This window comes from Micromonospora profundi, assembly GCF_011927785.1.
GTDB classification, from domain to species: domain Bacteria; phylum Actinomycetota; class Actinomycetes; order Mycobacteriales; family Micromonosporaceae; genus Micromonospora; species Micromonospora profundi.
This window is the reverse complement of sequence record NZ_JAATJK010000001.1, coordinates 3,274,898-3,332,568: the sequence shown is the minus strand read 5'-3', so window position 1 is coordinate 3,332,568 and position 57,671 is coordinate 3,274,898. Positions and strand designations below refer to the sequence as shown.

General features: G+C 69.0%; 43 protein-coding genes and 4 pseudogenes (2 of these 47 running past the window's edge). 13 read left to right on the top strand and 34 right to left on the bottom strand.

All coding sequences use genetic code 11. The features are described 5' to 3' along the window. Positions 1-644 carry the 3' portion of a hypothetical protein gene (locus tag F4558_RS14620; RefSeq protein ID WP_167944690.1) on the top strand. It extends 31 nt beyond the left edge of the window, so 644 of the gene's 675 nt are visible here — the last part of the coding sequence; its start codon lies off the left edge, out of view; it ends in the stop codon at positions 642-644. After that, positions 641-1,090: a Pycsar system effector family protein gene (locus tag F4558_RS14615; protein WP_167944688.1), complete on the top strand. Its 450-nt coding sequence runs from the start codon at positions 641-643 to the stop codon at positions 1,088-1,090. Before F4558_RS14620 ends, F4558_RS14615 begins: the two co-directional genes overlap by 4 nt. Before the next feature lie 466 nt (positions 1,091-1,556). On the opposite strand, the gene F4558_RS14610 is transcribed toward F4558_RS14615, so the two are convergent. The 5 genes from F4558_RS14610 to F4558_RS14590 form a co-directional block, all read right to left on the bottom strand. After that, the gene (locus F4558_RS14610; RefSeq protein ID WP_167944686.1) at positions 1,557-5,645 is read right to left on the bottom strand and encodes a CHAT domain-containing protein; all 4,089 of its coding nucleotides are present in this window, start codon (positions 5,643-5,645) and stop codon (positions 1,557-1,559) included. Between the two features lie 11 nt (positions 5,646-5,656). Further along, on the bottom strand, positions 5,657-7,222 hold the full coding sequence (locus F4558_RS14605) for a CATRA conflict system CASPASE/TPR repeat-associated protein (protein WP_209273301.1): 1,566 nt from the start codon (positions 7,220-7,222) through the stop codon (positions 5,657-5,659). Between the two features lie 26 nt (positions 7,223-7,248). Beyond that, complete coding sequence (locus F4558_RS14600) at positions 7,249-7,572, bottom strand: CATRA system-associated protein (RefSeq protein WP_147458876.1); 324 nt, start codon at positions 7,570-7,572, stop codon at positions 7,249-7,251. A gap of 167 nt (positions 7,573-7,739) precedes the next feature. Continuing rightward, a complete protein-coding gene (locus tag F4558_RS32190; protein WP_167944683.1) occupies positions 7,740-10,295 on the bottom strand; it encodes a CHAT domain-containing protein in 2,556 nt (851 codons plus the stop codon). Between the two features lie 83 nt (positions 10,296-10,378). Then, positions 10,379-11,236 carry a macro domain-containing protein gene (locus F4558_RS14590; RefSeq protein ID WP_167944682.1) on the bottom strand — a complete coding sequence of 286 codons (858 nt, stop codon included), beginning with the start codon at positions 11,234-11,236 and terminating at the stop codon, positions 10,379-10,381. A gap of 336 nt (positions 11,237-11,572) precedes the next feature. On the opposite strand from F4558_RS14590, the gene F4558_RS14585 reads away from it, so the two are divergent. Beyond that, on the top strand, positions 11,573-14,512 hold the full coding sequence (locus tag F4558_RS14585; protein WP_167944680.1) for a CHAT domain-containing protein: 2,940 nt from the start codon (positions 11,573-11,575) through the stop codon (positions 14,510-14,512). Here the strand turns inward: F4558_RS14585 and F4558_RS14580 are convergent. Both F4558_RS14580 and F4558_RS32355 read right to left on the bottom strand, forming a co-directional pair. Next, positions 14,490-15,773, bottom strand: a complete 1,284-nt coding sequence (locus F4558_RS14580; protein WP_167944678.1) for a tetratricopeptide repeat protein — start codon at positions 15,771-15,773, stop codon at positions 14,490-14,492. The genes F4558_RS14585 and F4558_RS14580 overlap by 23 nt on opposite strands. Before the next feature lie 310 nt (positions 15,774-16,083). Next, positions 16,084-16,311: a carbamoyltransferase C-terminal domain-containing protein gene (locus F4558_RS32355; RefSeq protein WP_167947478.1), complete on the bottom strand. Its 228-nt coding sequence runs from the start codon at positions 16,309-16,311 to the stop codon at positions 16,084-16,086. A 771-nt stretch (positions 16,312-17,082) separates the two neighbouring features. On the opposite strand from F4558_RS32355, the pseudogene F4558_RS14570 reads away from it, so the two are divergent. Both F4558_RS14570 and F4558_RS14565 read left to right on the top strand, forming a co-directional pair. Next, positions 17,083-17,405: pseudogene (locus F4558_RS14570) on the top strand (IS110 family transposase); the annotation flags it as partial. Between the two features lie 117 nt (positions 17,406-17,522). Continuing rightward, positions 17,523-17,783, top strand: a complete 261-nt coding sequence (locus tag F4558_RS14565; RefSeq protein ID WP_209274933.1) for a hypothetical protein — start codon at positions 17,523-17,525, stop codon at positions 17,781-17,783. A gap of 397 nt (positions 17,784-18,180) precedes the next feature. Here the strand turns inward: F4558_RS14565 and F4558_RS32185 are convergent. The 4 genes and pseudogenes from F4558_RS32185 to F4558_RS14545 form a co-directional block, all read right to left on the bottom strand. After that, positions 18,181-18,375 (bottom strand): annotated as a pseudogene (locus F4558_RS32185) (hypothetical protein). Positions 18,376-18,432: 57 nt separating this feature from the next. Continuing rightward, the gene (locus F4558_RS14555) at positions 18,433-20,688 is read right to left on the bottom strand and encodes a S8 family serine peptidase (RefSeq protein WP_167944676.1); all 2,256 of its coding nucleotides are present in this window, start codon (positions 20,686-20,688) and stop codon (positions 18,433-18,435) included. A gap of 18 nt (positions 20,689-20,706) precedes the next feature. Then, complete coding sequence (locus F4558_RS14550) at positions 20,707-21,789, bottom strand: LPXTG cell wall anchor domain-containing protein (protein WP_167944674.1); 1,083 nt, start codon at positions 21,787-21,789, stop codon at positions 20,707-20,709. Positions 21,790-21,877: 88 nt separating this feature from the next. Next, the gene (locus tag F4558_RS14545) at positions 21,878-24,574 is read right to left on the bottom strand and encodes a LuxR C-terminal-related transcriptional regulator (RefSeq protein ID WP_167944672.1); all 2,697 of its coding nucleotides are present in this window, start codon (positions 24,572-24,574) and stop codon (positions 21,878-21,880) included. 193 nt (positions 24,575-24,767) lie between these two features. Here F4558_RS14545 and F4558_RS14540 point away from each other — a divergent pair, with 193 nt between their 5' ends. Then, the gene (locus F4558_RS14540) at positions 24,768-25,319 is read left to right on the top strand and encodes a hypothetical protein (RefSeq protein WP_167944671.1); all 552 of its coding nucleotides are present in this window, start codon (positions 24,768-24,770) and stop codon (positions 25,317-25,319) included. Between the two features lie 444 nt (positions 25,320-25,763). On the opposite strand, the gene F4558_RS14535 is transcribed toward F4558_RS14540, so the two are convergent. The 7 genes and pseudogenes from F4558_RS14535 to F4558_RS14510 form a co-directional block, all read right to left on the bottom strand. Next, positions 25,764-26,069 carry a helix-turn-helix domain-containing protein gene (locus tag F4558_RS14535; protein ID WP_245241328.1) on the bottom strand — a complete coding sequence of 102 codons (306 nt, stop codon included), beginning with the start codon at positions 26,067-26,069 and terminating at the stop codon, positions 25,764-25,766. Positions 26,070-26,680: 611 nt separating this feature from the next. Then, positions 26,681-27,673, bottom strand: a complete 993-nt coding sequence (locus F4558_RS14530) for a hypothetical protein (RefSeq protein WP_053658519.1) — start codon at positions 27,671-27,673, stop codon at positions 26,681-26,683. Then, the gene (locus F4558_RS14525; protein WP_053658517.1) at positions 27,670-28,035 is read right to left on the bottom strand and encodes a PadR family transcriptional regulator; all 366 of its coding nucleotides are present in this window, start codon (positions 28,033-28,035) and stop codon (positions 27,670-27,672) included. Before F4558_RS14525 ends, F4558_RS14530 begins: the two co-directional genes overlap by 4 nt. 973 nt (positions 28,036-29,008) lie before the next feature. Continuing rightward, entirely contained in the window at positions 29,009-30,157 is a 1,149-nt protein-coding gene (locus tag F4558_RS14520) for an ankyrin repeat domain-containing protein (RefSeq protein WP_167944667.1), read from the bottom strand. A gap of 143 nt (positions 30,158-30,300) precedes the next feature. Further along, positions 30,301-30,525 carry a hypothetical protein gene (locus F4558_RS14515; RefSeq protein ID WP_053658513.1) on the bottom strand — a complete coding sequence of 75 codons (225 nt, stop codon included), beginning with the start codon at positions 30,523-30,525 and terminating at the stop codon, positions 30,301-30,303. 568 nt (positions 30,526-31,093) lie between these two features. Beyond that, positions 31,094-31,446, bottom strand: a pseudogene (locus tag F4558_RS32180) (SDR family oxidoreductase); the annotation flags it as partial. A 38-nt stretch (positions 31,447-31,484) separates the two neighbouring features. Continuing rightward, complete coding sequence (locus tag F4558_RS14510) at positions 31,485-32,174, bottom strand: TetR/AcrR family transcriptional regulator (protein WP_053658530.1); 690 nt, start codon at positions 32,172-32,174, stop codon at positions 31,485-31,487. A 216-nt stretch (positions 32,175-32,390) separates the two neighbouring features. Between F4558_RS14510 and F4558_RS14505 the strand changes: the two genes are divergently transcribed. Genes F4558_RS14505 through F4558_RS14490 form a run of 4 tightly spaced genes read left to right on the top strand, consistent with a single transcriptional unit; the run spans position 32,391 to position 35,890 of the window. Next, the gene (locus tag F4558_RS14505; RefSeq protein WP_209273300.1) at positions 32,391-33,263 is read left to right on the top strand and encodes an SDR family NAD(P)-dependent oxidoreductase; all 873 of its coding nucleotides are present in this window, start codon (positions 32,391-32,393) and stop codon (positions 33,261-33,263) included. A gap of 46 nt (positions 33,264-33,309) precedes the next feature. Beyond that, positions 33,310-34,047, top strand: a complete 738-nt coding sequence (locus F4558_RS14500) for an SDR family oxidoreductase (protein WP_167944663.1) — start codon at positions 33,310-33,312, stop codon at positions 34,045-34,047. A 43-nt stretch (positions 34,048-34,090) separates the two neighbouring features. Continuing rightward, positions 34,091-34,609: a DUF1097 domain-containing protein gene (locus F4558_RS14495; protein ID WP_167944661.1), complete on the top strand. Its 519-nt coding sequence runs from the start codon at positions 34,091-34,093 to the stop codon at positions 34,607-34,609. Between the two features lie 12 nt (positions 34,610-34,621). Continuing rightward, positions 34,622-35,890, top strand: a complete 1,269-nt coding sequence (locus tag F4558_RS14490) for a PQQ-dependent sugar dehydrogenase (RefSeq protein ID WP_312877336.1) — start codon at positions 34,622-34,624, stop codon at positions 35,888-35,890. A 165-nt stretch (positions 35,891-36,055) separates the two neighbouring features. Here F4558_RS14490 and F4558_RS14485 read toward each other — a convergent pair whose 3' ends face one another. Then, the gene (locus F4558_RS14485) at positions 36,056-37,993 is read right to left on the bottom strand and encodes an Hsp70 family protein (protein ID WP_167944657.1); all 1,938 of its coding nucleotides are present in this window, start codon (positions 37,991-37,993) and stop codon (positions 36,056-36,058) included. Positions 37,994-38,311: 318 nt separating this feature from the next. Here F4558_RS14485 and F4558_RS14480 point away from each other — a divergent pair, with 318 nt between their 5' ends. Continuing rightward, entirely contained in the window at positions 38,312-40,879 is a 2,568-nt protein-coding gene (locus F4558_RS14480; protein ID WP_245242526.1) for an AfsR/SARP family transcriptional regulator, read from the top strand. Between the two features lie 213 nt (positions 40,880-41,092). Here F4558_RS14480 and F4558_RS14475 read toward each other — a convergent pair whose 3' ends face one another. Further along, on the bottom strand, positions 41,093-41,434 hold the full coding sequence (locus tag F4558_RS14475) for a hypothetical protein (protein WP_167944654.1): 342 nt from the start codon (positions 41,432-41,434) through the stop codon (positions 41,093-41,095). Between the two features lie 20 nt (positions 41,435-41,454). Here F4558_RS14475 and F4558_RS14470 point away from each other — a divergent pair, with 20 nt between their 5' ends. Beyond that, positions 41,455-42,372, top strand: coding sequence for a hypothetical protein (locus F4558_RS14470; protein ID WP_167944652.1), 918 nt, complete (start codon positions 41,455-41,457; stop codon positions 42,370-42,372). A 561-nt stretch (positions 42,373-42,933) separates the two neighbouring features. On the opposite strand, the pseudogene F4558_RS14465 reads toward F4558_RS14470, so the two are convergent. Beyond that, positions 42,934-43,281: pseudogene (locus F4558_RS14465) on the bottom strand (ADP-ribosylation/crystallin J1); the annotation flags it as partial. A gap of 211 nt (positions 43,282-43,492) precedes the next feature. After that, the gene (locus F4558_RS14460; RefSeq protein ID WP_167944650.1) at positions 43,493-44,131 is read right to left on the bottom strand and encodes an SAM-dependent methyltransferase; all 639 of its coding nucleotides are present in this window, start codon (positions 44,129-44,131) and stop codon (positions 43,493-43,495) included. A 181-nt stretch (positions 44,132-44,312) separates the two neighbouring features. Between F4558_RS14460 and F4558_RS14455 the strand changes: the two genes are divergently transcribed. After that, entirely contained in the window at positions 44,313-44,942 is a 630-nt protein-coding gene (locus F4558_RS14455) for a hypothetical protein (protein ID WP_167947474.1), read from the top strand. 786 nt (positions 44,943-45,728) lie between these two features. Here F4558_RS14455 and F4558_RS14450 read toward each other — a convergent pair. The 12 genes from F4558_RS14450 to F4558_RS14395 form a co-directional block, all read right to left on the bottom strand. Continuing rightward, positions 45,729-46,058, bottom strand: coding sequence for a hypothetical protein (locus F4558_RS14450; RefSeq protein WP_167944648.1), 330 nt, complete (start codon positions 46,056-46,058; stop codon positions 45,729-45,731). Positions 46,059-46,158: 100 nt separating this feature from the next. Beyond that, the gene (locus F4558_RS14445; protein ID WP_167944646.1) at positions 46,159-46,599 is read right to left on the bottom strand and encodes a hypothetical protein; all 441 of its coding nucleotides are present in this window, start codon (positions 46,597-46,599) and stop codon (positions 46,159-46,161) included. Next, entirely contained in the window at positions 46,596-46,997 is a 402-nt protein-coding gene (locus F4558_RS14440; RefSeq protein ID WP_167944644.1) for a hypothetical protein, read from the bottom strand. The genes F4558_RS14445 and F4558_RS14440 overlap by 4 nt, the downstream gene beginning before the upstream one ends. 119 nt (positions 46,998-47,116) lie before the next feature. After that, complete coding sequence (locus F4558_RS14435; protein ID WP_167944643.1) at positions 47,117-48,106, bottom strand: DUF932 domain-containing protein; 990 nt, start codon at positions 48,104-48,106, stop codon at positions 47,117-47,119. An 80-nt stretch (positions 48,107-48,186) separates the two neighbouring features. Continuing rightward, positions 48,187-49,482, bottom strand: a complete 1,296-nt coding sequence (locus F4558_RS14430; RefSeq protein WP_209273299.1) for a prolipoprotein diacylglyceryl transferase — start codon at positions 49,480-49,482, stop codon at positions 48,187-48,189. Between the two features lie 184 nt (positions 49,483-49,666). Next, positions 49,667-50,251 (bottom strand): hypothetical protein, encoded by a 585-nt coding sequence (locus F4558_RS14425; protein ID WP_167944641.1) that lies wholly within the window; start codon positions 50,249-50,251, stop codon positions 49,667-49,669. A 13-nt stretch (positions 50,252-50,264) separates the two neighbouring features. Then, positions 50,265-50,993 carry a hypothetical protein gene (locus F4558_RS14420; RefSeq protein WP_167944639.1) on the bottom strand — a complete coding sequence of 243 codons (729 nt, stop codon included), beginning with the start codon at positions 50,991-50,993 and terminating at the stop codon, positions 50,265-50,267. 98 nt (positions 50,994-51,091) lie between these two features. Further along, entirely contained in the window at positions 51,092-51,778 is a 687-nt protein-coding gene (locus F4558_RS14415) for a hypothetical protein (RefSeq protein ID WP_167944637.1), read from the bottom strand. 313 nt (positions 51,779-52,091) lie between these two features. Next, positions 52,092-52,943 (bottom strand): replication-relaxation family protein, encoded by an 852-nt coding sequence (locus F4558_RS14410; protein WP_167944635.1) that lies wholly within the window; start codon positions 52,941-52,943, stop codon positions 52,092-52,094. A gap of 201 nt (positions 52,944-53,144) precedes the next feature. Beyond that, complete coding sequence (locus F4558_RS14405; protein WP_167944633.1) at positions 53,145-55,604, bottom strand: type IV secretory system conjugative DNA transfer family protein; 2,460 nt, start codon at positions 55,602-55,604, stop codon at positions 53,145-53,147. Next, positions 55,601-57,337, bottom strand: a complete 1,737-nt coding sequence (locus F4558_RS14400; protein ID WP_376767594.1) for a VirB4 family type IV secretion system protein — start codon at positions 57,335-57,337, stop codon at positions 55,601-55,603. Before F4558_RS14400 ends, F4558_RS14405 begins: the two co-directional genes overlap by 4 nt. A gap of 11 nt (positions 57,338-57,348) precedes the next feature. Then, on the bottom strand, positions 57,349-57,671 hold the final stretch of the coding sequence (locus F4558_RS14395; RefSeq protein WP_167944632.1) for a PrgI family protein. 565 nt of this gene lie beyond the right edge of the window; only the last 323 of its 888 coding nucleotides appear in the window; its start codon lies beyond the right edge, outside the window — the gene reads right to left on this strand; the stop codon is at positions 57,349-57,351.

The following is a 57,671-nucleotide window of genomic DNA, read 5'->3' as shown; positions in this document are numbered from 1 at the left end:
GCCTCTGGCTGAAGCCCGAGGATCCCGCACAGCCGGTCACCTTTTCCGCCGAGCTGCCCAGCTGCCATCCACACGTAGCGTTCGATGCGACCTTTCAGGTCTTATGGCAGAGAAACGATCAGGCTGCCCTTTGGACGGTGCGGCAGAAGATCACGGAGTGGGCCGGCCAGGTGACCGCCAAATACAGCGTCACCCAGGCCGGCAACGCAGAGATCGAGATCAACACCCGGAAGGTCAACGGCGTCTGCGTCAAGCTGACGGTTACCCGGCAAGCCCGTATCGCAGCGGAAGCCATCCTGGAGATCGACCGGCAAACCGCCCTCGAACGGCTGAAGCAGCAGGCCGAGCTCGAGCGGATACGGTACCTGCGGGAAAGCGTCTACTCTCGTCCCGACGTCGCCCGCAGCTATTGGCTCTACCACCACCCTGACCAGCCAGAAGAGCTACTCACCATCAACTTCGAGAAGATCGCTGAGAAGTTCGGGGATGTCGGCGAGTCCCGGTTCCTGGTGATTGCCAAGCTGATCGGTGACTTTCTTGGGCGGCTTGAGGACGGCGACCGCCGATATCTGCTCGGGCAGCTGGGGCAGCTCTTCTCCTCGTATGACCGGCCCGATCTGGCGGAACGACTGGAAGCCTCATGAGGGAGGCGGATCGAGCCACGCTGCAGCAGGCGAATGAGATGATCCGCTTCGCCGATGTGAAGGCGGCCGCCGTCCTGGCTGCCGCCGGGATCCTGGCCGGGCAACTACCGTCGGCTCACGGCTCTTGGGCCAAAGGCGCACTGCTCGTCGCCAGCGTCAGTGTCATGCTTAGCGCGTTGCTGGCGCTCTACACGCTGGCACCGCGGCGGCAGCTAACGACCGCATGGTCGCTCCACTACTACGATCACGTCGCTCGTCGGTACGGCGACGACCGCGAAGCCTTCATCGACGCCTGGGTGACGGCGACAGCCGACGAGGACGCGTTCGAACGGGCGGTCGTGGGTCAGATCTGGGCTGCGAACCTGGTGGCCTACCGAAAGTTCACCCGGATTACCTGGTCCATCCGCGCGTTAGTGGTTGGCGTCGTGGCCGTCGCTCTTACGTAAGCGTTCTCTCGTTCACTAAGCCCGTCTCGTCGACGACCTGTGTACATCGTTGGATAGCCACGCAGGTCGTCGCGGACAGCCTTCGCGCGCCAGGGGGCCGCCCCGACTGGTATTCACCAGCGTATATGGAAGATCATCTGTGGTGTTGCGGTAACGCTGGCGGTAACGGAAATCGCTTAACGTGGGCTGCATCCCTCGGTCCCGTTACTGCGGAGGTGCAGCCGCATGGCTGTCTACAACTACCGCCTCGCCAAGAGCCAGACCCGCTGGTTCTTCATCATCGACCTGCCGCCCGTCGCGAACGGGCGGCGCCGCCGCCAGCACAGGCGGCAAGGGTTCCCCAACCAGGTCGCTGCCCTCAAGGCGGAGCAGGACGCACGAGCCGCCTACGGCAGAGCGGACCTCGGAGCCGACGGCACCGTCGCCGCCGAGCTGTTGAGCAGGAGAGCTGTAAGCCGCACCCTCATTAGACTTGCGTGGCTCCAGCTTGCTTGTCGGGCCAGATTGACTGCGGAGCGTTGTGGGCTCCCGGGCCGACCACCACGAACGGCGCCCAGTGCTCCGGCCGGTTCGCAAAAGTGGTCGCCGCCCTAACCCGAGGCAGGCCCGCCTCTTCGGCAAAGCGGTTGAGCTGGTTGGTGGTCGAGTCGCGGAGCCAGTTCTGGGCGCGTGCCATGGCCGTTGCTGCGGTCATTGGCCCTGATCCAGTCTCCGGATCTCCCTGAAAGTGATACGCGTAGAAGCGACTGACCAGAAGCGGGGCGGAGCGATCCTTCAGGCTCCACAAGGTGCCGGCCACGGTTGCCGCGCCGGCGTACACCAGACCTGCTGGTAGACCGATAGCTTCGTCTGGCGCATGCGCGATATCGCTCACAGCGCTGTGACAGGCCGACGCGACAACGAGGCGCACACCGTCCAGCGGTCGTTCGTCGAACAGCTCCCGGAGCGTGAGCATGCTGTCGTCGGCAAGGACCAGGCCGGACCTCATCGGTTCCTCTAGGTCGAAGGTGCCGTGGCAGGCAAGGTGGACGTGGGTGGCTCCGGCCAGCTTTCGGATTAGCGTTGCTTTGGTGGCATCTGGACCGGCCAGCACGGCACCGGGCCCCGGAAACAGGCGCCGGACAGAGGCCGTCTCGGCCGCGGCGTGCGGCAGGGTGCCTTGAGTCGACGATGGCTGAGCGACGCCGATGAGTCGGGCGCCGGAGTGCTGCCCGTCAGGGCGTCGAGCAGCCAGCAGCGACCGGGCTGACGGGGTGAACGAGACCACGACGTCGTCCGAAAGGTGCCTCGTCTTGCCGTCCCGCCAGTACCGCGCAACGTGGACCGGAAGTACGCCGAGCAATCCGGTGGCCACGAGAATCACCTCCGGAATGTCGGCGTCGACAAGGCGATGTGCCACTTCGCTCAGGAACCGCTCGCCGAGCAAGTCCATGAGGCGGGGCAGCAGAGCAGGGTCGTCGGTCAGCGATTGGACCCCCCGCAGCGCATCAACCAGTTCGTCCTCGGTGAGCGCTCCGAACACGGCCTCGACCAGATGACCATCCTTAACTAGCAGGGCGACGCTGCCGAACTCGCTTGTGATTAGGTAGATGACCGGAACACCCATGAGTGCTGCTTGCCGCGCGGCGTCGGCGGGCGGCAATCCGAACTCGGCGAATCCCGGCACGGCCCGGACCGCCTCGGTCGCGGCGACAAATTGAGCATGGGCGTCGGCCAGCCCACCTCGTAGCCGATGTCGTTCGTCCAAGTTTAAGGTGAAATTACCGCGTTGGTACGCCTCCGCCTCCATCAGACGTCGCGCGGCATCCCGAAATGCTATGGCTGCCCGCGGCGCGGCAGCATCCAGCTGCGCCAGACCTGAGCGGTCCCGTTCGAGGAGCCGCCCCAACTCCCGGGCACGGGCTCCCTCGATGAGGGTCACCGCCTCCGCTAGTTGCCCGGCGCGGGCGAGGGCGTACGCCGCCTCGCGGGGAAGCCCGGCGGTCCGGGTGAGGACGGCCTCCTGGCCGGCCGAAAGCACCGTGGCGAGATAGCGGGAGTCGGCGGCAGCGGCGGCCTGGCCCAGAAGGCGGGCGGCGCCCGGCCAGTCGCCGCGCCGCCCGAGTTCCCGGCCTTGCACCGTTTGGACTTGGCCCGCCTGCTCCTCCGGCATGACGGCGTTCGCTTGCTCGAGGAGGGCCATACCACGATCCAGGTCGACGGGCTTGTTCCGGCGGAACAGGGCCTGGGCCAGGGCCGTGGCTGACTCCGCCCACTCCGCAGGTGCCTCGCTGATCGGGCGCCCTGCAATGCTTTCCTCGTACAGCGCGATGATCCCGTCGTGGTCGACAGATGACCGTTGGGAGAGTGCGTTGGCTAGGTTGTACCGGGCCCGGCTTGCCTCTACGGAGTCGCCCAGCAAGTGGAAGGTTTCGATGGTGGTCTGATACAGCGTGAGGATCTCGTCGGATAGAAACTCGATCCCACCAGGTGTCTGCGACAGGGTGTTGGCAAGGTTGCCGGCCGCCGCTGCATGAGCTGCGGGTGCCTCCTCGACGGGAAGGGACTCGAGTGCTTGTCGATACCAGTCGACGGCCTCGGTCCACGCGCTCATGTCGGACCGACGGGCGCTAGTAGCGAGCAGATCGCCTATAGCTGTCGCCGCCTCAGCGGCCTGGAAGTGTAGCCCGGCGATCTGGCATAGCTCGTACGACTGCCGCGCGTACAGCAGGGCGAGGTCGTGGTTGGCGTCCGGATCTCCAAGTTGACGCCTGCGATAGCAGTGGCTGAGATTGAGTAACACGGTCGACCTGGTTGCCGGGTCGTGGAGCATTTGTAGGGACTGTTCGACATGTCGGCGGGCGGATTCCAGGTTCTGGCTGTCGTCGGCCATGGCGGGATCGGACAGTGCCAGACCGAGACCGGCGAGTGCGGTGCCGTGGCCCTCGGGGTAGTCCTCGGGTGTGAGAACCATCAGCGCGGCTGTGTACCGGCGGACGGCACGGTCCAGGTTGCGCCTCCGATCTACGGGATATTCGAGGTACGCGTTCGCTAGTGCGACCATCGCGCGGCTCCACTCGGCGCGATCTACATTGCGACGCAACACCCGTAGGGCGCGCCGCAGAGCCGAGAGTGCCTGGTCCTTGTTGTACCGGAGATCACCGGTCCGCAGGCGTCGCCATGCCATGCCTGCCTCGACGAGGGCACCAGCAGCGAGCTCTGGGGCATCGACTGCTTCTAGCAGGGCCGCCGCCTCTGTTGCCAGTTGGATCACCTGCTGGGCGTCGGACGATCGCTGGGCCAGCAACACCAGGTAGCGACCGCGAACGCCGGGCAACGTGGCGGCCGGGCTCATCCCCACGATCCGCTTCAGAATATCGTTCTGGCCGTCCGACACGGCCAGACTGTGCCGTCTTACCAATACTTGCAGCCCATCCGGGAGAATGGTTCCGCGGGCGAGTTCCACCACTGTCTGCCACTGGCTATCCACGAACTCCCGTGCCGCCGAATCTGGGTGCTCGGCCATGCGATGCAGAAAGGCTGATTCGGACCGCAATGCGAGGGCCAGTCCCATGACGGTGCGGAGCTCTGGATGCTTCGCGATGAGACGGTCTGCAACCTCGTTCGAGTCGGCGGTGGCAAGCTGACGAACCGCAGCCTCAGTACGGACGTACTCGAGGATCTCGGCCACGTCGCGGTCCAGGCCTTCGTCGAGGCCGCCGGCACACTCGTCGGCTAGCTTCGCATATCGGGCAGACTGGTGTAGTTCGCCGTGCAGTGCGAGAAGGTGCGCCGCGTCGTAGGCCGCCTTTGCTGCGGCGACTGGGGTGCCCGCGGTGCGGGCGAGGCGAATCACCTCGTCGAACAGCGCCACGGGACCATCGAGGTCGTTGCCTGCCGCTCGAATGCCCGCAAGTATTTGGGTTTCGCGTGCTGCGGCTAGGTAGGCGCCATGACTGAGGAACAATGTGCGGGCGCGCTCGGTATACCTCTCAGCGCCGGTTTGGTCTCCCAACGCGTGCACCGCCGTGGCAAGGTCACCAAGTGTCCGGGCTTCGCCGAGTTCGTCAGCGTCGAGGCGATATGCCTCAGCAGCCCGGTGAAAGACGATGGCTGCCTCACCAGGCTCGCCCGCTTGGCGGCGCAGCTGTGCCTGGTGAGCCAGCGCCTTGGCTCGCAGGCCAAGGTCTCCTGCCACTTCCGCTCGCCGGGCGACCTCCTTGAATGCTTGCTCGGCACCCCGGGTGTCGGCCTGCATCTGAAGAGAGATACCTAGGTGGTGAGTGAAGACGAGATAGTCCCGGAGGTGGTCAGAACGGCAAGTCAGCGCGCGGCCGCGGTGGCTGAGATCCGCCAAAGTTACCCAGTCCTCGAGTCCAGCCAGGAAAGGCGTCATCGTCTGCATCGCCACTATGGCGTCATCCTCGGACAAGGTCTCGAGATCCTGCCGCAGTTGCGGCCAGACCTGTTTGAACCAGACCAAAACGTCGCCTCGAACCGACAACTCAGGTTCCCCGGCAATCGCTTGATACGCGACAGCCAGCAGCTGCCACAGTTCTGCTCGTTCTCCGGGCATCCCGCGGGCGCTCAGAACGTCCGGTCGTACGCTGCTAGGTCCTTGAAGCGACTCACGTCCAGCCAGTCCGTCCCGGTCGTGTTGACGGCGCACCCAGCGGCGCGAAGGCGCTGGGCGATCTTGTGAAGGCTGACGACCGTTCCGTCGAAGTGGATGGTGTTGATGCCTGCCAGATCGGAGATCGAGCGCAGCATGCCGATTTCGATGACGACCGTGCGATCACGTTGCAGGCCCAGGGCCATGCCGGCCTCCAAGAGGACGTTAGGGCGGACCTGGCCCGTGAGCTGGCTCTCGAAAGCTCGGTCACTCTTGTCACGCAGGCTCTCGTGCAGGATCGCACCGTCATCCGGAGTCATCAGGACGACGGCGGCTTGGTTGGTGTGAAAGGCTTTCTCCAAGACCTCGCCCATATAGGGGGAGGGCCGGCCAGTTTCCTGCACGATCTCCTCCCAGTCGAGCGGGTGTAGGTCGATAGCTTGCAAGAAGCTCCAGAGGGCCCTGCGGGCCTGGTCGTCGCGACCGTGAATCACGAAGACATCGCGCGGGTTGGGCATCGGTTGGCATTCTCCTGTGGGGTGCGAGGTGCGCTGGAGACCGGTGAGCGTCCGGGCCCGATCGTCAGCAATTTCCAGGGTGGCCAGCTCATTCTTGAGGCCACGTCGGAGCCAGGTGACCAGAGCCAGGTCGTCGGCGAGCGGACCGGCGCTGCCGCGGGCGTCGGAGCCCAAGGCTTGACGCATAGCGGCTTCCGTGTTCTTCATGCTTAGCCGCATGTCGCGCAGGGCTGCCCGCCAGTACGCGATATCGGCCTGGATCTCCGGCAGGTCGCTGGGGCCGGCGGTGTTGAGCCGTTGCTGGACTCGGCGCATGTCGTCGGCCTCGTGCCACACTCTCAGCTGATGGCGTACCGCGGCGGCGTGCCGAAGGTGGTGGCCGAGCGGCGGCATTACCGGTACGCCGTTCGACCACGTCCAGTCGCTCAACCGGTCGTCGTGGTCCGGTCGAGCGAGGATCAGGAATGAGCGCTCCGGGCGGCCATCGGAGCCATGCAGGCCGGGCTCCCACAGTGCGAAGCTGCCCGTGGTCAGCACCCCGTCGTGCCACCAGCCGCCCGGTCCGGTGATCGGGAGATCGAGTGCCACCCCCTCCGCCACTCGTGGATCGGCCGAGCCAGATAGCTCGATCTTGCCTAGGAACAAGTACGCCGCCCCAAGGAGTAGCCCCGACCACGGCCCGGCTACCGATCGCCATAGCCGGTACAGCTCACCCCAGCCGGGCGCGTCGGCCCCCAAGGCGCCGGGGGACAGCACCGTCGACAGGTTGATCATCGTGGCGAATCGGCGCAGGATCGCCTGGTACAGCACGTCGGGGTGCTGCTGCGCGGCCACGACGAGCTCTCCGCCACCAGGGTCCCGAGCGAGGTCGCCTAGCGCCACCGGCAAAGTCACCGGTAGCCCCGACTGCTCAAGCGGGACGGTCATGCCCAGCACGTCGTGGCAGCGCTGCCAGACCTCCCTCAGGTGCCCATAGGCCGCCTCGGCATATGGGCCGTCCCCACGGGCGAAGAGGTGAACCACCAGCTCCTGGTCACCTGCCGACGGACTCACCGCTGGGCTTTCTCCTGACCGGTCCGCCTCGGGGCGTCGAGCGTGTCCTTGAGTCCGGCCACCTTGTCACGGGTCTTCGGCGGCTGTTTGTTCGTCGCGCCGCTGTCCGCGCTCTTTGCCCTGGTAGGTCCGCTTAGCTCCAGGTCGGCTACGACCTGCCGAATCGCTTCTTCCTCCCCGGCCGAAAGGGTGACTTCCACCCGTCCGAGCAGCGTGTCGACGTAGGCCCAACCTGCGGGGTCGAGTTGCCACTCTTCCATGTCGTCCAGCACGTCGTGGAGGTCGTTCAACAGATCGGGCGGAAGCGAGTGGTCGGACATGCAGCCGATCGTAATGGCGTCTGGCATCCGGGAGCCGCACCGGCGGGCGGGGTGCGCGGTACCAGAATGGGCCAGTGGTTGAAGTTCCTCCGGGGGTAGCTGTACAAACCATCCCTGAAATTCATCAACCGCCTAGATGGACGCTGCATGGCAGTGGCGGCAGTCGTCTACCGATCGAGCTGTCGTCGCGGCGCCGCCATCCAAGGGCCGAAGCCGTCTCCCACGATGGACAGGCCGGCCCACGTGTGCGGTGGGACCTGCCCTCGCCCCGGGCTGCGCAGGAAGTCAATTTGCACCTGGCGAAGCGCGTCAACTGGGGATCGGCCGCGCGCCAGCTCCGCGTAGCAGGCGCCCAGCAAAGTGGCTGTCCGTGTCGTGGCGATGTCCACGGTGCCAGCGAGAACCCACCGGGCCCCGGCGAGCAGCGCCGCTGTCGGGAGGCCGAGCGGTTCGGCCGCAGCGCGTAGGTGGAGCCGTCCCGCCCAGCACGCGGGCATAAGCACCGCCTCCGGCAGGCGGCAGACGAGTAGGTCAGCGGCCGTCAGGGAGTCGCCGCCGCCGAGTTGCAAGGCTTGGCCGAGGCCAGTGACGGCCGTGCCATGCACGCTCAACAGGACCGCTGCGTGTTCCGTAGCACTGGAGAGGGCAGGCCGAACCTGGTCACGGGTCAGCATGGCGACATTCGGAAAAGCGCTCTTCAATGCAACCCTCTCCCGGCGGGTGCCGGGCACTGACTCATCCAGGTATGCCACCATGCCCGCCCCCGTGCGTACTGGACGCGACCGCAGGGCCGTCCAGAGTGCGATCGCCGGTACGACCGCGATGCGTGCCAGCTCCGCCAGGAAGTGTGTGCCTACCCGGATGGCGGCGACCGGCACCGGTCCCAACAGCCCGCCGGTGGAGATCACCAAGGGGGGCTCGTCACCCCGAACCAGGGCTGCGGCGAGGCCGGGCGGGATAATTGCGGTGCCCAACGTGGCCAGGGCCTCGTCCTGGAACTCGCCAGCGAACCCTGGCTCCGCCGCGTGGTAGCGGTCGAGCCAGCGGCGTACGCCTGGTGGCAGCAGCACCTCGTCGACCAGGGTTGTGCCGTCGGGGGCCAACCAAATCCGGTTGCAGATTGTGGCTTCATCCTCGAGTACGTCGACCAGCAGCGCGTGCCCGCCCCTGGGGAGCGAGGCCCGCGTCGCGGCGAGGTCCACCGGCTCCGGCACCGCGCTGCGGCGCAGCTCGGTGGTGGTCAGCCGGTCGAGGCGGCGGTGCAGCTCGGGCAGGCGGCCGGCCTCGATGGGGGTACGCCGGGCCAGGGTGATCGCCGCGACGAGCTCGCGCAGTGCTGGGGAGAACTGGGCTCCTGCCCGGATGAATGCCGCCATGGCCTCCGCGCGTGCAGCGGTGGCCACGCGAAACGCGGTGGGTCCGTCTTCGTCGCGGGCGCTGCAGTGCATGGCGAGGACGTACGCCTGCCGCGTGTCACGGTAGAACGTCTCGCGGTCGGCCGGATCACCCAGCCGCCGCCCGGCTTCCTCATTGAGCTGGAACGCCGCGACCGCATGCTCCTTCGCCTGACCCACGTCGTTCTCGAGGATGAGATCGTACGCAAGCTGGTAATGCGCGATCGACGCCGCGCTGGGGTCATCGTCTGCGTCGAGCGGCAGCAGTGCCTGGCGGAACATCCCGATTGCGGCGGCGCGGTTGCCGCGGGCCCGCTCGACCAATCCCCATTCGAGGGCGGCCTGAGACAGGTGCCGGGAATCCGGGGCGTCTGCGAATGGCAGCGCCGCGAGCCGAACCTCCGAGGCGTCGAGATTCCCGGCGAGCCGGTCGAGGCGCGCCAGGAACAGCTCACTGAGAAGCCGGTTGCCTGGCTCGCCCGAGCCAAGTCGGAGGGCTTGATAGAGGCGCCGGCGGGCGTCCGCTTCTGCGGCGGGGTCTTCCGGTACGTCGAGCAGCCGCATCTGACCGAGTCGGCGGGCCACGTGGGCGGCACCGAGGCGGCGTCGCGCTCGCAGGTAGTCCGTGAAGGCCTGGCCGTACGCCCGTCGCGCCCCGGCCTGGTCGCCGAGTTGCTGAAGGACGGCTCCCAGCTCGCGTTCGGTGTTGGCCACCCCGATACGCCGGCCCAAGGCCGCGTACCGGTCACGGGCCTCGGCGAGCAGCTGCCGCGCCCGGTCGAACTCTTGCGCCAGCCGCGCTGAAACGGCCGCCTGGTGGGCCCAGTCGGCGCGCAACTGCTCAGTCCGAGGGTGAGAGGGGCACCGGGGCAGCAATTCAGCCAGTGCGTCGAGATGCTCGCGTGCCTCGACGAAGTGATGCTGTTGGTGGGCGACCGAAGCCCGCTGCGCGCGCGCCTGCCCGGCCCGCAGGTAGTCCCTCCGACTGGCGGCCAGCGCCCCAGCCTCGGCAAGCAGGGCATCGGCATCGTCCAGCCGACCTTCATAGCGGGCGAGGATTCCACTCTCCAGCAACGCCTCGCAGCGTAGATCGGCCAGCTTGGTCAGATCGGCCAGCTCTATCACCTCGGCGTACGCCTCGGCAGCCTCCCGGTGATGCTGCTCGGCGCCTAGCACCCACGCCCACTCCATCAGCACCTGGGCCCGTAGTTGCGGAGGCAGTTCCCTTCTGCCCGCCAGTGGTTCGAGCAATCGCCTGGCCGCCGCCAGCTCGTGAAGGTCCACGTGCGCGGCAGCCTTACGCACGATCGCGAGCAGGTCCTCGTCCACCGGACCATAGTGGCGCAACGCCATGTCCGTAGGGCATCTCGGCTGCGGGCGTCGCGGTTTGTGCTAAGCCCCTACGTCGTACTTCAAAGCGAGTCGAGAAACGCCTGTAGCTCCAGTCGGTCGAGTTCGAGGAACTCCCGCTGCGGCATCACGATGCGCAGCCGAGTGGTGAGCAGTCGCTCCCTGGACGCTGCCACGAACGACAGCACTATGAGTCGGATCAGCGCGAGCCGGTCCAGCGCGTCCACTCGTGCTAGCCCGGCGCCCACCACCGGCATGGCTAGCGGAGCCCGCTGTCCGTGCTCATACACCGCCACCCACAGCTGGCTAAGGCCTCGCCATAGCGCGTCTCCAGAGGACTGAGCGAGCAAGCCTGGTGTCATGGTGCTATAGGCCACGCCGAAATAACGTCGGCGCGGACTACCGAGCACCGCTACAGTGCCAACCGGATAACGGCACAGCTTTCCGAACGGCTTGGCCGCCCTTGGTACCCGGACCGTGTGAGGCACGTTCGTCAGCGCCCGAGCCAGGTCGGCGTCCAGCGTGGCTACGTCGCCCTGGTAGAGTCGGCGCAGGAACTGTCCCTGCACACTGTTTGCATTGATGATCCGGTCCTCGTTAACGTCGGTATCAAACATATCGGTGAATCCGACGACGAGGTGCGCTTCCTGCTCATCAAACAGGTCGCCCGGCACGATCTCTATCCGACACCGCGGATGCCGGAGATCTCGGGCGACGGTTGGACCGGGGCGGGCGCGAGCGAGTCCCAATAACACCGATACCGCAGCGGCCGCCGCCGCCACCGCAATCTCGTGGTCACGAAACGCGGGCCTGTCCCAAATTGCCTGGTAGGACTGCAAAAACAGGGCGATCACGCCAAACGTGGCGAACGAGTGTGCCGCAAGTCTGCGCAGTCCGCGCCGTGTCACGACCCATCGCATGACATAGATGATGTCCGGCCGTCCTGCGTCATCACAATGGGCCGAGTGTCCCGCTGCCCTATCTTCGGCAAGTGGGCAACTCTGCGCTGGCGGATCTGAGGATGCAGAGCCGTCACTGATGGCGGAGGCAGTCTCACTACGAGGACCGGCGCTGCCCGGTCAGGTAACCGATCCGCGTTGCCTGCAGGGCGGTCGTGGGCGCAAGGGTGGCCGCCAGGCTGCAGTAGCACAACCGAAAGTCCTCTAACCGCTCGCGGGCCTACGAGGTCGTGGAACGCCTAGCTGTCCACCCCGGCGGTACACCGTGGGCCGTCACTGACGGTAGCTTTATACGCCATGACCGCCGATCAGTTCGATGTCGATGGCCCGGACGAGTTCCCGGCGGTTATGGAGCTGGCCCAGCGGGCGCACCGCGATGGCGACGCCTCGACACTAGCCCGCGCGGTGCATCGGCTGACGGCGCTGACCGACCTCGGCACGGCGCCGGCCACCCGGGCCGCGGAACTTGGCTATGCGCTCTACCTGCTCTCCGAGAGAACCGTCGACCCGGGGCCGCTGCCCGCCGCCCAGCGGGCGTACGGCGTGGCCCTGGCTCGGGGTGACCATGCGCAGGCACCACTCTGGCGCACCCACCTCGGCATGTGCCTCGTCCGGGAGAGCGAGCGCACCCACCGGCCCGAGGCTCTCGACGATGCATTACCGCTCCTGCGCTCCGCCGCCGCCGACCTACCCGGTCACCTCGCCGCCCACGCCAACCTCGGGCTCGGTCTGATGCGTCAATTGGAACGTACCGGCGACGTCACACTGCTCCCCGAACTGCTCGCCGCAGCGCGGACCGCCGGCGACGCTGCTCTGCGCCTGCCATCGTCGCGGGCCCGGATCCTCAGCAACACCAGTAGCGCCCTGATGGCGGCCTGGGAACTCACCGGTAACCGGGACCACCTCGACGGAGCCGTCGATGAGGGCCAGACCGCCTGCGCCCTCGTACCCGCAGACGACCCCGCCGTACCCGGCTGCACGTCGGGGCTGGCACGCGCGCTCCTCGGCCGCGCCATCTTCACCGGTGACCGGACCTCGGCGGCGGAGGCAGCTCGCCGTCTGCGCCGCAGCCTGCGCAGGGTGCCGCCCGACGACCCCGACCGGCCGATCTACCTCAACCAGCTCGCCATCGCCGGCCGGCTCACGTTCGCCGCCACCGGTGCCCTCGCCGCCCTCGACGAGGCGATCCGCGACTGGGCCGACGCCGTCCGATTGCTCCCGGCCGGTCATCCCGACCGGGACGCGTACCGGGTGAACCGCGCCGGCGCGCTCCGGAACCGGTTCGAGGCGGTCATGGACACCGACGCGCTCGACGAGGCGGTGCGGGAGCTGGAGGAGGTGGTCGCCGGTGATCCGGAACGGCCCGCCCACCTCGCCGGACTGGCCAACGCGCTGCACCGCAAAGGCGTCGGCGCCAACGACCCGCAGTCGCTGCACCGTGCGGCGGACCTGCTCCGGGCCGCCGCCGCGCTAACCCCGGCCGAGCGGCCTGAACACCGGGCACACCGGGCCAACCTCGGCGCGGTGCTGCTGGCCAGTGCCCGTTTCGGACCCGGCATCGACGAGGCCGTCCAGGTGCTCACCCAGGCGACCACCGGCATAGGCCCCGACGATCCAGAACTCGCTGACACGCTGCTCAACCTCGGTGCCGCCAGAGAGCTGCGGGACGGCCCCGGCGACCTGGAGGAGGCCGCCGCGACGTACACCCGACTCGCCAACACCCAGCTGGCGCCCGCACTGTCCCGCGCCATGGCCGCCCAGAACCTCGGCCACCTGCGGGCGCGTGCCGCGGACTGGCCCAATGCCCGGAACGCGCTGGGCCGGGCCGTTGAGCTGCTTGACCTCGTCGCCTGGGCCGGCCTCGACCGTGACGACCAGGAACGCCTGATATCACAATTCCCTGCGCTGGCCACCACCGCAGCCGCCTGCGCACTCGAACTCGGCGACCCGGACGGTGCCGTCGAAATCCTGGAACAGGGCAGGGGAGTGCTCTATGCCCAGGCACTAAGCAGATGGGCCGACACGGACAAGGTGCGCGCCAGCGCATCCGATCTCGCGGAACGCCTCGGCGCGGCCCACGACCTGATCGAGGCGTCGCACCGCAACGAGCGATCCGCCGTCTACGACCGGCACCGCGCGGTGCGGGAACGCGACGCAATCCTCGCGGAGATCCACCGCACGCCCGGCCTGGAACGCTTCCTTCGTCCGCCGCGCATCGGCGACCTGCGGGCCGGGCTCGGCCTCGGCACGGTCGTGATCATCAACGTGGCTGCTCACCGGTGTGACGCGCTCCTGGTGAACGGCACCTCGACCCACCACCTCCCGCTCCCCAACCTCACGAGCGAAGACATCACGCGGCATGCCGCGGCGTCGATCCGGCCCACCGACGCCGGCCTAATGGAGACGCTCGGCTGGCTCTGGGACACGATCGCCGGTCCCGTCCTCGACCACCTCGACCGGGTTGACCCCACCGGCCACGTCTGGTGGATGCCAACCGGCGCGCTCTCCTTCCTGCCGATCCATGCTGCCGGTCACGATGACACGATCCGTTCCGCGCCGCATCGCGTCGTGAGCTCCTATGCACCCACGCTGCGCAGCCTGACGGCCGTCGGCACGCACCCGGTGCCGCAGTGGGCTGCAGTGGTGGCACCGGACGACCCGCACCGTCCGGGACTGCCCGCCTCGCTCCGTGAGGCGGACGAGGTACATCGCCGCCTCGGCGCAGCCGCCGAACTGGTGTCGGGACAGGACGCCACCACGCCCCGGGTACGGGACCTGTTCGCCGACGCCGACTGGGTGCACTTCGCCGGCCACGCGACGGCGGACGCCGCCCGGCCATCGGACAGCTACCTCACGCTGCACGATGGCCCGCTGCGGGTTCGCGAACTCCTCCGCCAACCGGCCGGGGTGAGGAAGTCACGTACCCTGGCCTACTTGTCTGCCTGCTCAACTCTCCAGGGCGGTGCGCGCCTACCGGACGAGAACATCCACATCGCGTCGGCGCTGCAACTGGCCGGATTCGCCCACGTCATCGCCACGTACTGGCCGGTTCCCGACTCGGTTGCGGGCCGCGCCGCACGGCTGATCTACGGAGGGTTGCACCATGGGCGGCCGGCCCACGCCGTGAACGCCGCCATCCTGGCCCTCCGGGAGCGATATCGGGGACGGCCGTCCTGCTGGGCGGCGTACGTGCACGTCGGGCCGGACGCCGAGGTCACTTTTCCCCCCACCGGATGATCGCCTTCCGGAGCGCCACGACATCCTCGGCGTCCGTGCCGATCGCCCGCACGAAATCGGGGAGCAGCCCGATGAGCATGGCGTGCGCGTCTGCCGCGTCCCCGGCCGTACCGGTCCAGTGCGCGAGTTCGCCGCGATAGAACAGCAGGTCCACATCGTCCGGGACAGCCAGCCGCGTCCTGAGCCTGACCAGCTCCGCGAACGCGTCGCGGGCAGTGGCGGCATCCCCGGCCAGGCCGGTCCAGCGCGCGAACTCCGCGCGCAGGTTCAGGAATTCCGGGTCGTCCGGTCCGAGCAACCGGGTCAACAGGGGCATCAAATCCGCGAACGCGTTCCGGGCCGAGACCGCATCTCCAGCCGCGCCTGTCCACCGGGCCAGTTCCGTGCGGTCGACCAGTAGCTCTGGGTCATCCGGTCGGGCCATCAGCGTCCGCAACGGCACCAGTTCCGCGTACGCGTCGCGGGCTGCGACGACGTCTCCGGACTTGGCTGCCCAGTACGCTCGGTTGGCGAATGCGACGAGGCTGTCCGTATCGGGTATCGGCCCGTAGGCGGCAGCGACTTCGCAGAGCAGCTCGTGAGCGGCAGCCGGGTCCCCCGCGTCCCCGGTCCAGCTGGCGAGGAACGTGGTGCCGAACAGCGTGCGGTGATGGGTCGGCCCGAGCAGTCGCCGCGTGCCCGCGACCACGGCCTCACCGATCACCCGCGCCTCGCCGAACCGCCCGTCCGAGGCCAGCGCGTCACCGACGAGCAGGCATGCGTCGGCCAACACATCGACCTCGCCTGGATCACCGCTCTCCTCGGCCGCGATCCGGAAGACGTGAGCAGCCGCGGCCGCCACCTCGCAACGCGGCGAGCGGATGATCAGTTTCGCCAGCAGCGCGACGTGCGCCGGCCGCTGACCCGAGTCTTCACCGTCGTGGTTGGCGAATTCGCGGATCTCCGAATCGAGCGACAGTTCCCCCGCCGCGGTCCTCTCGACCAGCGCCAGCCCGACCAGCCCGTCGATCAACGCCTCCAGATGCGGCCCGGTCAGGCCCGCGAACAGCTCCGATTCGGCCAGCAGCGCCGGGTCCAGCAACAGTTGGTACGGCACTGGCGCATCCGGCAGGACGCCGAACAGCCGCAGGAGCGTGTGCGCCTGCCCCAGCCCGTCGTCGTCCAGCCGTTCCAATGCCAGTCCGATCACGGCGTCCCGCCGCGGCCCCGCACCCGCCCGCATCAGCACCTCGGTCCGATACCCGGTGAAGGTGCCGAGCATCGGCTCCTCAGCACGGCCCTCCTGCGCCCTCGCCAGATAGGCGCCGGCCAGCCGGCACAGCAGCGGCGCGCCACCGAGCTGCGACACCAGCGCAGCGGCCTGCCGCGGCGACCCGGCCTCCGGGCACAACGCGATCAACTCGGGCGGGGTCTGCACGGCTTCTCCATGTTGGACATGTAATCACCGACTGATGTGGGAGGAGGCCGCCCAGATGCTCGGACTTCGCGGGAAGTGCTGGCGCAGCCGCGTGTTGCCGTCAACGTGCACCACGGCGGCCAGCGCGGGGCGGCCCCGCTCTTCGCTGGTGCGGTCACCAGCATATGCGAAAGGTTTCACGCGCCGACGGGGTCAACGGCGTCAAGCACTCCTCCGCCAGCAGGCTGGGAGCCAACGGGCGCCGGGCCTCACGCTGCTTGATAAGATCGAGACGGTCCCGGATCTGTCTCGTCCCCGGGTTCGCCAGCAAGCTGCGGTTGCCGAGCGCCTGCAGGCCGTACTCGGCGCGGCGCTGCCGGGGGAGTGTTGCGACGACCCCTATACTCGGCTGGTTTACACTGTCGACGACCTGGACAAACTTGCGTGAGCATGCCGCTGGGCCACCGGACTACTGGGGGTCAAGGGGTCGTCGGTTCGAATCCGGCCGTCCCGACAGCGAGAGGGTTTCCGCAGGTCAGTGACTTGCGGAAACCCTCAATTTGTTGTTCTGGCTCGATGAAGTGGCGCGTGAGGCGCTGCTGGAACCCTTAACTCGGGTGGTTTTGCGAGCCGATCTTGGTTGCCTCTGCGGTGAATCGCCTGGTAGGCGTACTGCATCGGCGTCGCTGTGGTCGCTGCTGGACCTCTTGACGGCAGGCGATTTCGGACAGACAGGACATGTCCCGTTACCTAATGAGTCCCGAACGGCCCGCCGTGGTCCACGGGATGCCTGCCCGTTACCTGGCCTCTGAAGGTCTTCAAGAAGATCGGCAGCGTGGGCTCGGCGAGCCGTTCGTGTGGTGGTCCGGCTCGTCGAGGACATGCCTGCACACCTCTGGACCGCTTCAGGTCTCGTGCAAGACCGGCGGATCTCGGCAATGCCGGACCACCTCATGACCTTGGCAAGATGTTGATCGTGGTTACAGCCCGCCCGCACGGCGAACACCTCGCATACCGGGAGCCGACGAGCTCTGACTGCGAAGACCGGGACCGTGCGGGTCGCTGGGATCGCGAACGGCTCATCGGAGGGTAGGCCACAGAGCCTCGTCATTAGGGCGCCGCGCGTTTCCGCCAGGGTTGTGCAACTGACCAGGCAGGTGGGAAGGGATACGAGTTGACGGTGTACTGCGGCATCGATTGGGCGGAACGGCATCACGAGATCGCTTTGATCGACGAGCGTGGCCAGTTGGTTGCCAAGGCGCGTATCGGTGACGACGTGGACGGATACACCACGCTGGTGGAGATGCTGGCTGCTGCCGGCGACAGCGTCGACCAGTCGATCCCGGTGGCGATCGAGCCCCACGCGGGCTGCTGGTCGCGGCGCTGCGTGCGAGCGGACGTCGGGTGTACGCGATCAACCCGATGGCGGTGGCGCGCTATCGGGAGCGGTACTCGGTGTCTCGCAAGAAGTCCGACCACGCCGACGCGGTGGTGCTAACGCCACAACGCTGCCCTGATCTGCCTCGCCCGACGCCGCGTCGACGTCCTGTTCGCCATGCCGCGCACCAAGACCCCCTACCAACCGCGAGCCACGTGACAGCGACAATGCCAACCATGCCCACCGACCAGCACGGGTCAATCCGCCCAGGCGACATCTACGAAGACTGCGCCTTCCACCCCGTGCTCTGCACCCACGTTGAGGGCGACCACCTTTCAGGCATCTCACTCATCGACGCGTCCGGTCCCAGAGGGTGCTCGCTGTCCCACTGTGGCGTCATCAAGCTTTCCATCACCGATGTCCTCGCCGCACGATCCGACTGGCCCACCTACGTCGTTCGCCGCAAAGCCGAGTTCGAGGCCGAACACCCGGCTTGACAGAACCCATAGGGACATCCCCCTGTGCCGCTATCGGCTCTTCTGGCCGCACTTCGTAGTGCCGACCGCCGACGGCGAGCCGCTCACTGACTGGATGAACTCGGTTGCGAGGTCCCGCCGCAGCTCGTCGAGCTTCAACAGCTTCTCCGGGCTCCGCCCGCCTGTTCCGTGACCCGTCGCCCTGCCCTGCATTGTTCTGGTTGGACATCACCGTTGGCGGATACACGCCGTTGCTCGCAGCCGTCGCCACCTGTTGCGCATTCGCCGCCGTCGGCATGACCATCCGAGCGAGAAGCCCTGCGCCACAGCCCTTCACCGCCCCGAGCTGAGGCGATCAACGCATTGGCGCCCCGGACCGAGCAGCTGCACGGCCACACGGGCGTCGGATCCGACAATGTCACTCACATTTGTCCTCGGAGCCTCGCCCGTGCTGCTGCAGCAATCGGGAAGGTGTCGGTACACCCGCTGATCACGTCCGTGACGGAGTGCTACCTCGGACGTGACCTTGTACCGGCACGCCTACCACAGGGCGTTCTCCCCGCCGCCGTGGACGACGGGCCGTCACCGGCCCGCCGCGCAGCAGCACGTCCACTCAAGCGACGGTAGGTGGTTCCCGGGTCTGTGGATCTAAAGGTGATTCCCGTCGGGACTACCACATCACGGACGGCATGGGCACCTCCGTGCCGTTGGCGAACCAGTCGTTCCACTTGCGAACGTCGGCCGAGAACGCCGCCGAGGTCGACGGCGCGACGAAGACATCCGCGGCACTGCCCCTGGTGAAGGCGATCACATCGGAGCGCCCGTCGCCGGTGAAGTCGCCCGCGCCGGGGACCGCGACGCCACCGGCGAAGTTGTGGTGCCACACAGTTGGATCACCGAACAGCCGGGTAGCCCAGTAGCCGGCCATCGAGAGGGCGACGCGGACGAACGGCGCGTCACCTCGGGAGAACTCCGCCACATCGTCGCAGCCGTCGCCGTTGAAGTCGCCGACCGCCGGTACCGCGGTGGCCAGAGCGAAGCGGTAGCTCCAGAGCGTCGCACCCGCGAACCGGTAGCCCTGGGAGGAAGCGACCAGTACCCGGCCGGCCCCACCCCGCTCGAAGGCCGCCAGGTCGTCACGCCCGTCGCAGTCGAAGTCGCCGACCAGCGGCACCGCGTCGCCGCCGAGGAACGACTCACTCCACCGCACGGTGGTGCCGACGAAGCCCGTCCCGGTCGACAGCGCCACGTACACCGTTCGGTTGACCGAGGGGCTGCCGAGGACACCCCGGGTCACGGTCGCGATGTCGTCACGGCCGTCACCGTTGAAGTCACCGACCGCCGGAGTTTCGTTGGACGCGGCGAACCAGCTGTGCCACCGCTGCGACGGCCCGAACGACGATCCCGTCGACAGTGCCACGTAGACGTCGGCACTGGTGCCACGGGTGAAGGTGATCAGGTCGGCCCTGCCGTCGCCGTTGACGTCACCGACCATCGGGATCTCTTCACCAGCGCCGAAGTACTCGTGCCACTTCGACCCGGCGCCGAAGCTCGACCCGGTGGAGAGCGCCACCCAGACGTCGGCGGGCGTGCCACGTACGAAGGTGACGATGTCGTCGCGGCCGTCGCCGTTCACATCCGCCCCGGTACGTCCGAAACCGTCGTTGCCCGGACCGTTGACGTCGGTGTAGAGCACCCGGTTGGGCGAGCCCCGGTGGTCGGTGACCCGGTCCCGGCTCGCCTCGTTGATCAGGGTGGCCGCCACCAGTGCCGGTGAGGCGCCCGGGAAACGCTGGAGGTAACGGGCCACCGCACCCGTGACGTGCGCGGTCGCGATGGAGGTTCCGCCGGTCAGTCCGGTGCTGGTGTCGCTGGCATTCGTCGTGGTCGGCACGCTTTCACCCGGGGCGAACAGGTCCACACACCCGCCCCAGTTGGAGCTTGCCGTGCGGTCCTTCAACGCGTGCACAGCGGCGACCGTGACGACCGCAGGCACCCTGGCTGGGGAGGAGCCGCAGGCGTCCTCGTTGCTCTGGCCGGCGGCCGCCACCACCGTGATGCCACGCCTGATCAGCTCGATGGCTGCCGCGTCGACCACCGTACTGGGCGCCGACCGGAAGCTGAAGTTGGCCACGGCCGGGCGGATCGCGTTGACGGCGAGCCAGTCCACGGCCGCGAGGAGGGCCGCCGTGGTGCCGGCGCGGCAACCGATCCGCACCGAGTGCAGGCGGGCCCTCTTGGCCATCCCGTGGACCCGACCGCCGACCACGCCCGCCATCGTCGTGCCGTGGCCGTTGCAGTCGGCTGAACCACCGGGGCCGGTGCCCGCATCGCCGAACGAGACGTCAACGGAGGCCCGACCCTCGAAGTCGTGGTGGCTCTGCCGGATACCGGAGTCGACCACGTACACGTGCACACCCGAGCCGTCCGAGTCCCAGCGGTAGACGTCGTCCATCCCCCGGCGCTGGTCGCTCAGGTCCAGCCCCCACGGCGCATCCACCTGGTCGCCGAGGAACTCCAGCTCCACCTGCTGCTCGACGTACGCGACCTCGGGCTCCTTGCTGAGTGCGTGCGCCGTTTCCAGGGTCGTCGTGACCGCGAAGCCGCGCAGGACGTGCTGGTAGGTGAACTCCAGCTTGCCCGGATAGGTTGCCAGCAGCCGTTCGGCGGTCTGCTCGACGGTTTCCTCATCGGACTTCGGTTTTGCCAGGACCACGACGTAGCCGTCCTGGACGGCGTCCTCGGCCGCCGGCTGGAACTTCTCCTCAGCCGCGGCGGCCGGAGGCCCGGGAGTGAGCAGGGCCAGGACCGTCAGTACGACGGTGGCCAGGGGAAGTCCGCGTCCTCTTCGTGGGGCCGACATCGAATCTCCGATCGGAGTGGTGGCTGACGGCTGGTGCACCCGCTCGACGACGGGCCGGTGCACCAGCCGAGGGTGCTCTGCTCAGGCTCGGTCGGCGCCTGCGCTGAAACGCAGCCGACGACGCCGGGCCAGGAGGAACAGCACCACCCCGGTGCTCACCAGCAACGAACCGGCCAGGGAGAACAGGGTGGTCGAGGCTCCGGTGACCGGCAATCCGCCACCGCCACCGGGCGCGGGCGGGGCAGCGGACGATCCATCGGGCGCCGGCGCCGGCGTCGTCCCGTCCGAGGTCGGCGTCGGCGTACCGCAGACCGGTTCGCCGACGGTGTGCCGGCCCAGTTCGCTGCCGCCCACCGCGTCGCGGACCAGCACGGCGGTCCCGGGCGTGGCCGTCACGTCGACGCGGGCGTCACCACCGGCGGCGAGTACCGCGGTCCCGGCGACGCTGCTTCCGGCGAGCACCTCCACCCGGAACACCCCGCCGGCCGTGCTCGTCAGGTCGACCCTGACCCCTTCGCACGCGTCGGTGAACAGCACCTCGACCTCGTCCGGGGTGCACCGCTCCGGCTTGTCGTAGATGCCGGAGAACCAGTACGCGAAGCCGCTGCCCAGCGGGGTGACCACATAGAACCGGGCACCGTCGGCGAGCCGGAAGTGTACGTTGCGGCTGCCGGTCCCGACGGGTGCGACGTCCCGGCCTCCGACGCCCTCGATCAGCAGTTGGATCCCGGTGATCGGGGTGGTCCCGAGGTTGCCGAACGTGACGAGCAGCGAGGAACACTCACTGGCAGCGGCGACGGTGAGCTGTGGCGGATCCACGCAGTCGTCCGGTGACCGGTGCAGGTAGTCGCGGGTGGGCAGCCCTTCACGCCGGATCTCGAACACGGCACCGTTCCGTGCGCCGTACTTCTGACCGCCCCGCTCCCGCATCTCGAACTCGTCGATGACCACACCGTCGCGCAGCACGGTGGTCGCCCACGTCTCGTCACCGCCGATGGTGCCGGTGTCCCAGTCGAAGGCGACCGCGCCGCACAGGTTCTCGAAGCGGATCTCCGGCGGGTCCGCGCTGGCCGGGGCGGTGGCGGCGAGGACGAGACCACCGACCAGGAGGAGTGAACCGACGGCGGTGCCGAGCAGCCGACGGAGGAGAACGGGTGTGCGCATGCTGATGTGCCTTCCGGAAGGACGAGAGCCTGTTCGAGACGCTCAAGCGCAGCACGGCCGCGACCCGGACGCATGAGTGCCGGAGTACTCAATTCGGATTCAGGTTGCCGGTGGAGAGGGCACCCCGCAGCTCCGCCCGTCCGGCGACGCCCAGCTTGCGGTATGCCCGGTTCAGGTGGTTCTCCACGGTGCGCTCCGACAGGTGTAACCGCTGCGCGATCGACCTGGTCCGTTCGCCGGCCGCCGCAGCCAGCACGATCTGCTGTTCTCGGGCGGTCAGTCGGCCCACCGCCGTGCGTGGCCTCAGCGCCGGGGAGTTGACCGGTTCGGCGATGCGGGCCAGGTGGATGTCGATGACCAGCTGCGCCCTCGGCACCCCGCCGGGCTCGTCGCCGGCCGGCCACCGGGAACCTGCGAGGCTGGCCGCCTCGGCGGCGTGCAGGGGCATGTCGTACCGGCCGAACCGGTCGGCGACGTCGAGCAGGCTCTCGGCGTCGCCGGCGACGGCTGCGGTGGCGTACCGGACGACGGCCGTGCCGAGCGCCCATCCGGGAGCGGGTGGGTGGCGGTCGAGCAGCCGGGCCGCTGTCCCGGCAGCGCCGAGCCGGACCAGGTCGAGCGCACCAATGGTGGCGGCGCCGACCGCACCGAGCCGGGCATGCTCGGCGACGGCGTCGGCGAGTACGACGATTCCAGCTCCGCCGTCCCCGTGGGCCGCGCCGTGCCATGCGCGGGCGCGGGCAACCTCCATGTCGAACAGCCGGACCGAAGCCGGGCCGCTCGCGTACCGATCCAGATCGGTGAGGGCATCGTCCACCTCCCACCCGAGCTGGACGCAGGCCTGCACGCGGACCGCCGAGGCCCAGCGGCATACCGGGCGCAGGCCGATGTCGCCGGCCACCAGGCGGGACTCCTGTGCCCAGCGCAGAGCCGTGCGGGGCTGGCCCCTGACCAGCGAGACCTGGGCCAGCACAAGAGCGTGCAGCGCCTGGCTGACCGGATCGGGCGGATGCAGGCTGGTCTCGTACCCCGCCCGGGCGAGTTCGAGCGCTGACCCGGGGTCGGGACGGTAGCAGCGCACCAGTGCGAGGAACGGGGAGATTCCACTGCTTTGCATCTGGCTTGATCCGACGTGGTGCCGGGCCAGCGGCAGCGTCTCCAGGATCAACGCCTCCGCCTCGGCGATCCGACCGGCGAGCAGCAGCGCGCACCCGGCGGCGCAGCCGGCGGCGAGCCGGAACGAGACCGGACCGGCCCGGCGCAGGGTTGCCAGGGCCGTATCGATCACCGTGCAGTCGAGCTGGTACGACCGCAGGTAGAGACCGTAGGCGTCGAGCCCGTCGCGCCAGGGGCCAGGCGCTCCCGGTCCAACCGGTTTGTCGGAGCGGGGTTGCCCCGTCCCGGCTCCCGCCCGTCCCGCCGCGAGTTCGAGCATGGTACGTGCGGCGTGCACATCGTCGGCGGCGTGCACGAGGATCTCGGCGTGCTGGATCGCCACCTGGCAGCGGTCCTCCTCCGTCCCGTCGAGGGCGACCTGCTCGCTCAGCTCGACACAGAGCGCCACGGCTTCGTCCGCCCGTCCCAGGTGGGCCAGTGCGCGGACCGAGGCCAGCCCGGCCAGGATGCCGCCCCCGGCAGACCAGGCACGGTGCGCGAATCGCTGAGCCAGGGCGTACTCCCGGGTCAACGCGGCCCGCTCGGCGGCGGCCAACATGAGTACGGGGTTGACGGGGCCACCGCCGTCCAGCCACCACAGCGCGATCTGGATGAGGTTCCCGGGGCCCGGTGGGCCCCCGGCACCCAAAGCGTCGGCGAGTCGGCGGACGTGTCGCCGGCGGCCCAGAGCCGGGGTGTCGGCCCGGAGCAGCTCGCCGTAGAGCGGATGGCGGAGCCGGACCACCGGTTGATCCCCGAGGTCCACAGCGATCAGCCCCCGGCGCTCCAGCGCTTCCAGCACCTCCTCACCTGTGATGGCGCACGCCACCGGCAGGGGGACGGGTTCGCCTGCGGCAAGCAGTTCCAGTGCATCTCTTTCCCCCGTCCCGGTGTCAGCGAGCCGACCCCGTAGCAGCTCGGCCAGCCGGGGGACCGCTGTCATCGGACCGGTGAGCTGCCAGAGGCCGCCCAGGCGATCGAGGAGGCCGGATTCGAGCGCCGAGGCGACCAGTTCGCGCAGGAAGAGTGGATTCCCGCTGGCGGCGTCGCGCAGGCGACGCAGCGTACGACCCTCCACCGGACCGTCCAGAGCGGCAACCAGCAGGGTGTCGGACGCCTGCGGACCGAGCGCGGCGAGGTCGATCCGGACGACGCCGGCGTCTTTCCACAGCGCGGTCAGCGCATCCCGGACCGGCTCGTCGGTACGCGCCGTGGCGAGCAGCGTGAGCAGTCCCTCGACGACGGCCTGGTGAAGTACGGCGAGCGATGTCTCGTCGAGCCGGTGGGCGTCGTCGACGAACAGGATCGTCGGGCCCTGCTCGGCGAGTCGACGGAGGCCGAGCAGGCCGATTTGCACGGGGTCCAGGTTGACAGGCCGGCTGTCGACAGACGGGAGCAGCCCGGTGAGCCCGGCGAGTGTCAGACCGGACCCGGCGACCGGCCAGCGCACGGGCAGGACCCGGACACCTCGTATCCGGTCGGCCGCTTCGTGGGCCAGACGGGTCTTGCCCACCCCGGTCGGCCCGGCGAGCAGCGCGCCCGGAGACCCGGCGACCCGCAGCGCGGCCACCGCCGCGGCCAGTTCCTTGTCGCGGCCGATGAGTGGCGGGTCGCTAGCCGGCCAGGTCATGGCTGCACCCTAGTCCGAGTGAACCCACGTTCGACTCAGGCGAACCGGTGGGGAGGCTCAGGCGGGAGGCCCGGGTCGTACTCCTGCGGAACGGGGACCTGCCTCGGACAGGTCACGGATTGCTTGTCGGGATGGGACACACTGGCGCTACCGCCGGCGGCTGCCGTTGGCGGGTTCTCCGACAGGAGCCGCCATGAAGGCCAGGAAGATCATCTCGACCGTCATCGCGTTCACCCTCACTCTCACGGTCGTGCTGCTGCCGGCCGGTCCGGCGGCGGCCGACACCGCGCTGGACGGCTGCTACGACTCGACCACTCCGCAGCACCAGGACCCCGCCGCCTGGCTCGCGCCGGGAAGCCGGCAGACGACGTGGTCGTCGCCCATCAGCATCATTCACGGGGACGCCTTCCGGGTGAGAGCGCAGGGCAGCGTCCAGATCGACCTGTGGGGCACCACCAAGAGCATCGCCGGCGAGCTACCGGCCGCTCCCGCCACCGGCGGGTGGCCGGCGCCCGGTGCACCCCGGTATGCGCTCATAGCCCGCGTCACCACGGGCTCGATGTGGGTGAAGAAGACCAGCCGGACCCACGGGTCCAGCTCCTGGTTCCCGGTCGGCACCGACAGCGACTGCATGCTGTTCTCCAGCAACGGCGACCCGGTACCGCAGCTGGTCTTCACCTTCAACGACAACAACCTGGGCGACAACAGCGGTGGGGGCGGGGTCGTCGTACGGCAGTGGTTCTGACCAGGTGGGCACTCAGGCGCCGGAAGCCTTCGTGTCGTCCAGCACCCGATCGGCGAAGACCAGCATCGGCTCGTCGGCCCGGGGGCAACGCGTCCAGGACCCGAACCACGTCCCCGAACGGCGGTCCGGACGACGCGGGTCAGGGTGCCTTCGCGGCCCAACGCCTCGCGTTTCAGCTCGGCCGGCGCGGGCGCCGGCAGCTGCGCGGCGGCCGCGTCCAACGCCGCGAGTAGCGCCTCGACGGAGGCGCGGTCGCCGTCCAACGGCACCGAGGTCGGCGTCGATGGCGGCCAGCAGCCGGTCGCACTCGGCGACCCGGGCAGTGCGGCGAGCCGCCCGGGCGGTCGCGCCGATGTGCTCGCAGGCCTGCCCACGGATGCAACCCGCGGAACCTTGGCGCTCGAACCGGCGTAGCAATGAGTCTCTGCGGGCCTACGACACCTGTCACGGCCGGCACGCCGCCCGTCCTACGAGTCGGTACGACCGGCGGCGTGTCCTCTCGACTGTCAGCCGGCGTCGGGCGCCCACCAGATGCGGCTGTGCAGATCGGTGCCGCGGATGACCTGGACGCGCCAGGGGGTCAGCCGCAGCACGTGCAGCTTCGGGTCCGTCAGCGCCCTGTTCGCGGTAGCGATCTGTCCAGCGTTTCGCGGTCCGCCACGACACGTCATAACGCCGCGCTGCCTGGGCGACCGACCAGCCCTCGTCCACGACCAGACGCGCCAGGCGCAGACGTGCCCGTGGGGTCAAGCACCATTACGGTGGAGCATGAAGGCGGGTCGACGGGGTCAACGGAGCCCGACGCTATTCTGATCTGACAGCAGGCTGGGAGCCAGCAGGCACCAGTCCTCGCGCTGCTTGATCAGATTGACATGGTCCGCATTTTGGGGCGGCGCCAGGTGTGCCAGCCGTTACCGAACATCCGCAGGCCGAAATCGGCGTAGTGGTGGGGGAGTGCTGCGTCAACCCCTTTACTCGGCTGGTTTACACTGTCGGCGACCTGGACAGATGTGCGTGAGCATGCCGCTGGGCCACCGGACTACTGGGGGTCAAGGGGTCGTCGGTTCGAATCCGGCCGTCCCGACAAGGTGAAACAGCAGGTCAGAGGGCTGGTCCGAAACATCGGGCCGGCCTTTCTGGCTTCCTGGGGACCACGCCGGTCAAGTGCGCTGTCCGGTAGCGCTCCTTGACCGTTGGTCAAGGTCCACGGCTGATCTCTTGCCTGCCAAACACTTCGCCACCCGCGTCCAGGTGGCCCGTATGCGGGGTCGCCCCGATCCCCGATCCCCGATCCTCAGGGATCCGCTACTACGGTCGCCGCTCGGTGCACTGGATGTCCCAATAGCCATTATTCGTTGACGCTATTTGCCGCAGTTTGGGCACGGCTCGTGCACGGGTAAGGCCGGAGTGTTGGCCGCCGCGCTGGAACGTACTCGGATTGTGAGCGCCACAGCCAGGGTGGTTCCGCCAAGCAGGAAAATGATGGCGGCTGTCGCGGTGATAACGCGGAAGTCGGCATAGCCGGCACCGACGGCGGGGGCGATGTTCTCGGTCAGAGGGTAGAGGGCGAGTAGTCCGACCGGGGTGAACAGGACAAGAAGGGCCCAAAGCCCTCGGGCGTCACCGCGCAGCGACAGCACCGCCGCGGTGAGCATCGCCGTCAGCAAGAGAGCGGCGCTGGCTTCCGGAAGGAATGCGGCTCCATAACTGAACCGATAGAACCAGGTGCTTCTCCCGGACAGGACTCCGACTGCGATGAGGGCTGCCGCCGAAGCAGTCGCCAAAGGCATGAGGCGATGGCGTCGCGCCGTATAGGGCCGAATTGCCAGTGCCAAGATACCCAGCGATGCCTGGGGAACCAGAACGAACAAGTATGGGCGGGGCAGATCGAACAGGGCGGCGACGGGCACCACGGCAGCGGTGATAGACAGTGCCAGGCCGATGGCAACGTGCACCCGGGCCGGGGCAACGACATGAACGACGGCCGCCAGCAACCAACAGGCCCACACGACGATGCCGGTGGTAGCGAAGGGCCCGAAGGATGGTGCGCCCCACGTATCCGAAGTGGTGACCACCTCGGCGGCGGCCCAGAAGCCAGCGAGAGCGGTCGCGGTGAGGAAGCTGAGAACAGCAGCGAGGCGTACGCCGGGTAGGAGGTCGGCAGCGCCGGCAGCGCGTAGGCGCTCACGGACACCCCCAGCCAGCACGTCCGTCACGTCTAGGATCGACGGCCAGCGGCGGTCGGGTCCGGCCAGGTCGAGATATGTGCAAACGATCTCGGCGCCTCGTGCCTGGCGGTAGCCGGCGGGGTAGGCCCAGAGCAATTTCTGATAGCGGCGCTCCAAGTCCCTCATGCCAGTCCTCCCAAGGCGCGCGGGGCGGCGGGCCGGGCGGCGGGCGTCGAGTTGCCCAAGCGGGCGGTCGCCGCCTCCACGTTGCGCCGCAGGCGCTCGGTCTCATCAGCGAGGGTGGCATTACCGGTGAGGGAGAGGCGGTAGTAGCGGCGCAGGCGGCCGTCAACTACCTCCTCTCGGTCGGCCTCGATGAGGTCCGCGTCCACCAACCGGTCAAGCGCGCCGTACAACGTGCCTGGCCGCATTGACAGCCGGCCCCCGGACAGGGTCGCGACCTCTCTGATGATCCCGTAGCCGTGCAGTGGCGGGCCGGCGAGAGCGGTGAGAATCCAAAAGGTTGGCTCCCGCAGCGGTGTGTCCACCCTGGGAATGTATCGACCGCGAAGGTATGGCGGGGGCGAAACACCTGGAAGACACCGATCCGGCCGGTAGCTCGTTCCCGTGCGACCTCCAGCCGTGGCCGCACTTACCAAACCGCGTCCTGGGGTAGCCCAGTGCGTCAGCGTTCGGGGACCAGGTGGGGACCACACGTCGTGCGCGATGGTGCGCGGCACGACATCGACCGCACGGCCTGATCTTGGGGATAGCGTGTGTGACGTGCGGGAACGCTTACCAAATCGTCCTGGGGGTCAAGGGGTCGTCGGTTCGAATCCGGCCGTCCCGACAGAGTTTCGGCAGGTCAGAGGGCTGATCCGGAAATCGGGTCGGCCCTTTCGCCGTTCTGGGGACCAAGATCAGCCAAGTTGAAGCGTGCCTAGCGCTGCTTGACCGACGGTCAAGTCTTGAGCGTTCACAGGGCACACCCGCCGAATCAGTCGCTACCTGCGTCAAGGCGGCCCGCAAGCGGGCCGCGCCGGCCCGGCCCCGGCCTGCTGCCGACCTCCGGCCGGCATCGGCCGGGCCAGCCGGCCACGCTGACAAACGACAAGACCTTGAAACCTTTGGCGTTCGTCCCGAACCCCGATCCTCCTCAGAGATGCCGCCGAGCATCACCTCGCCGGGCACCACAAGGGCTACCAGGCTCTCGGGACTGGGCCAATGTGGATCTCCCGGGGCGACCTTGGCCCCGTCCCGGGAGCCTGGACGTCGGAGACTGCCCGACGAGGAGATCCCGCTCTACGACTCGGATTCGCGTGCAGTGCCGGCGTGCCCTTAGCGTGCCATTCGGACGGGCAGGACAGCAGGGGGCAGCCGAGGCCACGAGTGACCGCCGAGACCACGCCGTCATGCCGATGGCTGCCGGACATCGACAGTGTCTAAGCTGGCAATGCGGGTTCGAATCCCGTCATCCGCCCAAGAATCAATATGGGCTGCGAGCACACTGCCGGACGCAAGTCAGGGCAACTGGGCATTGAGTTCGTCGAGCGCGTCATGGACGTACTCCTGTCCGAGGCCGTCCGGCAGCGTGGCGCGGACCGCGTAGGCGAGCTCCACGAATGCCTGCCGTACCGTGGCCAGCTCTGCCCTGGTCAGCTCGATGCGGTGCCATGACGCTGTGGGCGACTTGGCCGGATCGTCGACGAACCTGTAGGCGACGGTCTGGGCCAGCGCGTACGGGGTGCCGGTCCGCGTTTCCCACTCGTCATCGCCCAATTCCTCCGCCGCGCACGCGATGAGCTGCCCCCAGCGGCGGAACTCTGCCGGATCGCCGCGCAGCTCGTACCCGGTGGGATGCAGCCGCACGGCCGTACGTGTGATCGGTACGTCGTCCAGGCCAACGCTCATCTCGCCGAGTTGGAACTGAACGTTCTGCCGCTGCCAGCCCTGTGCGATCTCGAGCGCGCCCGCATGGTCAGCGCCGGCCAGCAGCAGCGCGGTGCTCACGGCCCGCTCGTTCCGTTCGATGGCGTGCATCAGCGCGGTGTGCCCGTAGCCATCGACCGCGTTCGGATCAGCGCCTGCGGTGAGCAGCACGTCAACGGCGGCGTGGTCACCGCGCCGAGCGGCGAGGATGAGCGCTGGGGTGCCGTCGGAGCGCCGCGAGCTCGGATCAGCGCCATGGCCAAGTAGCATGCGGATCGTGGCAGGTGCGGCCGATCCCAGCACGGCCTGGACGATCGGGCTCTCCTCGCCAGGCGCGGCCTCGGCACCTAGTTCCAGCAGGTAGCGCAAAACCTCCAACGCTGCGGCCTGGGGTCGGTGTCGGGTGGCGGCGATCGCGGTGGCGAGAAGGCTGCCACGGTCGGTGCCCTCGGCCTTGAGGGCGCCACGATCGACGAGTAGCCGGACGACGTCGAGGTGACCATTGCTCACCGCCGACCGCAGCGGCGACTGGTACTGCGGCCTCCTCGCCCGCAGCGACGCCCCCGCGTTCACCAGCAATTGGGCGATCTCTAGCCGCCCCGTACTCGCCGCCTCGGACAGCACGGTCACGGTGAAGCGGCTGGCGGCGGAGTCGGGGTCGGCGCCGTCCGCGAGCGCTTTCGCCACGGCCGCCGGATTGGCCGCACGGACGGCCGCAACGAGCTCTGCATCACGATCCATGCCAACGACCCTATGTGGTTCGTATCGGCAGGACGCGCTCCAGAAGCTGCATGCGCGGTCCCGGGGAGCATGCCCGTTCCACGATGTGCGGACTCACGGCGGAGATGGGCTTCAGGCAGGGGCAGCGACGCCGAGGCCATCGCTCAGTCGAGCAGTCCCGGAACCCGCTCCCGAAGCATGGCCATCACCCGCGACAGCCCAGCGTCCAGGTCGTCACCGCCCCATTCCACGAGTTCCCCGCCCAGCGGCTCGCCCCACACCCGCACCGTCCAGCGCCTCCGTTCGCGTTCGCCGTCCATCTTGACGATGGCGACCAGGCCGTGATCCCCGGACTGGAAATGCAACTCCGGTTCACGCCACCGGTGCACAGAAACGACACATCCGGTTTGACCATCCACAACGGCCACCACGCGCACATCCGCGGTTGCCCCTGGTGAGGCACCTCCTACCGGAGCGGTGGCCGGACCCACCTCACCCGCAATGGATTCCTGCCATGACTCGCACTGCACCTCAGGGGCAAGCTGCGGCGGGTTCACCGGCTCCCCGCTGAGGCACACGAGCCCCAAGGCTGCCAGCGCCGCCACGAGCCACGGGTTTGTCGTCCTGCGAGGCGACGGAGGGCGGGCCGGCGCACTCAGATCGATGACGGGCATAGGGCAAGTTATCCGATGGGCAGGTAACCCGCTCGTACCGACGCGGGCCATCCACGGGCCAGTAACCGTGGCGCGCAGCGGTCATGAGCGGGCACGAGCGGGCACGAGCGGCATGGGGCTCTGCCGCCGCCCGACAGGCGTTTCGGACATCACGGCCCGTTGAGCGCGCTCTTCCAAATTGATCTCCTACCGCGCTACCGCCCCCGCAGGCCCGATCTCGTTCACGTCATCTGTTGATCACGCAGAGGTAGCTCGGTGCCACGCAGACTGTCCGGTGATGCCGCTACCAGGCGAGTGGTCGTCGCTGGTAGAAGAGCCCTCCGGACGGGCCGTCTGAGGGCAGCGTCGCGAGCCATACGAAGGTGCCCGCAGCTTCATCAGGCGTGGACTTCGCCTTCCCGTAGGCCAGGCGGGTGTCGACCTTTCCCGGAGACGCCGCGTTCACCAAGATGCCGTCGTCCTTGAGTTCAGCTGCGAGGATGCAGGTCAGGGCGTTAACCCAGCTTTCGACACGCGGTAGGAGACGCTGCCGGTTCCCATTTCGTCAAACGTGCCCATGTGGCTGGTGACGTTGACGATCCTGCCGTACCCCTTCCTCATCTCGGGGATGGCTGCGGTGCAGCAGCGCCAATTCCCACAAACGCATCCGGGCGATCTCGGCATACCCGGGTGGGTCAGCCTTGGTTGATCCGGTGCAGCCATTCGCCTAGGAGCGCGCGTTCTGCCGCGGTGAGCACAGTGGCTTCGTCGAGGGAGGCGTGCAGCGAGACGGCCGCATTTTGCAGCCTGGCAGAGGCGGCCACGGTGATGGTGTCGTTGGTTATCGTGGCCAGCACGGACTCCCGGGCCATGGTGGACAGATTGAGGTCGCGGTTTTCGGGTGGTGTTGCGATGAGGGTGAGCGTCACACCCTTGCCGGTGGAGTGGACGAGCTGGGCGGCACGTTCCTCGGTGACTCGTAGGCGACCGGCCTGGGCGATGCGTTTCACCCTGTAGGCGAGCAAATCGGCTGCCTGCCGGGCGGCCGATGTTTCGTGACCGGGGCGTGCCTCGCCGAAGATGAGGGTGTAGAACGAGGGCTGGGCGAGGCCGAATTCAACGTGCAGGTCCCAGCCGGCGCGGAGATCCTCGACGGGGTCTTCGCTGTCGTCGAGTTGCTGCTTCTTGGCCAGATATGAGGCAAGGCCGTAGCTGCCGGTGGCGTCGAGCAGGCCCTGCATGTCGCCGAAGAGCCGGTAGATCGCTGGTGCCTGAACGCTCGCTGCTGCGCAGACCGCACGCGTGGAGATGGCATCGCGCCCACCCTCAGAGAGCAGCGTCGCTGCAGCCTCGATGATGCGGTCACGGGTGGCCTTGGCGGGCATGGTCGCACTGTACTGCGTCCGTTTGCCGCTCACGCCACGGCTCCGCGGCCCGTCATGGGCGTGCCCCATGACCTCCGCCAACCAGCCGCAGCGGGCGTCGACTCCCCAGATGGTATCGCTGCTAATGCTTGCATGTTATCGCCCTTATGGTAGCGTCTTAACCAGAGGAACGTTATCTACGATACCATCGGAGGTACCACAATGTCCGTCATCCTTGTGACCGGAGCCGGCACCGGGATCGGCAATCTCGCTGCTCTGCAACTCGCGGGGGCGGGGCACACCGTTTACGCCAGCATGCGTGACGTCGCCCGCCGCAACGCCGACCGCGCCACGGCCATGCGAGAGCAGGCGGAGCGCAAAGGTGTCGATCTCCATGTGATCGAGCTGGACGTGACTTCGCAGGAGTCGGCTGACACGGCCGTGCGGACCGTCGCTGATCAGCACGGCACGCTGGACGTGGTGATCAATAACGCCGGGCACCTGAACGTGGGCTACGTCGAGGCGTTCACCGACCAGGACGTGATGCGCCTGATCGATGTCAACGCCGTCGGCGCGCACCGGGTGAACCGCGCAGTCCTGCCGTACTTTCGGCAGCGGCGGGCCGGTGTGCTCATGTACGTCGGGAGCACCATCCCGGTCACCACCCCGCCGTTCCTCGGCCCGTACGTGGTCTCCAAGGCCGCTATGGACGCGCTGGCCGTGGTGACCGCGTACGAAGCCAACGCCTTCGGCATCGAGACCGTGATCGTGATGCCGGGTGCGATCACCGAGGGCACCGAGCACTTCCCGAACGCCGGCCGCGCCAGCGATCAGGATGTGACGGCCGCCTATTCCGCGCTCGACCCCTTGGTCGAACGCAACGAGCACGCCACCGCCGGACTGCTCAAGCACCCGCTGATGGGCGCTGCCGGGGTCGCCGAGGAAATCGTGCGGGTGCTCGGCCTGCCGTTCGGTGAGAAGCCCTTCCGAACCGTGATCGACGACGCTCACGCCGGTGTGGAGCGCGTCAATGACATCGCGTACGAGACCCGCGCCGATTTCGTCCGCCGATTGGGATTCGCAGGTCTGCTGTCTCCGTCGCGCTCCTGACCCAGACCCGAATACCACCATTTCGCGAACGAGAAGGAGCATCAACATGTCCACCAACCACAACCGCGTTGCCGTCGTCACCGGCGGTTCCAGGGGAATAGGCCGGGCAGTCGCGGAACGCCTGGCCGCCGACGGGCTGGATGTCGTGATCGTGTTCGCCGCCAACGAGGTCGAGGCCAAAGCCGCGGTCACGGCGATTCAGGAGGCCGGCGGCAGGTCCCACGCCATCCAGGCCGACGTGGCCGACGAGAGCGCGGTGAAAGCCCTGTTCGACATGACGGAGCAGTTGTTCGGCGGTGTCGACGTGGTCGTGAACGCCGCCGGCACCATGGTCCTTCAACCGGTCGCCGAACTCGACCTCGACGAGTTCGACCGGATGCACCGCACCAACGTTCGAGGCACCTTCGTCGTCGCCCGGGAGGCGGCCGGTCGCCTGCGCGACGGTGGCGCCATCGTCAACTTCTCCACGTCGGTGACCCGGCTCAACCTGCCCACCTACGCCGCATACGCCGCGAGCAAGGCCGCAGTCGAGGCGCTCGGGCCGATCCTGGCCAGGGAACTGCGCGGGCGGGACATCACCGTCAACGCCGTCGCACCGGGGCCCACCGCGACAGCCCTGTTCCTCGAGGGCAAGAGCGACGAAATGATCCGGAACATCGCCGGTCAGAACCCGATGGAGCGACTCGGGCGCCCGGAGGACATCGCCGAGGTGATCTCCCTGCTCGCCGGACGTGGGCGCTGGATCAACGGACAGACGATCTACGTCAACGGCGGCGCCGCCTGACCACCGGAAAACCCTCAGAGAATCGACCTCGAGAGGAAAGACCGTGGCACAGCAAATCATGAAACCGACCACCCCCGCGCCGGCCGAAACGACTCCATCCCGTAGCCAGTTCATCCGGTTCACCGTCATCGCCGCCGTCATCGCCGCCGTAGCAGCGCTGCTCAGCGAGTCGCTCGGGGTGCATGCCTGGGCGATGTTCGTCGGATGGGTCGCGTGGTTCACCCGCCCCGCCTCCGCCACTCAGGGCCTGCACTCCATGCTCAGCCTCTGGGCAGGAATGCTCCTGGCTGCCGGCGGGCACTTCATCGTCGCGTTCCTGTCCTCGCACATCGGCATGGCCGCCCTGCCCGTCGCTGTTTTCGTGCTGGCCTGCGTCGCGGTCGGTATGCGCACGACGCCCCCGCTGAACAACATGATCGCCTGGTTCCTCGGCCTCATCGCGTTCTTCGCTCTGGAATCGGACAACGTCCTGACCGGCCTGCTCACGCTCGTCGCCGCCAGCGTCATCGGTGGCGCCGCCGGCTACGCCTGCCAGCGCCTGCAGGGGCGATTCGCCTCCTGACCGACGCACACCATGACCGGTACGCGTGACCACCACCGTGCCGGGCGAACGGACTGTCGACCGTCCAGCTCCCCGCAGAACCAGCCGGACGTCGACGATCCGTCCCGTTCGAGCAACCACATTCTCTTGTCACCGGAGGAAAGAAGCATGTCGCAGCCATCGCACCGCCGAATCTCGCTGATCGCAGGCCTAGCCGTGGCGCTTGCCCTATCGGCCTGCTCATCCGGCCCCGAACCGGCCACCAGCCCCGCGGACGGGCCGCCCGGTGCCGCCCGCAGCAGCGGCCCGGTCGCAACGCTGGGTGAACCTACCGAACTCGTCTCCGGGCTCGAAGCACCTTGGGGATTGACGTTCCTGCCGGACCGCTCTGCGCTGGTGTCGGAACGGATTACCGGCGAGATCGTCCGAATCTCGGCCGACGGCGGCACAGCGGCCACGGTCGGCGTCGTGCCCGATGTGGTGGCAAGCTCAGAAGGCGGCCTGCTCGGCATCATCGCCTCGCGCGACTTCGCCACCGACCGTACGGTCTTCGCCTCGGTCTCCGGAGCGCGCGAGAACTCGATCGTCGCGCTGCGGATCGCCGCCGACTTCCGTTCGCTCACCCGGGTCCGGGTGCTGCTGGACGGCATCCAGACCGCCGACCGGCACCACGGCGGCCGGATCGCGATCGGACCGGACGGCAACCTGTGGATCGGAACCGGCGACGCGTTCGAGCCGCAGAACGCCGCCGACGACGCCACGGTCAACGGCAAGATCCTCCGCATCCGGCCGGACGGCTCGATCCCGGACGACAACCCGACACCCGACTCACCCATCTACTCCTCCGGGCATCGCAACGTGCAAGGCATCGCCTTCGGCCCGGACGCGACGCCATACGCGTCCGAACTGGGGCACCGGACCTGGGACGAGGTAAACGTGCTGAAGGCGGGCCGGGACTACGGTTGGCCGGAGTCCGAGGGCGTTCAGGGCGGCACCGGGGAACCCCCGATCCTCACCCTGCACCCCGACGAGGCCTCGCCTTCGGGCGTCACCTACGCCGCCGGCTCACTGTGGATCGGCGCCCTCGGCGGACAGCGGTTGTGGCAGCAGCCGGTCAACGAGGGCGTCACCGTCGGAGATCCGATCCAGCATTTCCACGGCGACTACGGCCGCATCCGCACGGTTGAAACGGCCCCCGACGGAACCCTCTGGCTCATCACCTCCAACACCGACCGCGCCACCTGGGGCGGCACCGCCCCACGGCCAGGCGACGACCGCATCCTGCGAGTACCGGTCCGATGACGTCGCCGGGCCTGCGAGCGCGTTCGGGGTCGTCTGTTGCGGACGGTGTGGCGGCCTCACGTCGACCGTGGTGGTGGGCAGGGTGTGAATCCATGAGGTGAAAGGAATCCGAACCAGAACGGTACATGGCGCTCCGCGAGAGGTCGGAATGCTCCTTCAGGTCTTTCAGTCGCTTGATGGGTTGGTGAGGCGTCGCAGCGCTGTTCCTGGCTGGGGGAAGGCGAGCCGCAGGGTGTGTGCGGTGAGTCGGATGGCCCACCAGGTGAGGGCGGCGAGGTAGCCGACGATGAGGGCGCCGGTGGTGTCGACGGTGAAGACGAGGGCGTAGCCGATGGCGAGGCCGGGTGCGGTGATGGCGCGGATCGTGCGGCTGCGGCTGATGGTGAGGGCGGTGGCTATGCCGAGGAGGGCTGCGCCGATGCTGCCGGCGATTGCGGCGATGGTGTTCGTGGAGATGGGTGTGGTGAGGGTGAGTGCGGCGCGCATGAGGTAGATGCCGGCGGTGGCGGTGATCGCGTGGGTGATGGCGGGGCGGGTCATGGCAAGCCAGGTGGGTAGTGCGTCGGCGGGGATGCGGGGTGCGGTGGCGGCGATGAGGGCGGCGCAGGCTGCGAGGGGGAGGGCGGCGCCGAGGGTCCATGTGAGGTAGGGGGTGTAGTCGTATTCGACGGCGGTGCCGGTGGCCAGGCCGTAGAGCGCGGCGGTGATGGTGCCGCCGACGGCGGTGGTGAGGTATCCGCGTCGGATGAGGCTGCCGGTGGTGGGTTCGGGTGTTGATGCGGTGGTCGTGCCGGCGAGCCAGGTGGTGGGTGCCAGGTGCGCCACGGCGAATGCGGCGAGTATGACGAGTGCACCGGCGGCGCCGAGTTGCGGTAGTGAGGTGCGGACGCCGACGACCCAGGTGCTATAGGTGGAGATGTAAGCGGTGAACACGGCTTGCAGGAGCAGGACCAGGGAACAGGCGCCGAGGAGCAGGGCGCCGGTGAGGTCGCTGATGCGTAGGCGCACGCGGGGCAGCTGTGCGGCGGCTGCGGGGCCTGATTGGTGGGTGGTGGTGAGGCAGAGCGCCCCGTCGGCGAGGGCGTGGGGGTGGTCGATGAGCGTAGGGGTTTTGCCGGCAGCTGCGGTGAGCGCTTCGGCCAGCACGGGGACGCCGAGGGCTGGTCTGAGGACGACGCCGGCGAGGTGTGTGGTGTCGACGTCGGCCGCGTCGAGGAGCCCGTTGACTGCGCCGGGGATCTGGTCGAGGAGGGGCTGCGCGGCGGCCGTGACGTCGTGACGGGTGATGACGGCGGGTGGGCGGGGCGCGGGCAGCAGGATCGCTGCTTGGTCTTGGGACGCGAGCAGACTTCTGGCGGCCCGAACAGATTCCAGGAGAATGCGCCTGTCGCCCGTTTCATCGCTCCTGGCTGCGGTCATCGCCGCTCGGAGCGGGTCGGCGTCGATGGTTGCCATCGCGACGACGCGTTGGGCGATGAGGTGGTCGAGGCCCTGGTCGAGGCTGATCTGTCGTGTCGCGAGTTCGCGGTAGCCGTCGGTAGCGGTCTGCAGGACGGTGAGGGTCGCCGGTTCGCGGTCTGCCTGGCAGACCAGCACGCAGGAGCCTGCCGGCACGGTGCCGCCGAGCATTGTGGCGTAGGCGGCGAGGGCGGCGGGTGCGGTGACCAGAGCCGGTGGTGGAAACCCTGCGCGGGTTGCTGCCTCGTTGACGTGTCCGCAGCGGCGTGGTCCCCAGCTCGATGGGACGGTGACGGTGAGCGCGGTGATCGGCCCGTTGGTGTGGACGGCAGCGTGATGGGTGACGTGGCGCAGCACGGTGGCGAGCAGATCCACCGGGTCGGGTTGCGCCGCGTCGACACTGTTGGTGGGCCGGCCGAGGAGGTCAGCCGGGTTACCGACGAACCGGTGGTCGGCCGGCAGCGACATCGCGGCCGTGGCGTCGAGGCCGAGGTAGATCTCCCCCGCCGGGCCGATCGCGGCGCCGGGCGGCATGACGAGGCGACCGTCGATGAGGATGGGGATCTTCAGGCCGTGGCGGCTGACAGTGGCCGCGATGGCCGACGAGCTGAGGTCGATCGACAACACAGTGCCCCCGCTTGGCATGAGGGGCAGTCTCGCCGGTGAGGGCAACCGGGTGTCAACCATGATCCGCAGAACGTGACTCGTTGTACGCGGATGGTGAGAATCCTTCTCGGTGGGATAGCCAGAGACACTCACCCTCGTGTATCCGAAAAGATCGAGGATCAACCGCCGGGGGGACAGGTGCCGCAGACGCGCCGGGGCAGAGACGACAAACTCGCCGAGTACGGTGCACGAGCTACCGTCCGCATCCCCTCAGATTCGCCGCGACGTGCGAGACCGTCCCTCGGCGGGGCTGTTCGCGGCGTCATCGGCGCCGGCTTCTTCCTGGTCGCCGTTCCGGTGCTGCTGTGGACCGCGGGTGGGGACCCGCTGCGCCGGCTGCCGGCCTGGTCGCAGATCCCCGACTGGTTCGCGCGCTCCAGTGGACGGTTCACCCCGGACTTCCTCATCGGTGCGGCCCTCTGGGCGATGTGGCTGCTGTGGGGCGTGTTCGCACTGCTCCTGCTCGCCGAGATCCTCGCGGCGGTGACCCGGTGGCGTATTCCCCTACTCAGGCTGCCGGCCCCGTTGCACCGGCTCGTGTTCGGTCTGGCCGGCACCGCCGCGCTCGCCGTCACCCCCGCCGGCTCCCTACACGCGGCGGCGCTTCCGGATCGGCCGTCGACATCCGCGACCGAGCGCGCCGAAGTTCCCCGCCAAGCCGCAGCCCGTGGACCCGCCATCATCCACGTCGCCGACCAGCGCTACCTCTACACCGTCGAGCGACACGACACCTTGTCCAAGGTCGCCAAGGAGTGGCTCGGCGACGCGGGCCGGTGGCCGGAGGTCTGCCGCCTGAACAAGCACCGCCACTTCCCAGTCGGCGGTGTCCTGCGCGACTGCGACCTCATCTACCCCGGCTGGGAGCTTCGCCTCCCTACCGACGCCCGCCCACCACACGCCGCCACACCCGCAACGCCCCCCAACCCCCGGTCGGACCGGCCTGCAACACCACCCTCGTCACCGAGCGCCGCACCGATCCCGCCCGATCCCGCCGTGCCGCCACCCGCGCCCTCGCCATCAGCCGGCACTCCCACCACCACGCCGTCCGCAGCCCCAAGCGGATCCGTTTCGTCGCCCGCGCCATCGTCAGGGGTCTCCAACCCCGCCACGTCGCCGCCCGCAACGAACAGTCCTACGGCCACAGAAGACCAGGGTGTGGATCTGTCGGACTCCGATTGGCTGCCTTGGTCGCTCGCCGCCGCCATCAGCGCCGCCGCCGCGATGCTCTGGCTCCAACGCCGCCGTCGATACAACGGCGAGCCTGACGATGACCGGCCCACCGAACTGCCCCCGACCGTCGTCCAGGTCCGCCGCGCTGTGGCCGCCCATGATCCCGAGCCTTCGGATACGAGCAGCGACGACAGCCCGCCGCCCGCCCTCGTACCCGACCTCGGGTTACTGCCGGGCGGCGGAACCGGAATCGTCGGAGACGGCGCCCACGCCGCCGCCCGCGCCGCCCTCGTCGCCGTGCTGGCCTCCGGCGGCCCGCACCACCCCAACGCCCGCGGCGAGGTCGTCATCGACACCGCTACCCTGGCCACGCTGCTCGGACCGGACGCGGTGACCCTCAACCCATGGCCGCGCCTGCACGTCACCGACAGCGTCAACGACGCGCTCACCGTCATCGAGTCCCGGCTGCTGCATCGCAGCCGCATCCTCGATGAGCACGCCCTGACCGACCTGGACGAGTTGCGGCGGACAGCGCCCGATGAGGAAGCGCTACCGCCGGTCGTACTCGTCACCGGAACCCCGTCAGCCAGTGCCTGCATGCGCGCCAAAGTCGCCCTCGCCCTGGGCGAAGGCCTGCACGTGTCCGCGCTGCTACTCGGTGAATGGGCCCACGGACCCACCGTCGAGGTCACCCCGGACGGACACACCACGCTCATCTCCGGGCAGCACGCCGAACCAGTGCCACCGCGCCTGCCCGTACTCGAACCGGCCGCCGCCCTCCAGATCCTGACCACGCTCCGCGAGGCGCAGACCGGCGAACCGCCCGCCAGCACCTCACCCGCCCTACCGGTCACGATCGTGCCCCTACACGCGAGCCGCACCGAGACCATGGCCCCTGCCACGGATCCGGCTACCCCGACCGTCGTCAAACCCGCCGCCGACGCCCTGTCAGGGCGGGCGCGGCTGCGCGTGCTCGGCACCCCGCGCATCGAAGGCATCACCGCAGAAGGCCGACCGCTGCGAGCCAAAGCCCTGGAACTCGCGGTCTACCTCGCCGTGCACCCCGACGGAGCCAGCACCCGCGACATCGGTGAATACCTTGAACCCGACGCCCGCATCAGCCAAGCCGACCAACGCGTCCACACCAACGCCTCGAACCTGCGGCACGTCCTCGGCCGCGCCGGAACCGCCGCGACGAAGAACGCCTACGTCATCAAGTCCGCAGGACGGTACCTACTCGACCCTGCGACCGTCGACGTCGACGTGTGGACCCTGCGCGACCTGATGCGCAGCGCCACCATCGCCACCGGACCGCGCCGCCGCGAACTCCTCACCGCCGCCTGCGACCTCTACACCGCGCCCCTCGCCGACGGCCACGACTACGAATGGCTGCAACCCCACCGCGAAACAGTCCGCCGCTGGGGCACCGAAGCCCACCTCCTGCTCGCCGACGACCTCCTCGACAGCAACCCGCAGGCCGCATCCGACCTACTCGCCAAAGCCATCGGACTCGACCACTACAACGAAGCCCTCTACACCAAGGCGATGCACGCCCGACACGCCCTCGGCGACGCCGACGGCATCCGCACCCTGCTACGCGCCCTGACCAAAGCCCTCGCCGACCTCGATGCCGAACCGCACGACGACACCATCGCACTCGCCACCCAGCTGCGAAACAGCCCGGACGAGAACTGACCCTCTCCCGCCAGACCGCCCCGCGCACGTTTCAACGCCGCCCGCCCGGTCCGTTCGCTGCACCTCGTACGCCCGCGCATCGGCACGCCCCCGTAAACCGGCGGAAACCGCCACCGCGCGGGCCGCCGCCCTCTTGCTGCCGGGTCGGACCAGCTCGGCCTGACCACCTCCGCGCTGAGGCCAGCCGGAAGTGTTTGTCCTCGTTGGCCTGTGTCATGCGACGGCCGCCGCGATCGATCTCCGCAGCACCGGTCGCCTCGCAGCCGGAGCCTTCATGCCGCTCAGATCATTTTGGTCGCTGGCGCTGCGCACGTCCCGGCACTTCATCAGCACCTCGGAGAAACGGGCGACGGAACGCATCTGGCCCTCGATGACAGGAGACAGCGTCTGAATTGAGTACGCCGCTGGCATCATGGGCGCATGCGGCTCGCGTTCCAGTACGGCACCGCCGTGGTCCTTGTCGCCGGGGCACTCGGCGCGAGATGGATCCGGCTCGACGAGGGTCTTGATCAGGCGGAGAAGTGGGTCTGCCGGGCCCTGGATCGCACCGGTCATTGCGGTACTGGTGAGGCGGTGTGAAGCGCCGGGATGTCAGGCTCGATCGGGACGTAGCCGCATTGTTGGCGGCCAGGGCGTTCACGGAGATTCGTTATCTGGCCGGAGACGCCCGGCGCAGGTCGGCGGACAGCTCCCTCGATGAGGATCTGGAGCGCATCAGGTTTCTGGCCGATCTGTGCCACAACATGCCGGGGATCGCTCGGCCACGGTCCTGGCGGCCGTCGCGCAGAGGAACCTCCGGCAGCAGTCTCCAGCAGGCGATGGCCACGCGGCCAATGAGCTGGACTTGGAACACCACTGGCTCGCAGGGGCGCGCATGGATGCTGCGCCACATCGAGCAGGGCGGCCGTCGGTGGACGCCACCACCGCCACTGCCGATTCGTGGCAAGGGTCCGTTGCCGATGACGCTGCGGCAACGGGTCAGCGTTCTACTGCGACGCTGGCCGGTTAGAGCCCCGGCCGGACGTCAGCCGCTGCCTGCGGAAGCACGTGCTCTCAAAGCTCTCGACACCGACGCGGTCTGCGCCCTGTACGAAGAGGCCGGACGGCTCCGACTCGGCCTCGGCGCAGGCGGACCATGGCTCCGGGCCCACCTGGACCTCGATGGCGTCCACTACCTGGTCCCGGACCCGGCAAACTACTACTGGCCGGGCAACCGAGACAGTCACGGCGGCGCGATCCGCTGGTGGCAGTGCACCGCACTGCTGCGGATGTACGACGGCGATCAGGTCAGCAGCATGATCGCCGTGCTCCCCGAAACCTTCACCGCACTGCCCTCGACCCTGACCCGACGGGAACAACTGCGACTGGTTCACCTCGCTCGTGTCACGCAGCGAGACGCCTACCTCTGGAGCCGAGACCACAAGGCCGGATGCGACCCACAGCTCTGCGGCTACCTTGCCGAAGCCGCTGAAGAACCTCCGACGGACAACTGACGAAGGCACCGATCACTCGCTGTATGGCTGCGCGTCGGGGCTGCTTGCAGGAGTCCGCTCATCATGACCGGGCTCCCCGGCGCCTGCGTCGACTCAAACGGTGCTGCCACCGCATCAGTGATGCGCGGAGCCGCGAGGTACGCGGTCGATTATGCCCGCCGATGTCCGCTAGTCCTCGATGGTGAATTCGAAGGTGCCTGCCTCGATGCGGTCGATGAGCTGGCTGACATCGTCGGCTTGCCGAATCGCATCTTCCCAGCCGCTGCTGGTGATGTCGGTCAGTAGCACCGGCGCAGGGTCGCTGCGCAGGTCGAGCACAAGCTGTTCGCGTGAGCCGTCACCGCCGATGATCGCGATGCCGGGATGCTCATCGGTGGCGTGGTCCCATGCGTCATGCACGTCGAGCATTTCGCGTGGCGAGTTGAGCCACACGTAGGCTCCGCTGGACATCCACCCTCGCCGGAACCACGACTCACCTTGGAGGTAGGTGCGCCAAGCGGCCGGCAGAGACCGGCCCAGGGCCTTGTCGGCGCGGGCGAACTCGTGGTCGTTCACTGGGCCGCGGTACTCGGATTCCTCGATGATGGCGCCGACGATGTGGGCGTTGAGGTCGGCAAGCTCCTCGGCGGGGATCCAGTACTCCAGCACGTCGCGGCCACCGGCCTGGTGAACCTCGTAACGGTCCAGGTACGACCGCTCGACGTCAAACCGGGTTACGTAGCCGACACCCCCGGCCGGGACGTTCCACTCCCGGGCGATCTTCGTGGCATACCAGCGGTTCAGGACCGGGTAGAAGATCGGCTGATCCGCCAGGCGTGGTGGCCAAGCCCGCCACCCCGACGCCGCCACGAGGTCACGTTCGGCCTGCCCAGTGGGCCGCCACAGGGAGATCGTGTCGGAGTTGTCGATGGTCTGCTCCTCGCCAATCGTGGTTGCGGGGTGGTCGTGGCGAGCCACGTGTCCAACATTCTGGTTAACGGCCCTCAGCGTTGTCGTTGCCCGGCCGGCTCGGCCATCAGAAAAGCGTGTGCTAGCGGTCCCGCATGCGCTGATCTGCCGCGGACATTGCTACGTCGCTGCTCTGACTACCGCTACCGGCAGTCTCGGCGGCGGATAATTCTTATCGTGTGAAGGTGAAGATCCGGCCGCTCGGGGGCGGGCTGTCGGGTCGGCCGCGGAACAGGTGCACGCCCACTGAGAACAGTCCGCCGGGCGGCGCATCGAAGGCCTGCTCGGTGAACTCCACGCCGGCGAACCAGCGCCGCACCGCCGGGGTCAGGTCCGGAGGCCTACGTGTCCGGGTCCAGATCACCGCGGCTCCTGGCGCGCACAGCCTCGGCAGTGAGGTGATCGTCGCTCGGGCGTCCTGGTCGCTGATGTTGCCCAGCACGCCGGCGAGGAGCACCAGATCGGCCGGGACGGCGGTACGGTACGCGGCGAAGTCGCCGGCGTCGGCACACCGGACGGTGATACCGCCGAGACCGGCCGCGGCGGCGCGCTTGCGTGCGGCTGCGGCGTTACGTGAGTCCTTTTCGATCAGTTCGGCCTGCACCCGGTCGGCGTCCGAGCGGCCGGTCAACACGCCGATGAGGTCGTGGCCCTGACCCGCGCACACGCTGACGACTCGTAGCGTGGGCTCTGGCCGCTGGTCCAGCCAGTCGTCGATGTGGCGCTGCACGATCCGTAGTCGCCGTGACAACGCTGACGCGTCGTCGGCGTACGGCGAATGCCAGTCGTGCCAGTCCGTTGTCTCGGCCACCCGACGATGCTGTCAGGCGCATCCGATCCCTGCTGACCACGACCGCTTGCCCGAACCGAGCATTACCCACAGCAATGGCACTTCGGCCCGAGGGTGCGCGGTCGTGCCGACGTGAGTGCGTCGATGCGATGACGAAGGCGCAGATCGGTGACACGTTGACGAGGTAGAGTCTCGCGTCGTGATGGCAGGGCTTGATCAGCAGGGTGTCGATGGCCGCCGTCTCGGTCAGGAAGCGATGCGACGGCTACGGCTCAGATCCGTCTGCGCGATCGACCCCGGACTCACCGACTCGGAACTTGACCGGATTGAGCAAGAATTCGGGTTCCAGTTTGCCGCCGACCACCGGGCGTTTCTGTCCGCAGGGCTGCCGGTGAACACTCGGCCCGAGCCACGCGAGCCGGACGTGATCTACGCAAACCCGCAGCCATGGCCCGAATGGCGTAGTGGGGACCGCGACATGCTGCGCGGTCTGCTGGACTGGCCCAGCGAAGGAGTGCTGTTCGACGTCGAGAACAACGGCTTCTGGTACGACGGCTGGGGTTCACGTCCAAGCGGCACCGCCTCCGCATCGGCGACAGCGACGCACATGCTGGCGCAGGTTCCGAAGATGGTGCCGGTGTATGGGCACCGGTATCTTCCTGGTGAGCCGAGGGCTTTCGGCCACCCGGTGCTTTCGATGTGGCAGACCGACATCATCTACTACGGGTTGGATCTCGCCGACTACATCGACCGGGAGTTCGGTAGCGTGGGCCCAGGCCAGGCCCCGTGGGAGCCGAAGGCGAGCGTCGAGTTCTGGCGCGATCTGGTCTGAGGCGTACTCATTTCGGCTGTTTCATCTGCCGGAGCGTCCCCAGGCCAGGCCAGGCCAGGGCATGTGGCGAGCGACGTCATCGGCAATTCGGCGTGCAGGGCTGTCTCTATCGCCCTGGCCCGTGGGGATTCCGACGCTGCTACAGCCCAACCCGCCTGATGGCGGCGATCTGGCCGAACCAGTTGTTCAGTCGCGAGATCTTGACCGTGTCGCTGGTTCGTGGCGCCTGGATGATCAGTTCCTGCCCAATAGCATGCCGACGTGGCGGGGTTGGCCATGGTGCCTCGGCTACCGGGGATGAACACGAGGTCGCCCGGCAGCTGGAGGGTCGGGTCAGCTGCCGGCTTTCCGGCGTTGACCTGGTCGGTGGTGACGCGTGGGATGGGGATGCCGGCGGCCCGGTACGCCGACTGCACGAGCGAGAGCAGTCGCATTGTTGTCGGGGTCGCCGGAGTGCGGGTCGGTGCAGGTGCCGCCGAAGTGGTAGGGCGTGCCGAGTTGGGTTCACGGCCCAGCTGATGGCGGTCGCTACGGCGGGTGGGGTGTTGGTGGGTAGCGCGAACCCGGCGGGAAGCGCGTCGAGGGCGTCGGTGGCGCACTCGGTGAGGGCCTTGGTCAACTGCTCCACGAGGTGCTGGGCGTCGTCGGTCCATGTGGCGTAAGCGTCGGGCAGCGGCAGTCGCAGGTGCGCTCGCGGGCGGTGCGGCGCATAGATGTCTCCTCTGTTCGTGAAGCACGAAAGGTCGTGGGCCGCCCGCATGGGCGGCCCACCTTGAGTGGTCACTGTTAGTCGGGCAGTGCGTCGAGGACATTGGCGGCTTGGCGGAGCAGGTGGTCGATGACGAGGCCGACGCTGTAGACGTCGGCCCGGGTGTCGATCTTGGTGGCGCGGTCCCAGTCCCAGGTGCCGTTGGCCATGGCGGGGACCTGCCAGAGGCCGCTGCTCTGGTCGAGGAACAACGAACGGCCCCACTGGTTGGTCAGCAAGGTGATCGGCTGGGTGGCGCAGGTGATGGTGCAGGCGCAGCCGGACTCGTTGTAGGTGGTGCGCGGCTGGCGGTAATGGATGATGCAGCGGCAGTCGCAGACCCTGCGCCACGGTGGCGTGTGCGTCACGGGTTCCTCCGCAAGGGGTGAATGCGCGTACGCCTCGGCCGCCGCCGGCGTTGGGGTGGCTTCCGAGGCGTACGCGGTGGGATCGGGTTGTGTCAGGCTGTCAGGGGTGCGACGGCGGGATGGCGGAGGTTCCGCCTGGTCCGAGGAGCAGGTCGTCCTGGACCTGCCGGGTTTCCTCAACGGTGAGCACGTAGGCCGGCAGTCGCGGTATGTGTTCGCGCCAGGCCCGGTAGAGGCGGTGGGTCCCGTCGATGAGCAGCGGGCCAGGCGGCGCTTTGTTGACGCTGATCTGCGCCACGATCAGCGGCTGGGTCAGGTCGGTGGTCATGGCGTAGGTCCGGTTGAGGGCGGTGCTGGTCGGGCCGATGAGGCTGGTTGCCCACGCGTTGCCGAGGTAGGCGAGGCCGTACGCGGCGGCCCACGCCGGCACGTCCAGGGGCTGGGTGGCGCGGGGCGACGCCGCGATCAGCGCTTGCGCGGCGTCGATCGAGAAGACCCACGGCCCGAAGTGGAACCACTGAGGTGGTCGGGGGCCGGTCACTGGTGGTCGTTCTTCGCGGTGAGGCGGGTGTAGATCGCGATGCAGCGCAGGATCAATTCGTGTGACGGCAGGGTCAGCAGCTGTTGCCGCTTGTCGTCGCGGAGTTTGCCCCAGATGAGGACAGTGACGCTGGCCGACCACAGGTCGACGAGGACACCGTCGATCTTGGCGTGCTGGCGGTTGGCGACGATGCGCCGCAGCGTGTCGATGAGGGTGGGGTCTCCGGGTGGGTGGTTGGCGTCGTCGGGTCGTCGCGCTTCGGGGAGCAGGGTGTAGCAGTCCTCGCAGGTGGACTCGACGCGCGGCGGGTCTTCGGTCTCCCACCGCTGCACGTCGGCAGCGGGCAGGCCGCACACCGACTGTCGAAGGTTGCGGGGGTGACGGATGTGGCGGATCATGGGAGGCCCGTCCGGTCTGATCCGCGTTCGGTGGTGCTCGGCTGTGCCATGGGTGTGTCCGTCCTGTGCGGGCCGGGGCAGCGGCCGGTGGACCGCTGCCCCGAGGTGTCGAGGTGCGGTCAGACCTTCAGGAGGTCGAAGGCGGTCACCTTCAGCTCGCCGACGTTTCCGGTGAGCACCCGGTTGGCGCGGGCGGTCTCGTTCTTGGCGGGCTGGTAGTGGTCGAGGTACTCGGTGATGGCCTGGTAGCCGGCCCACCGGCTGCCGGTGATCGCTTTCTGGGTGTCGGCCTCGCGGATCAGGTACTTGAGGGTGCCGAGGCGCTGCTTGGCGTTGTTGCGGGTTTGCTCGGACGCGTTGTCCTTGACCGGCCACACCCCGGCGACGACCTTCTCGAACTCGCGCATGGTCAGCTCGGTCTGGAGCATCCGCTCGGCGGCCTTCTCGAAGGTCTGCATGTACGTCCACATCAGGCCCAGCGCTTCACGGGCCTGGCTGATCTGGGAGTTGACGTTGGAGGTGTGCCGGAACGTGTAGTGCCCGGCCGAGTGGGCGAAGGCGGCGCGTTGGGTGTTGGCGCAGACGACTCGGATCGGGCTGGCGTCGACCCGCAGGGCGGCGGTGCCGTCGTGGGAGGTGGTGCCGATGAGGTAGAGGTCCAGGCGGTCCACCCCGGCGATCTCCATCGCCGTGGGCAGCTTCATCGTGACGAACACCGACTTGCCGCGGCGGAGGCTTCCGGCGGTTTCGAAGTGGGCGCCGCCGACCTGGTCGACGAGGCGGTCGAGCATCTCGGCGCACTGCTCGTTCTGAACCACGGTGTAGTCGGTGCCGACGATGCCCAGGTACTCGGTTGCGCCGGTGACGGGGTTGCGGCGCACGGTCATGCGCTTGTCGTCGGCGGGGATCTGCACCTCGACGCCGTTGACGATGTCGATGCCGACGGTGCGGATGGTCCGTACGCCCCAGTCGCCGAGCCGGGCGGCGGCCATGATCTCCTCGGCCTTCATCGTGTGCTGGGTGACGGTGCCCAGCTGATGCCAGGCCGACAGGCGGGCGCTGGCGAAGGCGGTCGTTCCGTCGGCGAATGTCTCAAGTTCGTGCGGCACAGGGGTTCTCCTCTTCGATATGCCGCGGGGGCCGAGCGCGTACGCGCTCGGCCCCCGCGATGGGTTGGGGGTGGTGCGGGTCAGGACTGCTCGGCGTCGTTGTCGTCCTGCCGAGGGTGGTTCGCGCTGGTGCTCGGGGTGGGGTTCTGGTCGGGCTGGGGCGAGTAGGTGAAGGTCAGCGGTGTGTCGGAGGCCAGGAGGATCCGGCCGGCGGCGGCGGCCTTGGTGCAGTTGTTGCGCACCGCCCCGGAGCTGACCGCGCGGCCGAGTTGTGCACTGATGGCGGTGGCGATGTCCTGCGGGCTCATCGCCCGGCCCGGGTTCGCGGCCAGGACGTCGAGGGTCAGCTTCTCCAACTCGCCCCGGCCGAACGGCTGGCTGCCGTCGGCGTTGGCGGTCCCGTCGCTGCGGCGGCCCACGCTCGCGGTGATGCCCGTCGCGCGCGGCGGCGTGCGACGGGGCAGGGTGACGACGTGGGTCTCGCCGTCCGGCGCGACGACGTGCAGCGTGCCGTCCGGCCGGATCAGGGGCAGCACCGCGGCCGTGGCGCTCGGCGTGTTCGCCAGGCCGCGGATGACCTGGTAGCACAGTGGGCAGCGGGGTGGCTGCGGGTTCGGGTCGACCTCGCTGGCCTTGGTCGGGCCGGCGATCCACCGCTGCGGCAGGCCGGGCAGCCGGCGGGCGGCGTCGGCCTGCTCCATCGCGGTCAGCAGCCGCGAGGCGGTCGGGTGACTGATACCGCTCTCGCCGACAATCAGGTCCAGCGTGGCGCCGATGTCCCCGTAGTCGGCAAGGACACCCTTGATGGCCATGACCTTGCGGTCCCCAGGGCGAGCGGGTTGCACGGCCGCGACCGTCGGTGCCTGCTCGTCCTTTCCACGGTCGGCGTTGTCCGCAGTGGTGCCGTCGGACTCGGTCGCGTCGTCGCTGTCGACCTGGCTGCCCGATTGGTCGGCCGTCTCGGTGTCCGGCGTGTCGACGGCGTCGTCACTGCCGTCGTCCGGTCGGTCGTTCTCGGCGGAGGCGCCGTCGACCGCATCGGTGGGCTGGTGGCCTGCCTCCATCTGCGGCTGGTCGGCCGCGTTGTCAGGCTCCGGTTCGCCGATGTCGGCCGCGTCGGCCGGGTCGGCGGGCAAGAGGGCATCGGCGTCGCTCGGCGTGGCGAGGGTCCACCGCGCGGGTTTGCCCTCGGCCGGGTCGGCGTCGGGGTCCACCGCGACGATGACACCGGCGTCGGCCAGGGTCTTGATCGCCTTGTCGGTGGTCGAGCGGGCCTTGCCGGACTTGTCGGCCAACTCGTGGACGTCGCCCTGACCGAGGTCGGTCAGGGCGTCGAGGGCGGCCTGCGTGGCAGGCGTCAGCGACAGGTGTTCCATCAGGATTTTCCTTTCGTGGGAACTGGTGAGGGGTGCCGGGCACGGTGGTGTGCCGGGGCGGGTGGTGCGCCGGGGGTCGCGGGCAACGGCCAGTGCGGCAGGCGCATGACGTCGCGCGCTGCCGAGGGGCGCCGCTCAGGCGTGGCCCGGTGGGTCGTGGCGGTGAGTGGTGCCGCGGCGCCGGTCAGTGACCGGGGACGGCCTCGTCGGCCTGGAGGATGTAGAGGCGGTCCTCGGTCGGATCGCGGTAGACGCCGGCGTCGGCGTGGGACAGATACAGCGGGTTGACGCTGCCGGGCGGGCGGATCCGGGCGTCGGATGTGCCGACCTTGATGGGGCTGGCGTGTCCGGCGAGGTTCTGTCGGCGGCAGGAGTCGGTGTGCGGCAGGACGACCAGGACCGTGTCACCGGGGCTGACGTAGCGCCGCCGCACCGACCGGCCCGGGTTCGCCTGCGCGTACGCGGCCCGTGCCGCGTCGCCGATGAGGGTGTCGATCCAGTTGCGGGCGTACCGGTACTCCCGGGCCAGCTCTGTGATGGTCTCGACCGGGCCGGCGACCGTGCTGGTGGAACCGTTCAGGTCGTCTTCGTTGATCAGGAGGGTGCGCAGCCGGTCGACTGCGTGTAGCAGTTCGGTGCGCAGGTGCCGCAGGTTGGCGGCGGCTTCGGGCAGGTGTGCGGCGGCGGGGACGGGGTCGGTGGCGTGTTGGTCGAGGGTGCGCTCGGTCGTCGCGGTGATCCAGCGGCTGATCGTGTCGAGGTGCGCCATGAGGTCCCCGGCTTCAACTGGCGAGGTGGGCGAGTTCGGTGGGGTCGAGTTGGTTCGGGGTGCGGTTGCGCCAGGTGTCGGAGTGGCGTAGGTGCCACCAGCGCAGCAGGGACCGGCAGGCCGAGGCGAGGTCACCGCAGGCGGGTAGCGGATACACCGTGGTGAGCGGGGCCTGATGCGGCCGGGCGATGTAGGCGGTGGGCGTCCACCCGTGATCGGTTTCGGTGACCTCGCCGACGACGCGATCCGGGTAGGGGATGTCGAACGCGCCGGCGGCCTCGACGTCGGGTACGACCAGCCAGGTGTGCGGGTCGCTGCGCCGTAGCGTCGCGACGCCTCGCGACGGGTCGCAGCGCCGCAGGAGTAGGTACCGCTCGTCGCCGTCGGCGATCGGTCGGTGGTGGCGCCAGGCGTGGTAGCAGGTGACGAGCGCGGCCCCGAGGACGGTGTGCCGTTCGCGGGCGACCAGTGCGTCGGTGAGGGTCTGCTGGTAGCTGGCGATGTGCAGGTCGGCGCGGGCGGCCAGCCCTTGCCGGGCGGTTTCGGTGAGCACACCCGCCCGGGCGAGGGCCTGGTCGAGGCTGGTGGTGCTGTCGGTGAAGTCGCGGGCGGTCTTGTGCAGGATGCGGGCGAGGTCGCCGAGTGGTTCGGGGGTGGCGGTGTCGTGGCGCCACAGGTGTTCGGGCAGGACGTCGTTGGTGTCGGCGGCGATGCGCCGTAGCGCGGGATCGGTCAGGAACACGAGAGGTCTCCTTTGCAGACGGTCGGGTTGTGGGCATGGCGAGGACCGGTCGCAGCGGGGCTGCGACCGGTCCTCGGTGCGTTCGGGCGGTAGGGCAGTTAGGCGATGGCGACGGCGCACAGTCGTGCGCTGGAGCGCAGGCTGCGTAGGTAGGCGCAGGCTTCGTTGAGGAAGCGGATTCGGTCGGCGACGGAGTCGCTGGTCGGGATGAGCAGGCGGCCGTCGGTGGTGATCAGTGCGTTGCCGATCAGGGCGATGCGCCAGTGCAGTCCGACGTAGGTGGCTTCGCCGGCCTGGTAGACGGACAGTTCGTACGGGTCGAGATGGTGGGCGAGCATCGCCAGGACGCGTGGTTGTTGCTCGAAGCGTCGGCGGGCCTCGGCCAGGCGGAGCTTGGTCGGGTCGGCGTTGTGCTGGGCGAGGTAGTCCTCCCACGGGTGGGCTGGACGGGTTGTCGCGGCGATGTGGGTGTTCCAGGTACGCCAGCGCAGGGCGGCGTGGTGGGCGGCGTTGGCGGCGGTGCCGGTGAGGTCGAGGCGGCCCTTGCGGCCTCCGGCGGCCATGGTGACCGCGCCGAAGCGGCGGGCGGCGTCGAGGAGGTAGTAGCCGAGGAAGCGGGTCAGCCAGCCGATGAGGCGGCGGTGGCGGACGTGGTAGCGGCGGGCCGGGGTGCCGTCGGCGTGCAGCAGGTCGTTGACCTTCTCCGAGGCGGCGAACCAGTCGGCGTCTTCGCCGGGGGCGAAGCAGACGGTGACGACGACCTGGTCGAACAGCGGCGTGGGCATGGCAGGGTGCTCCCTTCGGGCAGGGGTGGGCGTGGAGGGTGTGTGGCGTGGTGTCACCGGGTCGCGGCGGCGTCTGTGCCGGGAAGCTGCCGTGCGAGGGCGCGGGGCGTGGATCACGAGCCGACCGTCAGGTGGGCTGTGGGTGATCCCGCTGGCGCGGGCAGGTCCAGGGGGAAGACGGGGCGGCGGTGCGAGCAAAGAGAGAAGAGGTTGCACCGTAGCGTCGTGACCTGACAGCACCCGCTCTGTCAGGATTGCCGGCTATGCCGCTGAGCTGCGCTGATAGGATCTGCCGTGAGCTTGTCAGGGTCTGTCAGAGTACGAAGCCGCTCTCGTCGTAGTTCGGGTTGTCCGCCACGGGCTGCCCGTGGTCGCTGGGCAGTTCGGTGAGCCGGACTCGGCCGGTGGCGCCGTCACGAAGCCAGACCGCTTCGGCGGGGTTCGTGGCGTGGTTGGCGGTTGCGAGGGGAACGCTGTCGCGGCGGCTGCGCAGGAGCCGGTGTAGGTGTTCCTCCCGGTGTTCGCTGCCGAGCCAGAACAGCACCGGGTAGCGGGGGCCGCCGCGGCGGATCAGCTGCGCGTACCGGTCGAGTTTGGCCACCACCCGGCCGAGGGGTTCGGTGCCGGTGTCGGCCTCCAGGAAGAACCCCACTGTGGTGTCCGCGACGCTCCACAGGCCGTGCCCGTCTGCGGTGATGGTGCGGAACTGCCTGGTGGTCATCGTTTCGGACCACCACCGGTCCAGCCGCGCCTGCGGGTGTTGGCGGGCGTGCACGGTGAGGCGGACGAAGAATTCGTTGGCCATGAGCAGGTGGGTCAGGTTCGGGTTGGCCGAGAGCCGGTCGACGGCCTGGCGGCTGGTGCGCACGGTGGGTTCGGGCCGGCGGTGGGCGGCGGCCTGGAAGCGGTGCCCCTGGTGGCCGAGGGTCCAGTGCCACGGATGGCTACCACCCCCGGCGCGGGCGAACCGGAACCGGTCCAGCAGGCCCAGCGCGGCCAGCTCACCGAGGCGGATCTGACAGGTCCGTCGGGCCAGGAACAGCATGCGGTGGATCTGATCGGTGGTGAGGACCTGGTGGTCGTCGAGCAGCTGGAGAAGCCGACGGTCCCGGTTGGTGATGTGGGGATAGATGGCAAGGAGGCTGGCCGATTGCGATTGCGGCATGGATATACCCCTGGAGAGAGAGTCCCGTAGGGAGTCTGGATGAGTCGATCTTGGTTTCGGTCCTGGCGTCGGGTGGGTTGGGGCAGGTCAGGCACCTGACAGACCAGGTGCGCGGGGCTCGTGTGGGGTCTCGTGTCGCGGACACCCCCAGACGAGCCCCCGGTGCCGTGCCCAGCCGAGCCTGCGAACGCGCGGCCCGGGTCAGCGGTCGCGGTCGGTCATGCGCCGCTTCATCGCGGTACGGGCGAGCTGCTGCATCGGCGGCTCGCCACCGGTGTGACTGTGGGCGGCGGCGCACTCCTGCCGGATCGCGGTCGCTTCACCCACCGGTGGCGCCGGCGGGTTGGTCACGAAGGTGAACGCGGGTAGTTCCCGGTTGCCGACCAGCAGCCGGGCGGCGGCGGTGTAGACGTCGAGGTGGGCGAGGTCGTGCTCATCCAGCTCGGGTTTGGTGTGGCGGGACAGGTCCCGCGCGTCGGCGGGGTCGACGGTGAAGAACAGTTTCGTGCGCGCGTTGGCCGACACCGCCGCGGCGATGTCGTTGGGCAGTTGCGCCAGGTCCTGGTGCGCCAGGACGAGCCCGAGCCGAAAACCGCGCGCCTCGGCCAGCATGTCCCCGACGCTGCCGGGCAGAGTGAGGAAGTTGTGGCACTCATCGATGTAGAGGTTGGCGTCTTTGCGCTGGTCTTCGGGGATGCTGGCGCGGGCGATGGCGGCCTGCCAGACCCGGGCGACGATCATCGAGCCGAGGATGCGGCTGGTCTCCTCGCCGAGGATGCCCTTGGGTAGCCGGCAGAGCAGCACCCCGCCGTCGAGGACCCGGCCCATGTCGAACGACGAGTGGGCGTTGCCGATCACCGACTTGACGAAGTCGCGCAGCAGGAATGCCCGGAGTCTGGCGAGGACGGGTGCGATGACCTGGCCCCGGAACTGCTCGTTGATGCCGTCGTACCAGAGCCAGAACCCGCCGAGGCCGTCCGGGTCGTCCAGGCCGTGGGTGAACCGGGCCCGGAAGTCCCGGTCCTGCAACAGCGACGGGACCAGACTCAGGGTTGGTTTCGCGTGGCGCATCAGGGTGAGGCAGGCGACGCGCATGGTGTCGTCCATGCGGGGCCCCCACTGGCCTTGGAAGATCTTGGCGAAGATGCCGACGAGGTTGTCCACGGCCAGGTGTGGGTCGCCGCCGTCATCGAGGGGGTTGAAGCAGCCGGGGTTCTCCTGGTCCGGGTCGATGAGCACGATCTTCTTGGCGTAGGAGGCGGGCAATCGGTCGAGGATGTCGGTGATCAGGTCGCCGCGTGGGTCGATGACCACGGTCCCGCGCCCGGACTTGATGTCGCCGAGGATCATGTTCAGCAGCAGCGTGGACTTGCCGACGCCGGTCTTGCCGACGACGTGCACATGCTGGCGGGCGTCGGTCACGCGGAGGCCGATGCTGTGGTGGCCGAGCTGCGAGCGGCCCAGCACCTTCACGCTGCGCCCGCCGGAGGGCACCTGCACGGGTGCCGGCACGGCCTTGGCCCGCGCCCGGTCCAGGCCCGGGACGGCGAGGTCTTGCGGCAGCGCGGCCAGGGCGGCGAGTTCCGGGACGGTGGCCAGGAACCCGCGCCGTAGTTGCCGTCCGGCGAGCGTGGCCACCGGGCGGGGCATCTTCATCCGGCGCAGCCGGTTCGGGCCGGTGTACGCCGCGGCGGCCGAGGCGATGGTGTGCCCGAGCCCGCCGAGGCGTGAGCGGACGTGCGCGGCCCGTTGCGGGTCTGGTGGGGACGTGCCGGCGTCAGCCGCGACGGCGAACCGGACCGCGATCTCGTAGTGCGGCACCCGCACGGCCTTGTCGACAACGGTGCGGGCCTCAGCGGTGGCCACCGGGTCCCGCTCGGCCGGACGCACCGGGGCATGGCCCGGGGTGCGGGGCCGCGACGCGCCGGGTGTGAACACGTCGAGGATCCACAGCAGGGGCTCGATTGCCAGCCGCACCGCCCCGGTGACGGCGCGGGTGGCCAGGTCGGGCCGCCCGTGGCGATGGTTGCTCGCGGCGGCCCTGCGGGCGGCGCGGACGCGGCGGGTGGGTGCCGGGCGGGCGAGGATCTGCACACATGCGTGTTCGCGGTGGCGTACCTCGGCTCCGGTGGCGAGCAGCGCCCGCAGTGGGTCGGTGTCGTGCTCGCTGCGCAGCGGCAGCCCGTCGGTGTGCTGCGGCCAGTGCGCCCCACCCACCTCCTCGGCGACGGTGGGCGCAATCGGCGGTGCGGCGTCCGCGGTGGTGAGGGTGGCCGCGGGCCAGGCCGCCCGGACGGCGGCCTCGACCGCGCCGCGCGCCACCGTGCCCGGCACCCAGACCCGGATGGTCAGGGACCGGCCGGTCCAGATGTACTCCCAGCCGACGTGCGGGATGCCGAACAGGCGCTGCTGCCACACCGACGGCGTCAGCACGCCGACCAGCGTGGTCCAGAACGCCGCGGCAGCCTCGGCGGTGACCTCCGGCGGGGCGGCGACGGTCAGCCACCGTGCGCCGGCCGTGAACCGCTGGTGCCGCCAGGCGAGCAGTCGGTCGTGGCCGAACACTGCGCTGACGATCGCGGCGGCGGCGATGAAGCCCAGCCACGGCCGGGCGATGATCCAATGCCCCACGTCGGCGGGCCAGGTCGGGGTGGAGGTCATGCGGCCTCCCCGATTCCCGTCACGGCAAGCTTGTGCTCGGCCGCCGATCCGACACTGCGGAACGGAATCCGGCTACAACCAGCGACGAGCAGTCCCTCGCCGCGCGGCGCCGACAGCAGCAGCCGCGACTCCCCGGCGGTCAGACCGAACGCCTCGGACACCGCGTCGATGGACTGCGTGGACTGGCGCATCAGAACCTGCGTGGCGGCGTTGGACACCACCGCGAGGCCGAGGTCGGTCGACAGCACGTCGGCCGCGTCCTGCGTGATCACGCACAGGCCGGCGGACCGCTTCCGCGCTGCCTTGGCCATCCGGAACAGAAACCTGCTGCCTTCGCCGTCGCGCATCAGCAGCCAGGCCTCGTCCACCACGACCAGCTGTCGCCGCCGGCGGGCGGCCGTGGCCGGGGTGTCGATGCCCGACCAGATCGAGTCGAGCGCCAGCAGCGTGCCCACCGTGCGCAGCTCGTCGGGCAGGTGCCGCAGCGACCACACCACCAGGTGCCCGGCCGGGACGGTCGTGGTCGGACCGTCGAACAGGCTGGCGAAGTTCCCGACCGTCCAGGGGGCGAGCCGGGCGGCGAGCTGCCCGGCGGCCGGGTCGCCGTCAGCGGCGAGCACGTCGGCCAGGTCCCGCAGCAGCGGCGCAGGCCTGGCCCAGGTGGCCGGGTCGCCGGTGATCCCGGCGCGGGCGTAGGTGGCGGTGATCGCCCGGTCCAACGCGGCGCGCTCACCCGGCGGCGGTGCCGCCCCGAGCATGACCGCGATCAGTGTGTGCACGTACAGGCCGCGTCGGGTGAGGGTGTCGGCCCGGTGGTCGGCGGGCAGATCGAAGGGGTTGACCCTGACGCCCGGTTGGCCGAGCTGCACGACCGTGCCGCCGACGTGCTCGGCCAGAGGCGCGTACTCGTCTTCGGGGTCGATGACGGACACGACCGTGCCCTGATAGAGGTTCCGTAGCACCTCCAGTTTGACGAAGTACGACTTGCCCGCGCCGGAGCGGGCCAGGACGACCGAGTTGTGGTTGTCCTGCGCCCACCTGTTCCAGATCACCACCCCGTTGCTGGTCGTGTTGACCCCATACAGCAGCCCCTCGGGCGCAGCGACGGTGCCGGGGGCCGGGGCGGCGAGGTCCGGCGAGGCGAGGGGAAACGCCGCCGCGAGGGCGGTGGTGTCGAGGATGCGGCGCATCCGCAGCGGGTCCACACCGACCGGCAGAGTGGAGATCCAGCCCTGGTGGTGCCGGAACGTGGCCGGTTGCAAATCCAGCAGCACGCTGGCGGCGGCCGCCTTCACGCCCGCGGTGACGGTGCGCAGCTCGTCGAGGGTACGGGCGTGGATGGTGACGTAGATGCCGGTGTCGAAGAGCTTCGCCGCGCCGCGGGCGACGCGATCGGCGAGGTCGGCGGCGTCGGCCGCGGCCGCCTCGACCATCGGGTCACCCAAGCGTCCCTGGTCGGCGTCGAGGCGGCGCGAGGATTCGAGGCGGGCGCGTTGGCGCTTGAGCATCGGCGCGGCCAGATGCGGCGCCACCGGGTCCAGATGCACCGAGACGTCGACCCGTGCCGGGTAGGACAGCAGCGGGTCCAACCAGGCTGGGCCGACCTCGGCCGGATAACCGCACACCACGTAGGTGGCGGCATACCCGTCGCCGACCTGCACGTGCCACGGCGTGACCGACAACGCGGCGGGGGAGGGCATCTCCGCGCCAGCCGCGACACTTATCTTCGGCATTTTCAACAGGTTCACGATGTGCTCCGCAGGGTGATCGGGGCGCCGGGCACCGCACGCGGGCCAGGCACCGGCGGGGAGAACGGATCGACCGCACCGGCCAGCGCGGAGGCGACAGCCGGCCCATCCAGAGGGGCAGCTTCGACACCGAGCCCGGACAGCGCGCGCACGCCGGCGTCAGCCCCAAGCTCTGCGGTGACGATGACGACCTGGCGGCGCAGCGGATCGCGCTGGCTGTCGAGGTCGAGCAGGAATTCGGCGTAGTCGTCGGCGGCGGCCTGCAACGCCGGATGCGCCAAGCGCGGCGCGTGGTCGACGACTGCTTGCGCGTAGACGG

What these genes read in the sequence shown, in the direction of transcription:
- F4558_RS14430 (WP_209273299.1), bottom strand. Translation starts at nt 49,482, where the DNA reads ATGGAACACCTGTCGCTGACGCCTGCCACGCAGGCCGCCCTCGACGCC.
- F4558_RS14530 (WP_053658519.1), bottom strand. Translation starts at nt 27,673, where the DNA reads ATGAGGGACTTGGAGCGCCGCTATCAGAAATTGCTCTGGGCCTACCCC.
- F4558_RS14425 (WP_167944641.1), bottom strand. Translation starts at nt 50,251, where the DNA reads ATGGCGCACCTCGACACGATCAGCCGCTGGATCACCGCGACGACCGAG.
- F4558_RS14510 (WP_053658530.1), bottom strand. Translation starts at nt 32,174, where the DNA reads ATGCCCGCCAAGGCCACCCGTGACCGCATCATCGAGGCTGCAGCGACG.
- F4558_RS14475 (WP_167944654.1), bottom strand. Translation starts at nt 41,434, where the DNA reads ATGACCGGTGCGATCCAGGGCCCGGCAGACCCACTTCTCCGCCTGATC.
- F4558_RS14410 (WP_167944635.1), bottom strand. Translation starts at nt 52,943, where the DNA reads ATGCCGCAATCGCAATCGGCCAGCCTCCTTGCCATCTATCCCCACATC.
- F4558_RS14405 (WP_167944633.1), bottom strand. Translation starts at nt 55,604, where the DNA reads ATGACCTCCACCCCGACCTGGCCCGCCGACGTGGGGCATTGGATCATC.
- F4558_RS14545 (WP_167944672.1), bottom strand. Translation starts at nt 24,574, where the DNA reads ATGACCTGGCCGGCTAGCGACCCGCCACTCATCGGCCGCGACAAGGAA.
- F4558_RS14440 (WP_167944644.1), bottom strand. Translation starts at nt 46,997, where the DNA reads ATGATCCGCCACATCCGTCACCCCCGCAACCTTCGACAGTCGGTGTGC.
- F4558_RS14400 (WP_376767594.1), bottom strand. Translation starts at nt 57,337, where the DNA reads ATGCCGAAGATAAGTGTCGCGGCTGGCGCGGAGATGCCCTCCCCCGCC.
- F4558_RS14540 (WP_167944671.1), top strand. Translation starts at nt 24,768, where the DNA reads ATGAAGGCCAGGAAGATCATCTCGACCGTCATCGCGTTCACCCTCACT.
- F4558_RS14590 (WP_167944682.1), bottom strand. Translation starts at nt 11,236, where the DNA reads ATGCGATGGGTCGTGACACGGCGCGGACTGCGCAGACTTGCGGCACAC.
- F4558_RS14490 (WP_312877336.1), top strand. Translation starts at nt 34,622, where the DNA reads ATGACCGGTACGCGTGACCACCACCGTGCCGGGCGAACGGACTGTCGA.
- F4558_RS14600 (WP_147458876.1), bottom strand. Translation starts at nt 7,572, where the DNA reads ATGTCCGACCACTCGCTTCCGCCCGATCTGTTGAACGACCTCCACGAC.
- F4558_RS14610 (WP_167944686.1), bottom strand. Translation starts at nt 5,645, where the DNA reads ATGCCCGGAGAACGAGCAGAACTGTGGCAGCTGCTGGCTGTCGCGTAT.
- F4558_RS14485 (WP_167944657.1), bottom strand. Translation starts at nt 37,993, where the DNA reads ATGCCAAGCGGGGGCACTGTGTTGTCGATCGACCTCAGCTCGTCGGCC.
- F4558_RS14615 (WP_167944688.1), top strand. Translation starts at nt 641, where the DNA reads ATGAGGGAGGCGGATCGAGCCACGCTGCAGCAGGCGAATGAGATGATC.
- F4558_RS14415 (WP_167944637.1), bottom strand. Translation starts at nt 51,778, where the DNA reads ATGCCCACGCCGCTGTTCGACCAGGTCGTCGTCACCGTCTGCTTCGCC.
- F4558_RS14550 (WP_167944674.1), bottom strand. Translation starts at nt 21,789, where the DNA reads ATGCGCACACCCGTTCTCCTCCGTCGGCTGCTCGGCACCGCCGTCGGT.
- F4558_RS14520 (WP_167944667.1), bottom strand. Translation starts at nt 30,157, where the DNA reads ATGGATCGTGATGCAGAGCTCGTTGCGGCCGTCCGTGCGGCCAATCCG.
- F4558_RS14580 (WP_167944678.1), bottom strand. Translation starts at nt 15,773, where the DNA reads ATGCTCGGCACCTTCACCGGGTATCGGACCGAGGTGCTGATGCGGGCG.
- F4558_RS14500 (WP_167944663.1), top strand. Translation starts at nt 33,310, where the DNA reads ATGTCCACCAACCACAACCGCGTTGCCGTCGTCACCGGCGGTTCCAGG.
- F4558_RS14585 (WP_167944680.1), top strand. Translation starts at nt 11,573, where the DNA reads ATGACCGCCGATCAGTTCGATGTCGATGGCCCGGACGAGTTCCCGGCG.
- F4558_RS14455 (WP_167947474.1), top strand. Translation starts at nt 44,313, where the DNA reads ATGGCAGGGCTTGATCAGCAGGGTGTCGATGGCCGCCGTCTCGGTCAG.
- F4558_RS14565 (WP_209274933.1), top strand. Translation starts at nt 17,523, where the DNA reads ATGCCCACCGACCAGCACGGGTCAATCCGCCCAGGCGACATCTACGAA.